This window comes from Nostoc sp. FACHB-133 (assembly GCF_014698055.1).
Taxonomy (GTDB): Bacteria; Cyanobacteriota; Cyanobacteriia; order Cyanobacteriales; family Nostocaceae; genus Nostoc.
Genome location: NZ_JACJSH010000013.1, coordinates 115,343 through 156,942, shown reverse-complemented (window position 1 = coordinate 156,942; position 41,600 = coordinate 115,343). Strand labels below are relative to the sequence as shown.

Below are 41,600 nucleotides of genomic sequence, written 5' to 3'. Positions count from 1 at the left end.
ATACCCTTAAACGGCTGCCCATATACCTGTTACCGTGGTAGATACATTATGTGTATTTACTTATCTTTACACAATTTGGTTTTTTCACCCTGTCCTACTTATCGACTATTTTAAATTTTATAACGATAAATATGGCCATCCTGCTGGAGATGTCTGTTTACAAAAGGTGGGTGCTGTCTTAAATCTGAAGGCGCAAAAACATCAAGATTTAGTAGCGCGTTATGGTGGCGAAGAATTTGCTGTGATTATGCCATACACCCATGCATCTGGTGCAATTCACGTGGCCGCAACCATACAAGCGGGAATCAAAGATTTGCAAATTGCTCACGCCGGATCTGCGGTGAGTCAGTATGTCACGCTAAGTATGGGCGTAGCAACTCTTGTCCCTACTTGGGAATCCTCACCTTCAGATTTGATTGTGCGAGCAGATAAAGCACTCTACGAAGCAAAGGCAGGGGGGCGCGATCGCTTTATTTCAAGTTTTTAATTGTCATTTGTCATTTGTGAATACCCATTGCTTAAGAAGGATAAACTGGCAGCGTGAAGTGGAACCATGCTCCGTTATTGGGGGCAGAGTCTACCCAAATTTGGCCATAGTGTGCCAGGATAATACGTTGGCATAAACAAAGACCAATGCCGTAACCTTCTTTACCTTCATCCCGTTGCAGGCGGAAGTGGTTTTCAAAGATGCGATCGCGATTCTCTACAGGAATCCCAGGCCCAGTATCGCCAATACTAAACTGAACTTTTTGGGTAGTGCGGTGCAATCCCGAAACGCTAATCTTGCCACCTTCTGGGGTATATTTGATGGCATTATCCAATAGATTCACTAGCACTTGGCGGATGCGTTCTGGATCAGCATATACATAAGGTAAGTCACTAGGAATATCTGTTTCAACCTCTTGGGATTTGGCGGTGTAGCGATCGCACAATTCTTCGAGTACATCTAAAAAAACTTTACCTAGTTGTATCTTTTGTGGTAATATGGGAAACTCTGTATCTTTTCCACGACCTACCTGCAAAAGGTCAGTAATCATTCGGTCAATGACCTTAGTTTGATTGCGGGCTTGTTTTAATAAATGTGCTGTCATCGATGGCTTGAGGCGCTGGAATTCCCCTGTCTCTAGATTGTAGTTAGATTGGAGAGTTTCCATTGCGATCGCGGCAGCAGTTAGGGGATTACGGAGATCGTGCGCCAGCATCGCAATCACCCGGTCTTTAAACTGTAGCTGCTCTTGGAGATTATCTTTTTCCTGTTTCAAGCGAAAAATTTCGTCTGAGAGTCGGATTAGTTCAGCAGAAACAGCAACTGAATGGATAGTGGATTTGGGTAATGTGCCCCGACCATTGTCGTCCATGTGTTCTTGCAAGTCTTCCTGTAATTTTAAGTAAGCGTCTACAGCGACTTGCCAGCGAGGCCACCAGTTTTTCAATTGCGCTATGATATTACTCCCAGCCAAAACCTGTCGTGGTTCAGGATGGATTTTGATTAAAGCTGGCGTTGCTACCAACTTAAAGTGTTCTGCTAAGTAAGGTTGTTGTCCAACATCGATAGTTTGAACTTCAAAAGTATACTCAGCCTGCAATTCTTTTAAGTAAGCACGTATTCGCTGCACCTGTTGGCGGGACTTAGGTCGTCCATCGACAAAAAGTAACAGCTGGAGTGGAGCTTCAGAATAAATAGGCTGATCCTGGGAAACTTGCATGTAATCGTGTTTCAGCACTGGTAACAACCCGGTGACGCTTTACAGAAAGTAAAATGGACTGACGGTTGTCGATGGTCGTTGTTTTGGTCTTCAATTTAATATCTATTTTAGATTTTCATACTGCTCTTAGTTCTGCATTTTTGACACTAAATATATCTTTTTCAGCCTTTTGCCCATTTTTGACTAACTTCATCTCCAAGAAACACCCAAGACCCTTGAATATAAGCCTTAGTTTGCCCTGAATGAAAAATTGTCGCTAGAGTTAGCAGGTGAAAGGTTTAATACTATGTCAAATCGGCTAGTAAAGCAGTATGTCAATTTGACTACTCGCTTTCAAAAAGCGATGCCTACGGCGGGCAAAGCCTACGCTCAACTAAACGCAGATGCTAATTGTATCTAATCTATCAGGAAGCTGTTAACTGTTTAGACCAAGTTTGTGGAAAGAGGGTTTTTTCAACGCCAGTGCATCCAATGAAGTGTCTTGTTTGCCTCAACCTAATCATTATTAGGATTAGGAAAACAGCTATAGTTAACAACTATGTACTGCCTATATATAACTTACGAAGCGTACTCTGTGTCCAGCCTTCCTAAAAGAAGACCTGCCTATCTCAGGAGAATAGGGGATGGGTTGCCCTAAGACAACCTTTTGGATAACATCAGGGCGATGCCTACGGCGATAAACTACGCACTTTTAGAGTCAGTACTTACTGCTTCCGAGGCTGCCAAGAAACTCTTGACTACAGCACAAGTACCACTTTCCCCAGAAATTCTATTGATAGAAATTAGGGAAACTGCTGCGACACTTGACTGTTTTGTTTATGACCCCAGTTGCCAAGAATAATGAACTTACGCTAAGTCCTTGGAATTGCTGAACACTGGCATTTTCTGGCTATTGCCTTATTCAGCTTACCATCGTCAGATGAATAATTTCTAGAATCGATTGTAAGCCAGTGTTAGCGAACTTTAATTGATTTCCCTCTTTGGGTGAGGCTAAGGGGGCTTTATTCCTAGTCTATCACTTTAAGTGTTTAGTGATCGCATTAAGTTGTGCATCTGGAAGCAGATTAAAGCTTTTAGTAGCTAAAATGTTCTTTAGAGAGTTCGCAATCAGTTATTTCCTCTGCCAATTGAATATTTAGAGAAATATCTCAAAATATAGATTCTCAATCTAGTAGTCTTGCCAATACGGTTCGGATAAGCATTTTTCACTTTCCTTGTAGTCTGGGTAAAGGTTAAGGGTTAAAGGGGAAAGGATGTATTCAAAACCTTTTCCCTTTACCCTTTCCCCTTTCCCCTTTAACCGAACCGTATTGGTAGTCTTGCCATATTAATTTTGAGCAGCACTAAACTGGTGACTACAAACTCCCTTAACCTGTCCTAATCACTGTGAGCTTAGAGTCTCAAAATTATAAAACTCTTGTATAGCAAGTATTTCAGATTTATTTCCGTTTTTTTTCCAAAAATGTTAGTTTGCCAGAATTTTTGGGAACTCTATAAATAAGCATGGGAATTATAAAAACCTAATGGCTGTAAAACGAAGACAATACGGTAGCTTTTGCTACCGTTTACTCATTTTTAGAGATATTAATAAAGACATTTACTAAGACAACGTGCTGAGTCGGTAGTGTCTTTTGCTGATACTGAGAGCCAGGGAGCAGAAGAAGCCGGGGAGTAGGTGGTAGGGGCAAGGGGTAAGGCATAGAGGCAGAATAAAAATTAGCTCTTTCCCCTCTGCTCCCTGCTCTCTTCCCCTCTGCCTCTTCTGCCCAATGCCCAATTAATGAACAGTCTGCGCTAGGGTAGGAATTGAAACTCATTTGTGATTTCCTGTGCTTCCCTGTAAACGTCCAGCTGTATTTCTAATTTGGGCTGTTCTACTGACTTCCTTAACAGCCTGTGCTAACAGTCCAGTTGCCAAAAACCTTGAAGAATCTTTGGCGGCAGATCCGAAGCTGCAAAGCAATCCAGTTGTCTTTGGAGAATCTCAGAGTAAGCAACCACAAGCACAGCCAAACGATTCAACAGTTCAGTTACCAGCTGATTTTCCCAAAGATATCCCCCTATATGCCAATGCCAAACTAGAGGAAGTTATACCTGCTAGCGGTTCAGAGAATAAAACCTCAACTCGTTGGTTGAGTTCTGACCCTAGCAACTTTATCGCTAGCTTTTATGGCAACCAGTTTAAAACAAATAACTGGCAGATTTTGCAACAGCCAACAGATGATGCGGGAGGTACTTTTGAGGTACGTCGTAACGATTTACTGTTGAAGATTTCCATTCAGCCTAAATCAGTTACTAACGCTACACCCAATCAACCCCAAACCGCTACAGAATTACTAATTGATTACGTACCGAATAGTATTGCTACGGCACAAACTACCCCAAATACAAATTCTAACGAAGCTACTAACGTCGTTCCTCAACCAGGAAATCCACAGTTCATTGGCCCAGTACCACCTGCAAACTTGGCAGCACAGCCACAAAGTACGCCTAATAACCAAACAACTCCTACAGCCACAACTGAATCTCAAGAATTCAGCGATCTAAATAAAGTACCGCAAGAATGGCGGCAACACATCCAAGACTTAGCCGCATTAGGTGTTTTATCCCTAGAACCAAAGGCAACTAAGAGTAATTCTACTAGCACAAATAACCAGTTTGAACCCGGTAAAATTGTTACACATCGGGAATATGCTCGTTGGCTAATTGCTGCTAACAATGCTATGTATGCCAGCAATCCAGCTAAACAAATTCGCTTGGCATCAGAAAGCACTCAACCAGTTTTTAGTGACGTTACCGCAAAAGACCCTGATTTTCCAGCAATTCAGGGATTAGCCGAAGCTGGGCTAATTCCTAGTCCTTTGTCTGGAGATTCCACAGCCGTTTTGTTTCGTCCTGATGCACCCTTAACGCGGGAACAATTACTGTTGTGGAAATTACCCCTAGATACTCGTCAAGCTTTACCTTCTGCTAACTTAGATACGGTTAAACAGACCTGGGGTTTCCAAGACGCAGCGCGAATTGACCCCAAGGCTTTAAGAGCAGTGCTGGCTGATTACCAAAATGGCGAGCAATCGAATATTCGGCGGGTGTTTGGCTATACGACTCTCTTTCAGCCCAAAAAACCAGTAACTCGTGCTGAAGCTGCTATGACTTTGTGGTATTTCGGCAGTCAGAGTGAAGGTGTATCAGCGACTGAAGCTTTGAAGCTAAAGCGAAGTTAAAGCGATGTCTATGAAGGGTTACGCCATTCTGTTGCGGTTAGTTTATTCTTAGCAGAAAAGTGGCAATGCCCAAGCTTTAGCATGGAAAATTTGCGATTTCTTTGTAATACACTGATTTTTTATCAAGAAAATGTAAATCTAAATGTTTTCAGCGTTTTTACCTGTGTTTGATGAATTTTTGAGGCATAGTTAGGTAAAACAACGTAAATTAACTCAATATACGTACTTAGTTTGAATTAACTCAACAGACAAATTGCCAGCGATCGCCTTTTCATTACTTTGAAACAACTAAAAAATACCACAGGTAAAACAAATATGAAAAAACAAGCTGTAGCCGCAGGATTTGTTCTCTTATCTTTCATGTTACCGCTTAAGGCGAGTGCGGCGAGTTTTAGCAAATTTTACGTATTTGGCGACAGCCTCTCTGATACTGGCAATGTCTTCGCTGCTACTGGTGGTTTAGTCGCTCCGACAACAGCCATTCCCCAAGACCCACCATACTTTCAAGGACGTTTTTCTAATGATCAGGTGTGGGTAGACTACCTGGGAGATCAGCTAGGATTAACACCTTCTCCATACATTACTTTAAATCCTAGTATTCCTAACCAAGGGATTAACTTTGCTGTCGGTGGTGCTAGTTCTGGTCAAGGTAATGCTGTTGTTCCTAATGCACCGTTACCAGGAGTACTGGAGCAAGTCGGCTTGTTGACGCAACAAGCCAATCAGAAGCTTGATCCAAATGCCCTCTATGCTGTGTGGGGAGGTGCAAATGATTATGTGTTTGGTCAAGCTACTAATACGACTCAAACAGTTCAGAATTTATCAAATGCAGTAGGGTTACTTGCCTCATCTGGCGCAAAAAATATTTTAGTCTTTAACTTGCCTGATTTGGGTAAGATTCCATTGGCATTCGCTACAGGTTCATCTAGCAACTTGACTGCTTTGACAAATGAGCATAACCAGGAATTAGCAGAGGAACTAGGCAAATTTAGCAATAACTCTGGTCTGAATCTAATCTATGTTGATGTGTTTTCCTTATTTAATCAAATACAAGCAAATCCAGGGAAATTTGGGTTTCAAGATGTGACTACCCCTTGCGTAGTTGGGAATTTCCAGACGATCATCAGTGTATGCTCCCAACCAAACGATTATTTATTCTTTGACTCTGTGCATCCAACAACAGGCGTTCATAAGTTAGTTGCAGATACAGCACTGGCGGCGATTGAGGCTAAGTCTGTTCCTGAACCTGCGATAAATTTGGGAATTTTAGCCCTTGGTGCTTTTGGTGCAGTAGGAGTATTGAAGCGTCAACAAAAAAGATTAACGCTTGGATCAACAGGTCGGGTTGTTGATGCACAATTGTCTCATACAACAGTTGAAAACTAAACTAACTGTATTGATGTGGGATTACGATCGCTTATTTGAAATTATTGAAGAATTAGTTATGCACCACTCTCCTAGTGGTGCAGAAGCTGAGATTAACCAGTTGTTGATGCAAAAATTTGCAGCGCTGGGTGTAGAAGTGTGGTGCGATCGCGCCGATAATATTATTGCCAAAATTCCAGGGAAAAATCCAGACCGAGCGATCGCCATCACCGCACACAAAGACGAAATTGGCGCAATTGTCAAGAATATCGGTGATGAAGGTCGTGTCAAAGTCAGCAAACTTGGCGGTTCTTTCCCGTGGGTTTACGGCGAAGGGGTTGTTGATTTATTGGGAGATAACGAAACTATCAACGGTATTCTCAGCTTTGGTTCCCGCCACGTTTCCCATGAATCGCCCCAAAAAGTCCAGCAAGAAGATACTACTGTGAAGTGGGAAAATGCCTGGATTGAAACGAAGCTTACATCTGCCGAATTAGAAGCAGCTGGCATTCGACCTGGAACTAAAATGGTAATCGGCAAGCATCGCAAGCATCCAATTAGGTTAAAGGATCATATTGCCAGTTACACCTTGGATAACAAAGCCTCTGTTGCCATTTTGCTAGCTTTGGCTGAAAACCTGAAACAGCCAGTTGTTGATGTTTATTTGGTAGCTTCAGCCAAAGAAGAAGTAGGAGCAATTGGAGCGCTATTTTTCACCCAAAATCAGTGTTTGGATGCGTTAATTGCTTTAGAAATTTGTCCATTATCTGAGGAATATCCTGTTAAAGATGGGGAAAGTCCTGTACTTTTATCTCAAGATGCTTATGGGATATATGATGAAGGGCTAAATGGACAACTACGCCAATGTGCCAAACAGTTGGATATGCCTGTGCAATTTACAATTCTGAGCGGGTTTGGTAGTGATGCTTCCATTGCCATGAAATTTGGTCATGTTGGGCGTGCTGCGTGTTTGGCGTTCCCTACCCAAAACACACATGGATATGAAATTGCTCATTTAGGAGCGATCGCTAACTGTATCGATTTGTTAAAAGCTTTCTGCGAAACTGAGTTTGAGTGATTGGTAATTAGTGGGAATGCGTAGCTTGCCACCGTAGGCATCGTTTTTACAAGCATTATGCTAGAAGCTTAATTTATGTCAAACTTTAATATTGAGGAACACTTTCGCCAAAGCCGATGATGGGATTTGAACCCACGGCCTGCTGATTACGAATCAGCTGCTCTACCACTGAGCCACATCGGCGTACACAATCTAAGAGTATAACACGATTTAATCATGGTAGATCAAAATCTCAAAAATCGCCTGAACCCTGAACAGTATGCCAGCCTCAAAGCAGAAATAGCCGCTCCTTATCGCGGCTTACGACAATTTATCTACATCGCTTTCGGTGCTTCTGGTTCCATTGGCGCATTCGTGTTTTTTTTCCAAGTGCTTGCCGGACGCGATGTAGAGAGTGCTTTGCCTAGTTTAGCTCTCCAAGTAGGAATAGTTGCCCTAATGGTCTTCCTTTGGCGCTGGGAACAGCGTCGGCAACAATCAGGGAAAAGTCCTAATTCTTGAAGAGAAAAATTTTAGCTGATGACTTTTTTACTCTTTATTTATATATATCTTTATATTGATTAATGCTTTTATGAAGATTAAAATATAAAGAGAGAAAAAATAAAAAAATTATTAGGAAATCCCAAAAAGTAAAAATTTCTGAGAAACTAGAAATCGTTGAAACGGGGTCAGCCATATATAAAGACCCTGACCATAAAACAAATCACATTCAAATGGGGTCAGTTATATTTAAAGACCCCAAATTTTATGTTTAAAAAACCCCAAAATTAATAAAAATCGCAATCTTGGAAGCGCCAGACTAATAATTTGTTAGTCTTGGCGCTTTCAATTTGCTAACTAAGCATTTACTGGGCTGTTACCAAATAGGATGAAGGAATTGGTTGGGCACGTCCAGCACTGACGAGTGCCTGGTAAACAAAGGCGGCAACCTCGGCTCTAGTCGCTTGACGATTAGGATTGAGTTGCTTCGCTGTGGGATAGTTGATTACTAGCTGCTGTGCAGTTGCAGCCGCAACAGGAGCGATCGCATAATTAGGAATCTGGGCAGCATCGGTATAAAAAGAAAGGACGTTCTGATTATTCGCAGTTAAGCCCAAACCATTAGCTAAAGAGACTAGCACCTGCACTCTGGGAATTTGCTGCTGTGGTTTAAAAGTGCCATCAGGATAACCAGAAACAAATTGACTCTGGAAAGCAGATTGAATTGCAGCGTAAGCCCAGAAATTTGTTGCTACATCTTTAAACTTAATACCTACGCGTTTGACTGGTGGTGTTAAAGCTTTAGTGACAATAGTGGCAAATTGAGCGCGGGTTACAGGTTCATTGGGTTTAAAGCTGCCATCAGGAAAGCCAGCAATAATATTTTGAGAAGCTAAAGCTTCGATGTAGGTTTTTGCCCAGTAATTTGCTGGCACATCTTTAAAGGCAACAGGCCCACCAGGCGGTACATCAACAGCTGCGGCAACAAAATCTACTGAGCCAAAAATCTTTTTCTGATCGATATCGTTGCCAACAGCGACAATCTTACTGGTTTTAGTGGCGTTGTTCACATCATAACGAGTGTTATTGCGGATAAGATTACCACCAGGATTTTCGTTGGTGCCAAGGTCAGGTAAAGCACTAACAGTTGCGACTACACCATCCCGCTTATTGTTCTGAATGACATTCTTACGCAATACGGGCTTGGCTGACTCTGAGATAAAAAGACCATCTTGGTTTTCGACGATTTGGTTTTCCACAATTAGGGGTGTGGAAGTACCACCGATCGCTAGACCAAAACCAGTATCCTGAAATAAGTTACCCCGAATTTCTCCTTGAGCAGCTTTAGCAATTGAAATCCCATTGCCTTTGTTTTGGACAAAGATGTTACTTTCAATTTTAGGATTGCCTGTACCCGTCACAAAAACGCCCTCTCTAACACTGTTAGTAAAAGTACTGTTTTTGATAGTGGGATTAGTTGATTCCACCCACACAGCCGTACCCCGGCTATTTGGGTTGGTAACGCTGACACCAGTAATAGTGGTATCTTGTTCGGCAAGGATGGTAATGTCTTGTCTGGCAAAGGTACGACTAGTGTAGAAACCTCCACCTGTAATTAATATTGCCTGACCTTTACTAGCTTCATCACCTCGCAGTGTCACTCCTGGTTTAAGCAACAATGGGAAGGTTTCGCCACTTTCCTGGTTATAGTTCCCAGGTGCTAATTGAATAACTGCACCTGCTTGGGCTTGACTGAGAGCGAAACTGATGCTTTTGTAAGGTGCAGCTGAGGTTGTCCCAGCACTAGCACTGTCTACACCCGTTGCGGGATTAACATAAATTGCTGCGGCGGTTGTCGGAACTTGTGCTGTGAGAGTTGGGGCGCTCGCTTTTGGGTGAGTCGCACCAGCATTAACCGCACCGGGTAGTAATATTGAACCGCAGTAAACCGCAAGCATTGCCGTTAGTCCGGCTCCCCCGCGTAAAGTATATCTGAGATGACTGCTAGAAAGAAGGCGAAAATTTTTCGCTATAGAAATGTGAAAACCCCGATATTTCATTTTTTCCGTCTGTGATGTGCTGAATTACGGTATGTCGAACAAGGTTGAAACTAGCAGTCTTATAGCTGCTGTAAACCCATGCAAAACTATACTGGATGATTAGCACTGATTCAGCTAATTTCCTTAGATACATCACAGAACTTATACATTAGTTATATTATTTTATTCAGAAAATTTTACTAGTACAAGACGGCGCAAGTTTGCCTAGCTTTAACAAAGGGATTTTGCCCCTTGTTAAGCCCCAAGTCTAGTTAATCCAGATGATAGCTGGATTTTTGCCAAGCTGTAGGCTTTCAGGATAAGGCAATGTCTATCGCTGTTTTGTCTAAGCGCTCATCCTGTCTTTGCTTCGATTACTGAATTATTTATTTTTTGGTATTTCCTAAAGCCAGATGCCGCAACTAATTCTGCTGGAATATCATCACAGGAAAAGCAAACCTATTGGAAATTGAGAGAAATGCTTTTTAAATTTTCGGGGTTGCGTCGCACCTTGGTTTTACTAGGTAGTACCTGTCTTATACTTTTGTCTAATCCTACCTTTGCTGCGGAACGAGTAGTGTTGAACTATGGTATTTTCCGTGAATCACTTTCAGTAGGCGAACTATCCACCTTTGCCCAAACAGGTGAACTTTCACGTTCATTACGAGTTAATTTTGCGTTAGCACGACAAGATCCTAAAGCTATTCGTAAGTATTTAACAGAGCCTGTGAAAGTAAACCTGGTATTTTTAGATAGAGTTCTGAATAGCCAGATTGGTAATATTATTTTGGATCAAATTAGTCAAGTTATTTATACACCGTCTCACAGAGCAGATCGGCAGGCTTTGCGATCTGCTTTGGTACTTTCTGCAAGTCAAGATGGGCAGGTGTCGCTAATCGAAATTATTCAAAATTATCCCACTAATGAAGTGGAAGTTGATGGCAAACGCTTGGAGGGTGCATACCGTCAACTTCGTCGCTTGCAAACAAGCCTACAAGATTTACTCAATTTTTAGTAAGCTAAAGTTTCTAAAGTTTCCCTTAAATACCTTTGTACCTGCTGTTCCAAGCGAATTCCGTGTAATTGAGCATCACGTTCTAGTTGCCAGCGTTGAAAACCGGAACTAGTGGAGATCGCACATTTGAGGCTATACCAAATTTCAGTATCAGCAGAAAATTGGCGATCGCTAGAAGCTGGAATTTGAGCCATAGTTCCTCATTCCTTTATTTTTACTTGCAAGGTAATTGGGCATTGGGTATGGGGCATTGGGCATCGGTATCCCGATTCTTCTCTGCCCCTCTGCTTCCCTACTGCTTATTTTTAGCCTTTTAAAGTAAATAATATTACTTTCAGGGCTGTGATGAATCTGTATTAATCCTAAACAAGGATTGCAATAATCGGGGCACGATTTGATTAACCCGTACCCCTAAAATTGTGAAATCTTGCTTAATCTTTTCTAAAGATAATGGTTCTATGCCAGCGAATTCTGTCTCATTAATCACTAAAACTCGCATTACACTCACAGGTATTTGTAAAAATAGATTGCTGCCTAAAAAGGCTAATCCCGCAAGCACTAGTGCAAGGCTGCGCCATTGTGGAAGGAATTTGGCTGAATCTGCTACTAATGGGGCAAATTGGTAAAGATGCCACAGCACCCAAATCGACAATACTGCTGCCACTAATGCCAGGATACGATTTAACTTTGTATTAATTAAACAGAGAATTTTTCGCTGCCGCTCAGTCAGATTTTCTGGTTTTAGGGCTATTCCTAAAAGAGCGAATATATAAAAAGGGCGACGTAACTGCATCCATAGCAGGGGGAGAATACCAATGGCGGCAACTAAAAATAGCTCCATCCAGACTGGCAAAAACGGCTCGCCTACAGACAAAAATATTAAGCAGAGTACTAAAAAAACAGGCAACGTCGCCAACCCAGCGACGTGAATCCACAAAATAGGTTCAGAGCGAAATGAATGCATAGTAAAAAGTTATGAGTTAAGAGTTAGGAGCTTGGAATTAGCAGTCTTTAACTCCTAACTCCTAATTTATTACTCCTAACTTCTAACCATTTTACCCTTAACACTATCTCGTTAAGGTGAGAGTGCGGCGCTTCGTAACCATCTGATAGGATTCGATGATGTCACCTTCAACCCAATCATTGAATTTATCCATACCGACACCGCATTCATAACCGGCGTTGACTTCACGGGCATCTTCTTTCATCCGTTTTAGGGAATCAAGGACACCTTCATAAATCACCTTACCGCCGCGTCGTACTCTGACTTTGCAGTTACGAACTAGCTTGCCAGATTGAACGTAGCAACCGGCAACAGCACCGCGACCGACTGGGAAGACGGCACGAACTTCGGTTTGACCCAAGGGTTCTTCCACCAACTCTGGTTCCAAAAGACCTTCCAAGGCATCTTGGATATCTTCTAGGAGTTTGTAGATGACGTTGTATTCCCGGACATCTACACCCGCTTCATCGGCGGCTTGTCTAGCGCCACTGGCAAAGGTGGTGTTGAAGCCAATAATTACAGCGTTACTGGCAGCTGCTAAGTCGATGTCTGTCTCGGTGATTTCCCCAGCAGTAGCCAAGAGCATCCGAATTTGGACTTCGTTTTGCGGGATTTGCTTGAGCGCTCCCACAATGGCTTCTACGGAACCTTGTACGTCTCCTTTCAAGATCAAGTTGAGTTCTTTCAACTCGCCTTCTTGTGCTTGAGCCGATAAGGTTGTGAGGGTAACACGTCCTTGTAACAGGCGGGATAGGCGTTGTCTGTCGGCGCGATCGCTAGCGAGGGCTCTGGCTTCTTTCTCGTTCTGGAAGACCTCGAACTCGTCGCCTGCTGCTGGCACATCACTTAAACCCAACACCTCGACAGCAAAGGAAGGAGAAGCGATATCCACTCTCTTGCCTCTGTCATCCACCATCGCCCGGACTTTACCGAAGGCCGAGCCAGCTACTAAGATATCTCCCACATGCAGGGTGCCATTCTGAATTAGCAGGGTAGCAACTGCTCCCTTGGCTTTATCCAGATGTGCTTCAATGACAGTTCCTTTGGCGGTACGATCTGGGTTAGCAGATAGTTCTCCAACTTCTGCTACCAAGAGAATCATTTCTAAGAGCGTATCCAGATTTTCACCTCTGATGGCGCTCACGGGAACCATAATTGTCTCACCACCCCAATCTTCTGCGGTCAGACCATACTGGGTCAGTTCTTGTTTCACCCGCTCTGGCTGTGCCCCTTCTTTATCAATCTTGTTGATTGCAACAACAATTGGCACTCCCGCAGCTTGAGCGTGGCTAATAGCTTCAATGGTTTGGGGACGGACACCATCATCAGCAGCCACTACTAATACGGCAATGTCTGTTACCCTAGCTCCTCTGGCGCGCATTGCTGTAAAGGCTTCGTGACCAGGGGTATCCAGGAAGACTATCTGCTGTGGTTTGCCCTCATGTACCACATCCACATGGTACGCACCAATGTGTTGAGTGATACCGCCAGCTTCGCCAGCAGCCACTTTTGTTTTGCGGATTGAGTCGAGCAGGGTTGTTTTACCGTGGTCTACGTGACCCATAATTGTCACGACAGGCGGACGGCGATGAAGATATTCTTGGTCTTCTGCGCCGACCATTTCCGTAATTTTCCGAGCTTCTGCTTCTCGTTCGACGGTTTCTACTTCTATTTCTAGTTCTTTTCCTACCAGGGTAATTGTGGGAATATCCAGATTTTGGGTGATACTCACCGCCATGCCTTTGAGGAACAGGATTTTAACAATCTCTGTATCGGGAACGGCTAAAACGTCGGACAGTTCTTGTACAGTTAACGGCCCTGTGATCGTCACCTTTTCGGGACGATCGCGCTTTGTATCGGCTTCTTGTTGGCGACGGTTATTGTGATGGTCTCGGTTGGAACCAGACTTAGAACCAGGTTTTCTACTTCCTCTAGCAGTTGGGGCGCTAGCAAGGCTTGCACCCGGCATCTGTACAGGTCGAGTTGCTTTTGGTTTGGGAGGACGAGCGATGGAAAGGCTGACTTGGACGATTGCTGGTGAGTCGATATCGTCATCATCCAGCAAATCTTCTTCAAATTCATCATCCAATATCGGCTTGATCCGCTTGCCTTTAACGCCAGCTTTAGCCTTCTCTTTAACTTCGTCGATTATTTCCTCTTCTACCCACTTCTTGCCGCCTTTGGTCGGGCGAGGCGGACTTGGGCGTTTCAAATCGAGGAGATCGGGTGTAACTGGCTCATCACCCAGTCCTTGAGATTTGCCCGCTATTCCTGACATTTGTCTGGGTGGAGTAGCGATCGGCATTGCGGCGGCTACAGATTCACCAGGACGCGCTGGTCTGGGTCTTTGCCCCTCTCCTAGTTGTGATGGTGCAGATGGTCGATTGCCTCTCTGCTCTGGTCTGGTGGGTGCAGGGGTAGGTCTGGCCTGTCTTTGTGGCGCAGATTGTGGAGACTGGTCAGTTGGCAGTTTAGCAACTCTGGGTTTAATTTGCTCGCGATCGCCTTCAACTGGTCGTAGCCGTTGGTCGCGTTTGAGAATCGGTTTATCTGCTTGAGATACCGGCTCATCTGACACTTGGGCTACTTCTGCTTGGGCAACTTCTGCCGCCGGTCTTGCCGGAGGGGCAACTAATTGCGGTTTGATCGGTTTTTCCGATTTCGGTCTTGGTGGAACTACTTTTTCCGGTTTTTGGGATGCTACTTTTTCCGGTGCCTGACTTGGATTAGGTGTTTGTTCCAAGTCGGTGACAGGAGGTTGCTCTTGAGTCTCAGATTGAGTCCGGGGCACAGGTCGAGTTGGTGCCGCCGGCCTCATGGGTGAGGCTGGTGTAGCAAAAGGCCGTGGAGGTGAGGGAGGATTAGCTTCAGACAAGGCAGCTTGGGTATTGTTGGCAACTGACGCCTCTGGGGCGTTGGAGGTAGTATTTCTCAATATTTTGGGTTTGCGTATTTCCAAAATTTGCTGTTTGTGGGGTGCAGCAGGTCGGTTACGTCCGCCGTTTGGTGGTGAATTTGGCTTATGGCTGGTTGTACCTAGTTCCTTTTTGGCTGAAACATTGGTAGCTGCGAGCTTTTCCGCAGCCGTGCGGATGTTTTCTGCCTCGGATTCTGAAATCGTGCTGCTATGACTTTTGACCGCGATACTGAGCTGGTCGCAAATTGCTAGTAGCTCTTTGTTATCCAAATTCAATTCCTTTGATAATTCATAGATTCTAACTTTGCCGTTGGTCATCCACTCTTCCCCTTTAATTTACAGTTTTAGCGGATGGTTGCCTGGTTTGCGACATCTCCATCCTTGGATTACTGTTTTTAGACCGCCGTTTAGTTTTTGCCGGTGCCTCCAATCAGGAAAGAGAGATGTTTCGGTTTAATAATGGCATCCCCACCAGGAATGATGGTTGAGGGACACCCATAAAAATTTTTTAAATAAAAGATTTTTATAGGAATCCTTGACGCCGAACTGCGCCTGAGCGCTACCAGGTTGCCATTTTGTAGTTTCTTGTTTTGTTGATTCTGAATCTTCCACAACACAATCGATTACATCTTGTTCTGGGAAAGTTGCCTCGCCTCTCTTAAATTATTGGAGAGTCGAATGCTTTTTACACCCATTTACTATTTTGGCACTAACCTTAACGATCAACAGAGGGTGTGATGAAAGCACGACTTCGGCTTTGGCACAATTCCTCTGGTGATGATGTCACAAAGTTGTTCCAATTAAATTTGGTTTTGGGTATTGCTGCTGGCTAGACGTTGCGACAAGCTTTGGTACAGTGTTTCTGGCACTGATGCATGTAGCGATCGCCCTAGTCGATTTTTTTTTTGAGCCGCTTGTAAGCAACTCGTTTGCGGACAAATATAGGCAGAACGCCCCATGCCCTGATCTAATTGTACCTTTCCCGATGGAAAGACGCGGACAATCCGCCAAAACTCATCTTTTGAGCCTACTTTCCGGCAACTAATACAGCGCCGATAATTTGGTTTCATCAGTTTTCTGCGATCTCAGTCCAGCATTCTGGGTGTAAAAATAAGTTTTTTATTACTATTTTTTACTTATACCAAGGTGTCTTTCAGGAAATAATCCTTAAGACTCGGACTACAATCAACATTATCAAAACTTTACAAGGTTAATCAATTATTCGTCATCGTTATTGTCAAAACTATCCTCCTCTTCTAATTCGTCCTGATTTTCATCTTCTAATTCTTCGTCGAATTCAAGCTCATTTTCTTCTGCCTGATATTTTGCTCTGACGGCGGTAAATTTCTCATCCTCTCCGGCATAGTCGTATTTAGCTTTGTCTTTGATGTCTATTTTCCAACCAGTCAGGCGGGCTGCCAAACGGACGTTTTGTCCTTCTTTCCCAATAGCTAAACTTAGTTGATCTTCAGCCACAAGTACGTGAGTTTGCCGGGATTCTGGATCCATAAGGCGTACTTCATCCACCCGTGCTGGACTTAAAGCATTAGCAATGTACGTTGCTGGGTCTGGCGACCAGCGAATTACATCTATTTTTTCACCGCGTAATTCGTTGACTACCACTTGAATTCGCGATCCCCTGGCTCCGATACAAGCACCAACTGGGTCTACATCGCGATCTAGGGTATCTACTGCTATTTTAGTCCGGGGACCGACATAACGGGAGGGGGGGTTTGCCTCCCTTGCTACGGCAACAATCCGTACCACTTCATCTTCGATTTCTGGGACTTCGTTGGCAAACAGATAAACCACTAAACCCGCATCAGCACGAGACACCAGCAACTGTGGCCCTCGTTGTTGACCTTGGGAGACTTTTTTAAGATATACCTTGAAGGTGGCATTTGCCCGATAATTATCGTTAGGCAACTGTTCCCGCTTCGGTAATTCGGCTTCTACTTCTGGCTGACCAAAGCCACTGCTAACTGCCAAAACCACAGATTGCCGCTCAAACCGTAGGACTCTTGCTTGCAAAACAGTTCCTTCTAAATCTTGGAACTCTTCTTGCACCATCTGGCGCTGTTGATCCCGTAATTTTTGCGCCAATACTTGCTTGGTTTGCATTGCCGCCATCCGACCAAATTCTCCTTGGTCGGGAGTCACATCTAGTACAACAGAGTCCCCTAACTGCGCTTCGGGGGCTACTTGTTGAACTTCGTCTAGAGAAATCTGATGGTCTGTGTTATTTACTTCTTCAACGATGGTTTTGGTGGAAAGAACGCGAAATCCCTCTCCGTCAATATCGAGTTCTACTTCAAAATTTTCAAAATAATCTTCGTCAAACTGTTTTCGCTCTAAATTTTGGGCGCGACGATAACGTTCGTAGCCTTTGAGTAGTGCTTCTCTAATAGCTGATTGAACTGCAAGACGGGGTAAATTCCGCTCACGACTTATACTTTCAATTAATTCTTTTAATCCAGGTAAAGTAACCATTGACATAAGCAATCTCCTTTAAAAAGCAGGGAGTGGGGGCTGAAAGCTACGCATTAAATAGAACCAGGGATTAGAGAATAGCTTTACACTAGCCCCTAATCTCTAGCCCTTAGTCCCTAAACTCTAGGCCCGAAACTCTAGCCTTGAGCGAATGGCACTCTAGTCTGTAATTCCTAAGCCCTAGCCCTTTGTTTATCGGCGCTCGTCTAGCTGCACCTTAGTAATTAGGGAGCGGGGAATTTCGACTACACGACCTTTTTGGTTTAAGTAAAGTGTTGTCTCATCCCGGCGAATCAACTGACCAATCCACTCTTGTTGTCCGTCGTAGGGAAGCGTTGTGGAAATAATGACAGGAAATCCTTTAAAGGAAATAAACTCCCTGTCTGTTACCAGTTGCCGCGAAATACCAGGACTAGACACTTCCAAGACATATGTATCTGGAACGATTTCCGCAGCATCTAAGGAGGCTTCTAAAGCACGGCTCATCCTCTCACAATCATTCAATCCGGTGTCTTGCTGAGGATTGCGAATGTCTACCCGCAACACTGGTGGACTTTGGTGAGTGTGAAAGACCACGCCAACCACTTCCAATCCCAGTTCTTCTGCTACTGGTGTCGCCAAATCAATAATTTGTGGAACTAAAGGATGAGCCATGAGAGAATTCAATAAAAAAAGTGGGCACTGACCCACTTCCTGCGATAGGTATATCTTCCAAGAAGTCTTGTGACGAATCAATGATGGTTCGCCCTCATTCGAGTTTAGCGCATTTAATGGATAGTCGAGTATAGGCAGTCGGTATAGGGCATAGAGAAGAGACAAGGGAGACAAGGAAGAGACTTGTTCAATAATTTCCCCTTGTCCTCCTTGTCTCCCTTTTCCCCTAATCCTTTCCTGCTCCCCACTCTCTCTACCCTTCGCGTATTTTTGGCAGAGTGGTGCTTTTCTCAACGACTGTTGGAACTGATGCTTGTGTGCGTAGCTGCCTGGTTTGCTCGATAATTTGGTCTATGTCTTCTTGGGATAAACGCTGGACGTAGTTGATTTTGATTTCCTCTAAGAAGTCAAAAAGTAAACTCTGAATTTCGGAAAGTACATGTTTTTCCTTCATTTCAGATCCCAAAGCTTCGCTAAACCTTTCTACGAGTTGACTGGTGAGTTTTGCGCCAACAGGGTCTTCAACAGCGCTAACTAAAGTTTTATAAAGATTAGTTGTGATTTGCGTCGCCAGTTGTTCGCTTAACTGAGTTTGAGCTTTTCCCACGCCAGGGAGATTCTGGAGGTTGCGGTAGACGGGGACTTGATGGAAAACGGTTTCGATGTTGTGGCGCAAAATGGCAACGATTGCAGGTTGAATATCAGGTAAGACTTGGTAAACAATTGTTTTTACCAAAAGACCTGCGATCGCTTCCACTTCATTCACATTATTAATATCTATGTAGGGACGTAAATTTTCTTGTTGTGAGAGCCAATCCGTTAACTCACCCCGTTGAATTGAACCCTGAACCTGGTTAATTACCCTTACTACTACTACTTCTGTGAGTTCTTCAGCAAAATTGGCGACAATCCCCTGATGAATTTGCTTTCGCACTGGCTGGAGATCCAATAAATGCGCTTGATCGAGGCGGACTAATACAGGTAAGATTCGCAGCCAACGCCAAAATGGTAGGAGTAAAAATACGTCGTACCAACGCCACAATAGTGCTTCAAACCAGCTTAAACCAAGATGTCGGCGTTTGATTAAGAAGGTACGCCCCAGCAATTCTACGCCAAATAAAATCACGAAGGGTAAGTCAATAATCCAAAAATTATCCACAAATTCACCACTTTCACCGATTTGGCGGTAGTAGTTAGTGGCAATTAAAGGGCGGATGCTCTTGTTAAAAAAATTGATTTCTTTAATCCAGCCATTTTGCGAGAGGTAAGGCTGACTCCAAAAAATGGCAAAGGACTGTTTTGCAGATTCGTTACCGATGTGCGATCGCATCCGCTTTTTGATTTTTTCCAAAGTCCCACTTTTATTAACTCCAGCAAAGGGGTTACTGTCAATCATCTCGTTGCTAAGACGCTTTATTTGCTCTAGTCTGCTTTTTACCTCAGAAGACTCTAATCCTGTTTGGCTGACTTGTTCTTCTAATGCGTCTACTGTTTCTAGATAACTTTTTGTGTCTCGGTGGGGTTCAATACCTTTTATTGGGTCATAAATCTGAATAACTTGCGGAAGTTTCCGTAAGTAAAAATCTCGCCAAGGTACGTAACTTAAATTAAACAAAACTAAACCTAAATTTACAGTGGTAGTAATTGCCATAAATCTTTCAAACCAAAGATTCCTCTGCTTAGAAGATTTTATATCTTTCTTTTTTTGTTGCATTTTATACATTTTTTGGATATTTGGAATATCAGCTTTTTCATCCATTAATTTTCGTTTCTTTCCAACCAAGTACAGCAATTTGCAGTTGAGTAGACCTCAGTATAAATGTATGTATATGTATTTATGTCAACTTAAGATTAAAAAAATGCTTAGAGACAAAGGGTTTAAGTTGACACCGATCCACATAAATGCATCAATATCGAAATTGAGTGTTCAAAGTATGTATTCGCTTCAAATGATAACCTCTGCATCTCTGCCAATACAAGATACGTCTTTTGATGGATGACATGAATTATCTTTTATACATGTGGCTAACTTTGGCAAAAATTATTCAAAAATTATTCAAAAATCATTAAAAAATCGCGAAAAAAGTTATTAAACAAACTTAAAATGCAGCTGTTAACATTTATAATCCTGCTGATTTAATCCAAAGGAGTTTTAAATATGTGGTGTGGTTTTGGAAAATCAAGCGCAACTTTTGCTGTTACTTGCCTGATAAGCGCTAGTGTGGTAATTGCAGACACAGGTTTCGCAGCACCTCAACGTAGCTATACGCCCCAGCAATTCCGTTCTGTGTTGCGAGGTCTAGGCTATAACGTCAAGGTAACAAATGGCCCTTTGACAGATGAGGAAACCAAAAAGGCAATTCGTGAATTTCAGACAGGTTATAAGCTAAAACCAGTTGATGGGATAGCAGGGCCAAAAACCCAAGATTTTGCTGCTAACATTGTTAAAATTCTGCACACAAATTTGAATGCAGTAGTCAAGCCTAATCCTCCCCTACCGCGCGATCATTTTTACGGTTCCCGCACGGAAGAAGTGGTGAAGGAGTATCAAAAGAAACATCAGTTGCAAGAAACTGGAATTGCTAATTTAGCACTCCGCCAAAAGCTGAATGAAGAAGCAAAGACAGTCTTGAGTCAGCCAACAGCTAAACCAACGGCTACACCGACAGCTAAACCAACAGCTACGCCAACAGCTAAACCAACAGCTACGCCAACAGCTAAACCAACAGCTACGCCAACAGCTACACCGACAGCTACACCAACGGCTACACCGACAGCTACGCCAACGGCTACACCGACAGCTACGCCAACATCTACACCCTAGTCTCCACAAAAACCCCTACCCAAAGACCCTCAAGTCATCTGATTTGGTTCTTCTAAGGGTCTACCCTTGGGTATAGGTAGAATTGGACGGGGGTCATTGTAAGGCATAGGAATGTACTGCACGCTGGGTCGCCCTCCTTGCGCCTGTGGGTACAAGTCCATGAGATCATAAATAGAATGGGGCAGTCCGACAGTTACGGGCAGCCCCATTTCTGTTGCTTCTTCAATAGTTATGGGATAGTCGTGGGTGACGCGCCCGGTTGTCAAGGCTTCGATAATCGATTCGATATTTTCTGGTAGAACTTTTTGTTTGGGTATACTGTCTTTAAGCAAAGTTCTTACAAACCTCTGTACCTGCCCAATTGCTTTGCGTGAGAGGTCGGCCATAATTAAAGTTTGATCATCAATCTCACTGATGGGTTTATCTTCAATTACTTGTAGGATACTTGCTGCGGGGTAATTACCCAATTGGGGATCAATTGGCCCCAAGACAGCGTTAGCATCCATAATAATTTCATCAGAGGCCAGGGCAAGCATTGTACCGCCACTCATCGCATAGTGCGGGACAAAGACTGTGACTTTTGCCTGGTGGCGAATTAATGCTCTGGCGATTTGTTCTGTTGCCAAAACCAAACCGCCAGGGGTGTGCAAAATTAAGTCAATTGGTACATCTGGGGGTGTGAGGCGAATAGCTCGTAAGATTTGTTCTGAGTCTTCGATAGTAATGTAGCGAGATATGGGAATTCCCAGAAAGCTAATAGACTCTTGGCGGTGAATTAACAAAATTACCCGACTTTTGCGTTCTTGTTGAAATTCTTGTAAAGCACGCAAGCGGCGATATTCTATTTGACGTTTTTGCCAAAGGGGTTGTAAGGAAGTTAGAAGCAGGAAAATCTAAAATAAATCACCAATACCAAAACCCATAAAATTATTTATTGTTCAAAAATCACGGTTGCCGTGATTTTTGTCACAAATTTGGGGCGATCGCAGTTCTATCGTAAGACTAGAAGATGTAGAGGGGGATAAGGTAGAGAAGGAAGATTTTGCTCTCCGTTCCCCTACTTCTTCATCTCTCCCGTCGCCAAATCTTGATAGTATCGTCATCACTACCGCTCACTAGGGTTTGTCCATCAGGACTGAAAACGACACATCGAACATAGCTAGAATGCCCTGTAAGTGTGCTGATTTCTCTACCACTGTGTAAATGCCACAGTTTGATAGTGTTGTCCCAACTGCCACTAGCGAGAAATTGCCTATCCTGGCTAAAGGCAACTGACCAAACTGAATCAGAATGACCACTGAGAGTGCGAATTTCTCTGCCTGTGTTTACGTGCCACAATTTAATTGTGTTGTCACCACTGCCACTAGCAATCATTTCTGCATCGTGGCTGAAGGCGATACAGTTGATGAAGAAGGAATGACCTGTAAGTGTGTAGATGTTTCTGCCCGTGTATACTTGCCACAGTTTGACGGTGTAGTCATTGCTGCCACTAGCCACAAGGTGTCTATCCTGGCTGTTCGTCGTTGTAGCTGTTCTCGGAGAATAAGCGATTGACGAAACTGAGTCGGAATGACCTGTGAGAGTTTGAATTTCTATACCAGTGTTTACTTGCCATAGTTTAATTGTGCAGTCAGCACTCCCACTAACAAGAAACTTGCCATCTGGACTAAAGGCAACAGAATTCACCCAGTTAGTATGACCAGTAAGAGTGCGAATTTCTTTTCCGGTGTTTACATCCCACAATTTGATGGTGTTATCCCAACTACCGCTAGCTAAGATTCCCCGGTTCAGGTCTGTAACTCCCCCAGATTTGCCAGAATCTGCTTGATAAGAAAAGTTTGAAGAGATTGGGCTAAAGGCGACGGAATTAACCATACTAGAATGACCAGAAGACCAACGACCCACTTGACGCACTAGCTTGCCAGTACCCAGTTGCCAAAGTTTAATAGTATGGTCATTACTGCCACTAGCAATCAATTGTCCATCTGGACTAATAGCGATCGCATGAACCATACTAGAATGACCTCTGAGGGTCTGTACGCATTGCCAGTTTTGCTGGTCTAATACAACAGGTGGAGGTAATTTTACTCTGGGCGTTATCACTAAGGTGGATGTTGCTGGTGCTATATTTTTCTCGTTTTCAGGGCCCAATAAATCCAACCACTCCTGCACAGATTGGGGACGATAGGTCGATTCCAAATCCATGCCGCACATAATAGCTTGATTTACCCTATTGCTGATGTTGGGATTAAAATATTGTGGTGGTTCTAAATTAATATTGTGCCGTCTATCATCTGCACTTGTTGGTATCACTCCAGTCAGCAAATTATACAGAGTAGCAGCTAAAGCATAGATATCAATGTATTCTCCTCGTGGCGCTTCTGATTCATACTGCTCAGGTGGGGCAAAACCAGGAGTACGATACACTGTATGTCTTTGAATTACATTAGGAATAAATTCTCTAGCGATGCCAAAGTCTATCAGCACTGCTTCAGATTTATCAATGCGGATCATAATGTTGCGTGGTTTGAGATCCCGATGCAGCAATCCTTTAGAATGGATTAGTGTCAAAGCGTCGCCAATTTGTCTGATGTAGAGCAGCGCTTCTGCTTCTGATAGCACTCCAACCCGTTTTAAATACTGTCCTAAGTCTTCGCCTTCGATGTATTCCATCACCATGCAGGGCAAATTCCCATCATCGAAGATGGTTTCTATTTCTACTATATGGGGATGGTGACACACAGCCAGCCTAACTGCTTCATCACGGAAGTCTTGCCGTAACTTGTTTCGGTGGAGTATCCAGGCGGGGTGGTTCAGGATTTCTTCTTTAAGGGTTTTAATCACTCGCAGTTGATTCCGTTGATTTCTGGCAAGATAAGTAATGCCAATTCCGCCTTCACCTAGTTGGCTTTCGATAATGTAGCGTCCCCCGAATAAAGACTTTCCTGCATTCCACACCATTAGTAATATTTGACAATTGCTGGTATTTATTTTGGCACAGTATCAAAACAGCCAACCCGAATTTTTGGGAATTCCATTTGAATCGCTGTTGTAGATTTTTGGAAGTTAGTTACTTAGAGAACATTTTCATTAACCTCGATTATTACTAATAGTATAAAGTTGTGTATACCCTAATAGCTTTAGCGAAACTTTGCCTTTAGATCAAAGTATGAGAGTTGATTGCTCATGTTAGAGTAAACGATGACTTTCGCTATATTTGTTCATAATAATTTGACTTGTAGGTAATCTTTAATTATGCTAAAGAATCTGAATCTGAAACAAAAATTTACAATTCTGCTACTGGTAATTCTGACATTTGGTTTGAGCTTGAGTGGATTTGCTCTTTCTTCTTTGCTTAGGGAGAATGCTAAACAAGATATTAGCTCTACCGGTCTCATCCTCATTCAAACAATGAGTTCTGTTCGTAAATACACCAGTACTCAAGTGAATCCAGAGCTAGTTGATAAATTGGCTACCGAGTTTTTGCCGCAAACCGTACCTGGATACTCAGCACGGGAGGTATTTGAGATTTTACGGAAAACAACAGAATATCGTGATTTCTTTTATAAAGAAGCAACTCTCAATCCCACAAATCTGCGGGATAAGGCTGACGGTTTTGAGACGGAAATTGTAGAAAGGTTCAGAAATAAATCAGACCTTAAAGAAGTGAGTGGATTTCGCTCAATTCCTAGTGGGGATATCTTTTATATTGCTCGTCCTTTAAAAGTTTCTGAAGAAAGCTGTCTGAAGTGTCATAGCGTACCAGAGGCTGCTCCTCAAAGTATGATTACTCTTTATGGCACAGCTAATGGGTTTGGGTGGAAGCTGAATGAGATTGTCGGCGCTCAAATTATATCAGTACCGGCAAAGAATGTAATCAGCAAAGCAAATCAGTCTTCTTTACTAATTATCTTAATTGTATCAACTATATTTATAGCGACTATCCTGTTAGTTAACTTGTTCTTGAATCGACAGGTTGTTGTTCCTCTCAAACGCATGACTCGCATAGCGGAAGAAGTTAGTACAGGACACATGGAAGTTGAATTTGAGCAGATGTCTAATGATGAAATCGGTAATTTAGCTAGAGCCTTTAAACGGATGCAGTTAAGTTTAGAAATGGCAATGAAAAGAATCAAACGCACTCAGGGGGGTACAGGGGATTAAAATAATTAGTAATGACGCTCTCTCTACGAGATGCTGCGCGTACTTGCTTCTCTGTAAGAGTAAGCGCTACACTAACGTAATTAAGTTTTATAGCCCAATACGGTTCAGTTAAAGAAATCGTAGGTTAAGGTTTTTATGGCTAACTGAACCGTATTGTTTTATAACCAAGATTTACATCCCTTCACAAAGGTAAACTTATTAGAAATAGTTGAATAATTGTAACTTATTTCTAAATTGATCTAGGACTCATATTTGATTTTGAAAAAATCTAGTATATCTCAAATAGGCTTTTTGACTATTGCCTTGCCACGCAAATAATCATGGCTATGCCATGCTGCGCGAACAGAAATCAAATCGGATTACTAGAGTAGTCTAGATATCTATGAAAATAAGCTTTTTTTGAATTCAAAAGCTGCTTGAAAGTTAGGAATTTGGTTGGCTATAAGTTCAACAAATTGATCAGGTAAAATGTAAGGATTCTCATCTAATATTTCTTCTATAATCAAATTTGCCATTGGCCCGATGTGGTAGGCTAATTCTTGTTGACAATGTTTAATAAATCCTGGTTGGAGTGAAGGTTGTTGTTGTTCAATTTGCCCACTTTGTACATTAGCAGGTAAACTAGGTGGACTAAAAACTGTTTCTCCAGTTTGATTGTATGACTGCGATATTGCCGACATAGCCTGAAATTCAGGATTAAATACCGTAGCAGGCAAATCATCAAGCATGACTGGAGGAGACATTGCTAGTTCTGGTTCTCCAATCCGCTCTAAATCTTTGATAACTTCTCTGGCTGTTTGGTATCGCTTGTTAGGTCTATCTGCCAACATACAATCAAGTACTTGAGCGAACTCATCACTAACGTAAGTATAATAACGCCAGTTCCATTCAAGTGAGTATTGATCCATTAGTAAAGATGGATCTCTACCTGTGAGTAGTACAATAGCTGTTACTCCCAAGGCGTAAAGGTCACTAGAAGCCGAGCATAAACCTAAGCTAATCTGTTCGCGAGGTGCATACCCCACTTTGCCTACAAGAGACATTTTGCCAACAAATGTTACTTGGTGATTAGAACTTTTCCCCTCGTTCATGTCAGCAATTTGCTTCCCAACTCCGAAATCAATCAGCACTGGCAGATCCTTGCCATCAGGTAACATGATGTTATCAGGAGAAATATCTCGATGGATGATGTTGTGCTGATGGACATATTCCAAAACAGGCAATAGATTTTTTAGCCACTGGATAACTTCGTCTTCAGAAAAGTTTCTTCCTTGACGTTGAAGTTCTCCCAACAGCCTAGAATATGTTTTGCCGTCAACATACTCTTGTACTAGGAATAACCGACCATCTCCTTCAAAGCAAGCTAAAAACTTGGGGATTTGAGGATGTTGCAATTGATGAAGGATTTTTGCTTCTCTTTTAAATAGGTTGCGATATTGTTCCAGCCCACTTTCCCCTGTGCCAATGGGTGCAAACTCCTTGAGGACACAAGCTTCATTAAACCGCCGAGTGTCAAATGCCAAGTAAGTTCGCCCCAATCCTCCCTGTCCCAGAAGTTTTTGGATAATATAGCGGTTATCAATTAGAGTTCCAGCAGCTATTTCTGGTCTTGTCATAGGCGACTGTGACATCTCATCGCACTCCTCGCGATTTTATTGTTGATAAATTATCTAGTTTGCTGAAAGTCAGAAACTCTAGCAGATAAGGGCTGATAACATCCTTAAAATTGAGGTTAGCACCACTATCAACACAAGGAAATACACTTTTCTACAATCTTTGAACGGTCTTGTGTAACCAAATAGACAATTTTTACAGGGGTAGCTAGATGATACTACTTGTACTTACGTATTTTAGCAGATGGGATATAATCAGTGTCTGCGGTAATATCTGCGAATATTCAGATTATCACCTTTTGAAGTTGTAGCTGAACCACATCTCATTCCTAGCAACTCAATTAGGATTGAGTTTTGGAACAGTTAAGGATATAGCGTGACATCATGGTTTTTGAGAAAAAACTAAAGTTTCTATAGACTTCTCCAAATAAAATATTATATGTATTTCAAGTGCTGAATATGCGATCGCTCTCAAAAATTAATCTTTAGTGGAGCCAGTCTTGTTATTTGATAGCTACTTCGGCACTGGCTACCAAAGCTTTCTGTATTAGGTGATTCTTCAAAGCCGAAAATTATACTGCGTGTAATAAATAATACTCCTGAAGTCTACAATAATTTATCTGCTTCATCAGTATTTACACTTAACTGACGTAAACGTTCTACTAATTGTTCTGCTTTTTGTTTGGCTTGAGCAGCTTCTTGTTCAGCAATCATAGGTCGTTTGCTAGTGGCATAATTTTCAAGTGTTAACGGGAATAAATTAGCTTTAGCTTTGGTATTATTAGCAATAATAATTAACAAAAATACTCTCAACTTTTGGCTTTGATTGGTATTGTTTAAAATTTCATCTTTATAAAAAAATGCTAGATTTAGCAAATTTTTCGCTAATCTAGCAAACCTAAATGATTTACAGGAAGTCTAATCTTCTGGCTCAATTCCCGCCGCCCGCAATTGTGCTGCTAGTCGTTCAGCGCGTTGGCGTTCTTGTTCGGCGCGTTCGCGTTCCTGTTGGGCTAACTCAGAACCCCAAGGCAAAAGGTTTCCTTGTTCATCCCACCACCGTAACCACTTTCCGGCGCGATTTTCACGAGTACCTTGCCACACCCCAAGGTAAAGATTCATTTCTGCTATCCAGTAGCGTTGATTTTCATCAGCTTCTTGCAAAATGTACTGTTCTGTGTTAGTTAAGCGATACATTTCGATACTGCCGCTATCTGGCTCAAAGATGATGTAGTTTGGCACTTTTAAGATGCGCTCGTAGAAAAACCATTTTCCTGGGGGATATGTGGCTTTGATAGAATATTCTGTTTCCTGTGTATCGGAAATAAATTCCATCACAATTACGGGAATGTCTCCCTGTAATTCAGGTGTGTAACTGCGTGTTACTTCTTCTCTACTAACATTAATTTTGGCAATGAAAGCCCAATCAGGCGCTTTAATGACTATTTTGTTGTTTAGAGTGGCACAAATGCCGTAATTAGTTGTTGTTAGGGTGTTAGCTGAAATTTTTCCGGCTAATTGTAGGCTTTCCGTGAGTGCAGCAGCTAATGCTGGTTGGTTGATGTTGTCCACTGGATCATCTGGGAGTTTGTAATCATCGGGTAGTTTTTCCCAAGTGATTTGGTAGTCTTGGGTGAGGGTTGTCATGATGGGTTTTCCTTTGGTCTGTAAAAGGGATTGGGTACTGGATTTTCACTTGTAAAAATATGGAATTTACTTTGACCCTTCCCAAATTTTGGAACAATTTCCCAGTACCCAGTAGTTACTCATCTTCATCGGGTTCTAAATCATCAGCTGTCAATTCTTGATGCGGGATGGCGGCGATAATCGCATCTATAACTTTAGAGACTGGTAATATCTCAATATTTAAGTCGGGGAATTTTGTCCCTTTGGGCACGATCGCTCTTTTAAATCCCAACTTAGCAGCTTCTTTCAATCGCAGTTCCATTTGGGAAACCGATCGCACTTGTCCGCCTAACCCAACTTCACCAATTAGTACTGTACCTGGATCGACAATGCGATCGCGGAAACTGGCGACAATTGCGATCGCAATTCCCAAATCTACTGCTGGTTCTTCCACATTCAACCCACCCGCAGAAGCAACGTAGGAATCTAACTTGGACATGGGAATTCCCACGCGTTTTTCTAAGACGGCGAGAATTTGCACTAGACGGTTGTAGTCTACGCCAGTTCCAGCACGTCGAGGAGAAGGGTAGCTGGTGGGACTTACCAAAGCTTGCAATTCAACAACAATGGGGCGAGTACCTTCGCAAGCAACCACAATGGCAGTACCTGGCGCTGGATCGTCACGGTTGCCTAAAAATAACTCTGAGGGATTGGAAACTTCTCGCAATCCATCTGTCACCATTTCAAAAATGCCGATTTCGTGAGTTGCGCCGAAGCGGTTTTTGACTGTGCGTAATAATCGATGGGAGGCAAAGCGATCGCCTTCAAAATACAACACTGTATCAACTAAATGTTCTAAAACTTTTGGCCCCGCGATCGCTCCTTCTTTGGTAACGTGTCCCACAATCAGCATGGTGACATCTTCATGCTTCGCCACCTTCATCAGTGCGGCAGTACATTCCCGTACCTGAGCCACTGAACCTGGTGCAGAAGTCAACGCTGGAAAAAACACAGTTTGGATACTGTCAATCACCGCCACGTTTGGCTTGAGAGAATCTATTTCCCGTAAAATTTCTTCTAAATCTGTTTCTGGCAGTACATATAAATCTGCACCTATACTGTCAGGGTCTATGGGTAGTGTCGGATCTACCACTACTTCAACCTTCTCCTCATTAACCACACTTAGGGGTTTTGATACCCCTAAACGAGAAGCTCGTAATTTTACTTGCTGTCCCGATTCTTCACCGGTTACGTAAAGGATGCGGTATTTCTGTGCTAATTGATTTGATACTTGCAATAATAAAGTTGATTTACCAATACCCGGATCGCCACCAATCAGCACCATAGAACCGGGGACAACTCCACCACCAAGCACCCGATCCAATTCTCCATAACCAGACTCCCAACGGGCGATTTGGCGATCGGTAATTTGATCAAATGTTAAAGAAGCTCGTGCTTTTGCTGGTTTATTGTGAGATTTGCCATTGCCTTGAGCTGATTGCCAACTACTGACTCCTCCCCGGCTGGGTACATCTACTGAGGATTGAATAGAAATTTGTTCTTCTAGAGAGTTGTAAGTACCGCAAGCGGGACACTTACCAAACCATTGGGGCGATTCTGCTCCACATTCATTACAAGTAAAAAAGGTTTTTGGCTTTGCCATTCTTAAATCTTATTAAATAATCTTAATATTTACTTAATTCTTGAAAAAAACTAAAAACCAATAATAGTAGTATTTAGAGCTTTTTCCAAATCAATTGATGGAATGATATCTTAATATTATGGTATTAAAAATTAATCATGTAAATTTTTAGTCAAGGAGCCTAGAGAAACTTGGAAAGCCATAAAGAAAAAATCTTGGTGGTAGACGACGAAGCCAGCATTCGCCGGATTTTGGAAACACGCCTTTCCATGATTGGCTACGATGTAGTGACAGCTGGTGACGGGGAAGAAGCTTTAGAAACTTTTCGCAAAACTGAGCCTGACTTGGTAGTTTTAGATGTAATGATGCCAAAGCTAGACGGCTATGGTGTATGTCAAGAATTACGAAAAGAATCAGATGTCCCCATTATTATGCTAACAGCCTTGGGTGATGTAGCCGATCGCATCACCGGGCTAGAATTGGGTGCTGATGACTATGTAGTTAAACCATTTTCCCCCAAAGAGCTAGAAGCGCGGATTCGCTCGGTGCTGCGGCGAGTAGATAAAAACGGTGCTTCTGGAATTCCCAGTTCTGGGGTAATCCATGTCGCTAATATTAAAATCGATACGAATAAGCGACAAGTCTACAAAGGCGATGAGCGCATTCGATTGACGGGTATGGAGTTCAGCTTGTTAGAGTTGTTAGTCAGTCGCTCTGGAGAAGCTTTTTCTCGTTCGGAAATTTTGCAGGAAGTATGGGGTTATACACCAGAACGTCATGTAGATACCCGCGTGGTAGATGTGCATATATCACGTTTACGGGCAAAATTAGAAGATGATCCCAGTAACCCAGAATTGATACTCACAGCCAGAGGTACTGGTTATCTTTTCCAGCGAATTATTGAACCAGGGGAGGAGTGAGGAGATGAGGCAGGGGGCAGGGGAGGCTGGGGGACAAGGGGACAAGGGGACAAGGGGACAAGAGGTGAGAACTTGAAACAAGTTTTTCCCCTTGTTCCCAATTCTCCTTGTCCCCAAGTCCTCTTGCCCATGCTCAATGACTAATGACTAATTACTAATGACTAATGACTGACCCTAATCGAGTTTTGCGGCGTTTACCTATTGTTGTGGGTGGGCTAGGCGCTGTACTTTTATTGATTAACCGTTTGTTGACACCGGAATTAACCCAGTCTCAATCGCGTGGTGATGTGGTGGGCGTGATTTTGAGTGCGGTGTTAATTTTGACTGGTTTAATTTGGCAGCAAGTTCAGCCGCGATCGCCTGATATTGTAGAACTAATTGGAGAAGAAGGTTTTGTACTAGCAGCAGATTTACCCGAAGCCGTGAAAACAGAGCTAGCCTGGGCATCTCATTTATTGTTGACTAATACAGTAACGCGCTCGCTTGTGGTTTATTACCAAGGTAAGGTTTTGTTGCGTCGTGGTATTTTGGGTACTAAATCTGAAGTTGTACCAGGAGTAATCTTAAAACAGGTACTCGAAAAACAGAAGCCGATTTATCTAGTTGCTCTAAAAATATATCCAGGTAGGCTTGAATTTGATTATTTACCAGAGAATACTCAAGGTGTAATTTGTCAACCTATTGGCAACCAAGGTGCGTTAATTTTGGGAGCGAATGCTCCTCGCAGTTATACCAAACAAGATGAAAATTGGATTGCCGGAATTGCTGATAAATTAGCCGTTACTCTTAGTACTTAGATTACTGCCTAGTTTAAAAATCTAAAATTAGTTCACCAAGAAGTCAAAAAATTCCACCCTTCCTTTTCTTCTGGTGTCTTTTCTTCTTTTGCTTCTGATTCTTCTGGTGTATTTAAATTTGTCTGTTGAATTAAATTATCATAGGCTCCAGAATCAACCCATCTTAATAATTCGCCAGCCCGCATAACTACCCAAGAAAGCCCAGACTCTGTATAGCTTAATATTTTGGTGACTTGATCCACACTCTCAAAGTTATTGGATGCAAACTCACGGGCTTGGACAAGAAAATCTTCCATTACAGCAGTAGTCAAGTACTCATCTGGCAAACCTGCGAGTTTCATCAGTGTAGTAGTTGCTACATCAATATCCTGACAAGCAAGCAAAGCTGCCCGATCAGCAGTGAACCTAGCCATCATCCGCCAATTATACAAACCCAATTCCATACCACCAGCTATCAAACCACCCACACCCAGCGTTGTACTGCTTAACAAATTTTTCAAAGTTGGCATCACAATTGCCATTTGGTGATAAACCATGTGCTGACTCTTGATGCGAGCAATTTCATGTCCGAAAACGTAAAGTAACTCATCCGGGCCAAGCCATTCCATTGCATCTAAATTGATACCAACAAGGGGTTTTTCCACCCCAACAATATAGGTTTCAATATGTCCTGTGCCTTGAAACAGATACAGTTCAGGAAGGGGAGCAACATCAAGAATTTCACAGGTTTCTACAAATGCTTGATGTAATTGGGGAAAATTACGGGGCGAAATTCTGATTTCACTACCAAGGCTTTGCAGTCTGAGTAAGCGATCGATGCCGTATTCGTTAACTTTCTTAAGTAGTAAGGAAACACCAGGCATATTTTGCAAAGAAGCCAAGGCTTTGCGATCAAAAGGATGTTCGTAGGCTTCTGAACTCAGTCCAGTTAATATTTTTCTCGTCATAAGTTTTGAGCTTTATTTTGGAGTGTTTGGGAAGTTCAGTTAGTCAGTACGAATGGCTTGTGCTTTCAGTACGCCTGAATTATTACGACAAGCCTTGAGCGATCGCAGAGAGATTTTAGCAGATTGAACTAGAAAATCATATTTGCTGCCGGTGAAATCTCAGCATTTATCAGCATTTTGCCCAGATACAATATAAAGTAGGGGCGCTTGGAAATTTAGAAATTTATCTATGCAAATTATTTATTGGCTATTAATTGCCGTAATGGTTGTGGGTATCATCGGTGCTGTAGTTCCAGCCATACCCGGTAGCAGCTTAATTTTAATTGCAATTATCGTCTGGGGAATCGTTAGTAGTTCCTTCGCGGCTATCAAGATTCCTCTGATTGTGACGATTATAGTTTTACTGCTCAGTGTCGGAGTGGATTTTTTAGCTAGCTATGTGGGAGCAAGACAAGCTGGAGCTAGCAAATGGGGGCAAATTGGCGCAATTGTCGGTTTGGTGGTGGGATTTTTGGGATTATTGCCAACATTGCCTTTTGGGGGGCCACTGTTAGGAATTTTACTAGGCCCGCTTTTGGGAGCAATTATTGGTGAGTACATTTACCGACGTGAATTTGGGTTGGCGGTTAAAGCAGGTATAGGAATTGTAGTCGGCTCATTGGTGGGAAATTTGATTCAAGGGTTGTTAGCGATCGCAGCAGTTGTAGTTTTCGTTGTGACAACTTGGCCACAAGTATTTGGTTCTTAGCATTTCAACATTTGAGAATATAGCCGTCATAGCTAGTAGTCAGTCTATTTATTACAGACATTCAATTAGCTGACTAAAATTTTCTACCTTACACCACTGGCAAAAATTTTGGGTTTTTGAGACGCGATAAATCGCCGTCTCTACAAGTGTTTTGGTCTTATCTGAACTGTATTGATCTATGGACAGGAGGAACCGCTACTTACTGTATTTATTGAATGGATAAATAAATCTTCTTTATTTCAACACTTCTCAGATAAACATTCTCCATTCCTCTTGGAGTCTTGGTAAAAGGTAAATTGGCACCCTTCAAAAAGTTTGGGAAATCTTCAATGGCTGAATATAAATATATTGCTTACTCTATTTATCTAAAAAATAGTTGAGTAATTTACAATAACAAAAAGCACAAATTATATTTAGTATACGTAAGTTAAATAGCTCGGCTTCAACCCTATTAAATGATAAATATACGAAGGATAGATATACCAGAAATAAAAATTTTATGAAGACTACTCAGCAATTGAAGATGTAATGAAGACCACTAAGTAAATCTTGCATACTCAGAATCTATGTGATTTTATGGAAATAAGAAATACGTCACACAAGTGCCGCTTTCACTGACAGTATTTTAAATAAATTACTGATAGTACAAGTAAAACAATCAATTTTTCTCGTCAAAGTTATTATTAGGATTCTCAAAAGATCATGATTAGTTTAAAATCTAAATTACTAAACGCTACTCTGGCTGCTACTGCTGCACTTCCTTTGGCTGTTGCTGGGTTATTTACATCTGTCGGTTCTGCTCAAGCTGCTGCGCTGAAAGGTGAGTTCAGTTTTAACGGTGGTCTAACTCAGAATCCATTTGCTAGCAGTTTAGTAACATTGAAAAAAGATTCACTAACCTTTACTCCAGATAGCATTATCGCAGATTCCAATGGCGTAAAGAGTACCCCAGTTGCTATTGCTGCTCAGACAGGAAGTTTCTTAGGTTTCAATTCAGCAAGTATCCGTGATATCATCTCATTCGCAAGCGATACTGTGCAAAACCCATTTCTAGACCTTGGTAATCTTATCCTTCCTGGTATAGTTCTGAATGGGGAAAATACAACTTCTCTAGCGGATGGCAGTAATATCTTTACGTTGACATCTTCTGATTACAAAATAACTCAAACTGGTGCAAACATTACTATAGCAGTTGATTTGTGGGGATACTTTACCAGCGCTACTGGTGAGATAACTAAAGGAGCAGGAAGCTTATCTTTCCAAAGAAATGATACTACTGTTGCTCAGGCAAATGCAATTCTCGATACTACTGGCGGTTCATTGGCTAATTTGACTTTTTCTGGTTCTACCTTCACCACTTCTGTTCCCGAACCTGCTGTATTACTTGGTTTGGGTGCAGTAGGTGCTGTAATGGTGATGTCTCGCCGCCGCAAAAGTGTTGTTTAGTATGAACAAGTGACTTTTAGGAACTGAAAGTCACTATCATTTATTATCTATTCGATCTGGCTGGAATGAAAAATTTTACCAACCAGATCGAATTTTTTTATGCTATCAGACTAATTGCAAAGAATTTTTGGCTTCAGTTGCGATCGCTTCGACTTCATCATTAGCCAGTGTTTCTAATATAGATTTGGCTTCTGCACCACCCAAAAGAGCCAGCGCTTGTACAACTCTGTAACGCATTTGCCAGTCTGGATTGGTAGCATAAGGAGCTAAGAGGGGAACTGCTTCTAGATTTCCCAATTCACCGAAAGAACTAATAGCAGCAGTTTGCACTAATTCGGTTTCTGATGAGAGTGCCTCTTTGAGCAATTCAAAGGCTCGTGGATCGCCCAATGCTCCTAATGTAGCGATGATACTAAATTGTATTAGCCATTCATCAGTCTTGTAGTAAACCTCCTTTAAGTCTTCAAAAGCGTCATGTAGTTGGAGTGCGCCTATACAGTCTGCTGCTGCTGCTTGTACATCAACTTCAGAGTCATGAAGCAAGCGATCGCGCAAGATATGCAAAGATAATTGTAAATCTTGTGTTCCGAGTGTATCCATTTGACTCACTGCTGAGTAACGGACACGGGAATTGCGATCGCTAATAGCAGTTTGAATCAATTCAAAGCCAACCGTAGGTTCCAGTTGGCGGATTTGATTTACTGCACGTAAGCGATCGCCTAAATCCTCAGAACTGAGCAATTGCTTAACAGACTCCGAAGTAATACTCATTTAGTTATCCTTGATTTTCAAAAGTGTAAAAAATAGTTAACAATTATCAGGCTGTTAACTGTTAACTGACTAATCTTGACTTGCTGCCATTGCCCGAATAATATCACCACGAGTGAGAATACCAATTACTTGATCTGTACCATCAAGTACTGGCAAGCGATGAACGCTGCGATCGTGCATGATTGTAGCGGCTTCTTTTAAAGTTTTATCAGGGGAAATTGTGATCGGGTTTTTACTCATCACCTCCCCAACGGTTTGCCCTAGTGCTTTATGTAAGTCACGTTCATACGTAGCAGGATTTTTTAAATAGATAACGCTATCAAGAAACATAATGTACGCAGGTGGAGTAACACCAGTTTCTTGCCACATCAAATCAGTTTCTGAGATAATGCCCACCAATTTCCCAAGATCATCCACAACAGGTAGTCCGCTGATGTGGCGTTCTGCGAGAATTTGGATAGCTTCCTTCAGTGGAGTTTCTGCACGAACGACAATAGGATCGCGGCTCATCACATCGGCAACAGTTTTAGGCATTTATTTGTTGATACCTTTTATCAAAGTCTCTGCGCCTATTGTAGAAAATTGCGGGACTCAACCTGATGCAATTAATAGATTGTTACGGTGTTGGGAATTGGGAATGGGGAATGGAGAATTGGGAATTGTACTGAGTGTTCACCTAGTGTCTTATGGAGAAGCCATAAAGCCTGCGGCATAGCTACGCTTAGAGCGCAGCCTCTCTTAGAGAAGCATTGGGCATTAAATATTAAAAAACTCTTCCCCATTCCCAATTCCCAATTCTCCATTCCCCATTCTCAATTCCCTTTTAAAGCATCAATAATTTGAGTATTCGCTTTCGGAAAAGTAAACTGATCCAGTTCTTCCAAAGTTACCCAGCGAATTTCATCTGATTCTAAAGGTTGGGGAACACCTGTAACATGGCAGCAGTGATGTACTGTGAGGCTAACGCGCAAATTTGTATAGGTGTGGTCAATAGTAATCAGATGCTCTCCCACTTCAATTACTATTCCTAGTTCTTCGGAAATTTCCCGTTGAATACACTCTTGAATAGTTTCACCAGGCTCGATTTTACCACCAGGAAATTCCCACAAACCGCCCATTGCTCCTTCTGGACGACGGCGATCGATTAAAATTTGCTTTTGGTCATTCCAAATTACTGCAACACCAATGATTTTATGGGGCGGGAAAGAACTGGTTTCACTCATAATTGATGGACAAAATGGGAAGATGATTAACAACAAAACTCGGCAGACTAATTTTAACTCTGCCGAGTTTTGATTTTTTAAATTTCAACCTTAATGCGTCACTGTTTTGGATATTTTAAAAAAATCTAGCTGATAATTATTGGGAATTAGGGCTAAAGATTTCGCAGAGCCTTATTTTTAATTCCTATAGCCGTAACTGTGGCTAGCAATCAGCCCAACAACAATATAGAATTTGCTAACTTTTCTATTTCTAGTCAACTTCGGTGTTGTTGTTTTCAGTCCCTTGTAGGGCAAGTTCAAAATTCATTCTCTGTTCAGCGTTACGCAAGAAATAACCACTAATCATAGCAGAAGCCAAAAGCCGACCTAGACTTTCCCGACTGGTGCTTACGGTGATGCCAAAATGTTCTGAAGGTAGATTACCCAATAGTCCTGTAATATTCCGTTCCATCACCTGAAAAACTTCGGCAGATGTAGGTTTAGATAGCTGGGTAACTGTCTCTGGACTCAAGGATTTAACATACTGCCATAGTAAATCGTTGGTTTCTGATTCGCTATTGAAAAATTCTGAGACACGATTGGATGGGTTACTCATTTTTTAGCTCCTTAACTACCACTACTGGCTACGGTGCTTGTGATTTTAATACTAAACGTCTGTTTTGGATTTGACTTAGCTAGCTGTTTTGTCTTCCTGTCAACTAATGTAACAGCCTCGCTTTCTGGTGGAAGTAGGTGTAACCGTACTAAAGTCAGCGTATTTTCTCACCCTAACAAATAAAGTAAGGAGTGAGAAGTTCATCAAAAACTCCTCACTCCTAATTCTTGTACAGACGCGATTAATCGCGTCTCTGCTTTTAACTTGCCAAATATTCACCCATATTGGCTTTAGACTTGCGAAGTTTGGTTAAAGCTTCCCGCTCAATTTGCCGGACTCTTTCTCGGCTGATGTTCAGTATTTCACCGATTTTAGCCAGAGTCAGCGCTTGCCCATCAGTTAAACCAAAGCGCAGTGTAATTACTTCCCTCTGTTGCGGTGTAAGATCGCCCATGAGACGATCTAAGTCATAAGATAGGGAAGATTGCATGACAAACTCTTCTGGAGATGCTCCTGGATCTTCGAGCATTTCTCCGAGTTCAGTGTCGTAGTTATCACCCAACCGCAAATCCAAGGAAAGGGGCAAACGCGCCTTTTCTAGATACTCTCGTACTTGTTTGGGGGTCAATTCTAATTCTTGAGCTAGTTCACCAGCTGTAGGAGCGCGTCCCAACTTTTGAGACAATTGCCGCTGCGCCTTTTTAATCTTATTTAATTTTTCAGTAATATGGATAGGCAGCCGAATGGTACGAGCTTTTTCGGCTATAGCACGAGTGATAGCTTGCCGAATCCACCAATAGGCATAAGTAGAAAATCTATACCCTTTTGTAGGGTCAAATTTTTCTACGCCTCGTTGCATACCAATACTACCTTCTTGGATCAAGTCCAGTAAATCGACGTTGCGCTTGATGTACTTTTTAGCAACGGAGACTACCAGGCGCAAATTGGCTTCTACCATCTTACGCTTGGCAATTTCACCATCAGCGATCGCTTCGTTCAATTCTGCTGGTTCTAACTTTGTCGCTTTGGCCCACTCTTCTAAGGTCGGTTGACGACCTAACTGGGTGGCAAGAGATTCTCTTGATTCGTGCAAAGTACAAGAACGTTGCACCTGTTTACCATAAAAAATCTCTTCCTCGTGTGTTAAGAGTGGCACACGGCCAATCTCACGCAGGTAAGTCCGCACGAGGTCTGTGGCTGTCTGAGCGGTCTTCATGGCGCTACTCTTTGGTAATGATGGGTTTGGCGGTAGGGTCATTAAGGGATAGATGCTTTATTTATTAGGGTGCTACCCAGTCAGACTGGGAACCCATGTATGGTTTGCAACTTACGCGCCCGATAAATTCGGCTGCTCATAATAAACAAATTTAGGCTTCTTAACTGCTAAAAGTTACAGTTATTTCCTACTTTTCACAAGTATCTACAGTTAGATAAAAGGTAGCTTCTTAAACATTTTTTTATTGGAGCCTTATTAATAATTGTAACATTTATGAGAAGATTTGGCTATATAGCGACATTAAATTTCCTGGTTTTTCCAGTTCATGCAATATCGCCCTCTCTCTAAAGGCTGACTATAAGTCAATTTCAGAAATTATTTGGTGAACATAAGCTTCCTCATATTTGCTAAGATATCTCTAATGAGAACTATAGTCATTCTCTTATAACAATTACTTAATTTTTTTGGGAATTGGGAATTGGGAATTGGGCATTGGGAATTGGGAATTGGGAATTGGACATTAGACACCAATTAATAGTTCCTCTTCCCCTGCCCCCTGCCCCCTGCCCCCTACTCCCGTACTCCCCTACTCCGTACTACTTCGCAATCGGGCAGTACTCTTGAATAGTTTTTACGTCCAAAGTTGTATTTTGTAAAGAACGGATGGCGGCGACGGTAGCTTTTGCGCCAGCGATGGTAGTAATGATGGGAATTTTGTAAGCTAAGGCTGTGCGACGGATTAACCTAGCATCAGTGTGGGCTTCTTCCCCGGAAGGTGTGTTGATAATAAGTTGGATTTTTTGATTTTTGATTGCATCCAAGACGTGGGGACGGCCTTCATGGAGTTTTAACACTAATTCAATATTTAACCCCTGTTCAAGAAGAACTCGCCGTGTACCAAGGGTAGCCATCACTGTAAAGCCCAAATCGATAAATTCCTTCACCACACCACTTGCAGCAGCTTTATCGCGATCGCTCATTGATACAAATACAGTTCCAGTCAGTGGTAAACGCTCCCCAGCACCCAGTTCTGCTTTGGCAAAGGCCCGGCCAAAGTCGCTGTCAATCCCCATCACCTCACCAGTGGATCTCATTTCTGGGCCCAATATTGTATCAGTTCCTGGGAATTTATTAAAGGGTAATACTGCTTCTTTTACAGCAATATGTGTGGGAATGACTTCCTCGGTGAAACCTAGCTCCTCTAAGGTTTTACCCGACATGATTAAAGATGCTAATTTCGCTAACTGTACGCCTGTTGCTTTAGACACAAATGGTACTGTACGCGAGGCGCGGGGGTTGGCTTCTAAAATGTAAACTTGGGGAGAATAGCTGCTTGCACCGACAACAGCAAATTGGATATTCATCAACCCCACGACTGACAGCGATTGTGCTAGCTGCACCGTCCAAGTGCGAATTTGATTGAGAACTGCTGGTGACAGGGAAATGGAAGGTAAAGAACAAGCGGAATCTCCTGAGTGAATGCCCGCTTGTTCGATGTGTTCCATGATACCACCAATTACCACCCGTCCAGTGTGATCAGCGATCGCATCGACATCGACTTCAATTGCGTTTTCCAAAAACTTATCGATCAAAATTGGATGTTCTGGTTCTATGAGTACTGCAAAGCTCATGTAGCGTTCCAACTCAGCATCGGAATAAACGATTTCCATCGCTCGTCCGCCTAATACATAGCTAGGACGCACCACTACCGGATAGCCAATGCGTTTGGCAACAATCAGCGCATCTTCGTAACTCCGCGCAATCCCATTCGGTGGTTGGGAAATATTTAACTGTTGGAGAATCTTTTCAAACCGCTCCCGGTTTTCTGCCATGTCGATGGAATCTGGTGATGTACCCCAAATTTTAGTCAGCAGTCCAGAAGTGTCATTGTTAAGAAATTCTTGTAAAGGAATAGCCAACTTTAGCGGGGTTTGTCCGCCAAACTGGATTATTACCCCGACTGGATTTTCAGTTTCGATGATGTTAAGAACATCTTCTTTTGTTAAAGGCTCAAAGTAAAGGCGATCGCTGGTATCGTAGTCTGTCGAAACTGTCTCTGGGTTGGAGTTGACCATAATCGTCTCATACCCCGCATCCTTCAAGGCATAAGCGGCGTGACAACAACAATAGTCAAACTCAATTCCTTGTCCAATGCGGTTGGGGCCACCACCCAAAATCAACACTTTTGGCTTGGTTGCGGGCATTACCTCTGTTTCTTCTTCGTAGGTAGAATAGTAGTAAGGGGTAAGAGCTTCAAACTCAGCCGCGCAGGTATCTACGGTTTTGTAAACTGGGATGATTCCTAGTGACTTGCGGTAAGCGCGAACTTCATCTTCGGTGGTTTTGGTGGCATAAGCAATTTGGCGATCGCTATATCCGTCCCGCTTCACTTCATAAAGTTGCTCTTTTGTCAATTGCTGCAAAGGTGTCCGCTTCAGGAATTTCTCGACATCTAGGAGTTGCTGCAATTTATCTAAGAACCATCGGTCAATACCAGTCAGTTCATAGATTTCTTCAATAGTCATACCTTGCTGCAAGGCATGACGCACAGCGAAAATGCGATCGGGGTTAGGTGTCCGCAGTTGGGCGCGGATTTGTTCACCACTGGGTAATTTTTCGGCTTTGTCGCAACCCCAACCAGCGCGTCCGGTTTCGAGCGATCGCAGCGCCTTTTGGAAGGATTCGTTGAAAGTCCGCCCAATTGCCATTGCTTCCCCGACTGATTTCATTTGGGTTGTCAGCACTGGGTCAGAACCAGGGAACTTTTCAAAGGCGAAGCGAGGGATTTTTGTGACTACATAGTCAATTGTCGGCTCAAAGGATGCGGGAGTTTTCTTGGTGATGTCATTTTTGATTTCATCCAAGGTGTATCCTACAGCCAGCTTTGCTGCCATTTTAGCGATGGGAAAACCCGTAGCTTTGGAAGACAAAGCTGAACTGCGGGAAACGCGGGGGTTCATCTCAATTACCACCACATCCCCATTAACCGGATTAACGGCAAATTGAATATTAGAACCGCCAGTTTCCACTCCGATCTCGCGGATGATTTTAATTGCCATATCCCGCAGCCTTTGATATTCTTTATCAGTAAGGGTTT

36 protein-coding genes, 1 tRNA gene and 1 pseudogene (1 of these 38 cut by a window edge) are annotated in these 41,600 nt (G+C 42.6%); 13 read left to right on the top strand and 25 right to left on the bottom strand.

Going from position 1 to position 41,600, the window contains the following annotated elements; translation table 11 throughout:
* Window positions 1-100: 100 nt before the first annotated feature.
* Window positions 101-487 (top strand): annotated as a pseudogene (locus H6G86_RS13515) (GGDEF domain-containing protein); the annotation flags it as partial.
* Between the two features lie 31 nt (window positions 488-518).
* Here H6G86_RS13515 and H6G86_RS13510 read toward each other — a convergent pair.
* Window positions 519-1,724: a histidine kinase gene (locus H6G86_RS13510; protein ID WP_190934754.1), complete on the bottom strand. Its 1,206-nt coding sequence runs from the start codon at window positions 1,722-1,724 to the stop codon at window positions 519-521.
* A gap of 646 nt (window positions 1,725-2,370) precedes the next feature.
* On the opposite strand from H6G86_RS13510, the gene H6G86_RS13505 reads away from it, so the two are divergent.
* Window positions 2,371-2,547 (top strand): hypothetical protein, encoded by a 177-nt coding sequence (locus H6G86_RS13505; protein WP_190934753.1) that lies wholly within the window; start codon window positions 2,371-2,373, stop codon window positions 2,545-2,547.
* Window positions 2,548-3,271: 724 nt separating this feature from the next.
* Here the strand turns inward: H6G86_RS13505 and H6G86_RS38395 are convergent.
* Window positions 3,272-3,523, bottom strand: coding sequence for a hypothetical protein (locus tag H6G86_RS38395; protein ID WP_206758435.1), 252 nt, complete (start codon window positions 3,521-3,523; stop codon window positions 3,272-3,274).
* A 12-nt stretch (window positions 3,524-3,535) separates the two neighbouring features.
* Between H6G86_RS38395 and H6G86_RS13500 the strand changes: the two genes are divergently transcribed.
* From H6G86_RS13500 to H6G86_RS13490, 3 genes are all read left to right on the top strand, one after another.
* Window positions 3,536-4,930, top strand: a complete 1,395-nt coding sequence (locus tag H6G86_RS13500) for an S-layer homology domain-containing protein (protein ID WP_190934752.1) — start codon at window positions 3,536-3,538, stop codon at window positions 4,928-4,930.
* A gap of 315 nt (window positions 4,931-5,245) precedes the next feature.
* Window positions 5,246-6,316, top strand: a complete 1,071-nt coding sequence (locus H6G86_RS13495) for an SGNH/GDSL hydrolase family protein (RefSeq protein WP_190934751.1) — start codon at window positions 5,246-5,248, stop codon at window positions 6,314-6,316.
* 13 nt (window positions 6,317-6,329) lie between these two features.
* Window positions 6,330-7,373, top strand: a complete 1,044-nt coding sequence (locus H6G86_RS13490; RefSeq protein WP_190934757.1) for a M42 family metallopeptidase — start codon at window positions 6,330-6,332, stop codon at window positions 7,371-7,373.
* 111 nt (window positions 7,374-7,484) lie between these two features.
* Here the strand turns inward: H6G86_RS13490 and H6G86_RS13485 are convergent.
* A tRNA-Thr gene (locus H6G86_RS13485) sits at window positions 7,485-7,556 on the bottom strand.
* Between the two features lie 33 nt (window positions 7,557-7,589).
* Between H6G86_RS13485 and H6G86_RS13480 the strand changes: the two genes are divergently transcribed.
* On the top strand, window positions 7,590-7,874 hold the full coding sequence (locus H6G86_RS13480; RefSeq protein ID WP_185581893.1) for a DUF3493 domain-containing protein: 285 nt from the start codon (window positions 7,590-7,592) through the stop codon (window positions 7,872-7,874).
* 344 nt (window positions 7,875-8,218) lie between these two features.
* Here H6G86_RS13480 and H6G86_RS13475 read toward each other — a convergent pair whose 3' ends face one another.
* Window positions 8,219-9,913, bottom strand: coding sequence for a DUF1565 domain-containing protein (locus H6G86_RS13475; protein ID WP_190934750.1), 1,695 nt, complete (start codon window positions 9,911-9,913; stop codon window positions 8,219-8,221).
* Window positions 9,914-10,370: 457 nt separating this feature from the next.
* On the opposite strand from H6G86_RS13475, the gene H6G86_RS13470 reads away from it, so the two are divergent.
* A complete protein-coding gene (locus H6G86_RS13470; RefSeq protein ID WP_190934749.1) occupies window positions 10,371-10,907 on the top strand; it encodes an alpha/beta hydrolase in 537 nt (178 codons plus the stop codon).
* Here the strand turns inward: H6G86_RS13470 and H6G86_RS13465 are convergent.
* From H6G86_RS13465 to H6G86_RS13435, 7 genes are all read right to left on the bottom strand, one after another.
* A complete protein-coding gene (locus H6G86_RS13465; protein WP_012412012.1) occupies window positions 10,904-11,101 on the bottom strand; it encodes a hypothetical protein in 198 nt (65 codons plus the stop codon). The two genes, H6G86_RS13470 and H6G86_RS13465, sit on opposite strands and share 4 nt — an antisense overlap.
* 140 nt (window positions 11,102-11,241) lie before the next feature.
* Complete coding sequence (locus tag H6G86_RS13460) at window positions 11,242-11,871, bottom strand: low-complexity tail membrane protein (protein ID WP_114081472.1); 630 nt, start codon at window positions 11,869-11,871, stop codon at window positions 11,242-11,244.
* A gap of 103 nt (window positions 11,872-11,974) precedes the next feature.
* Window positions 11,975-15,145 (bottom strand): translation initiation factor IF-2, encoded by a 3,171-nt coding sequence (gene infB / locus H6G86_RS13455; protein WP_190934748.1) that lies wholly within the window; start codon window positions 15,143-15,145, stop codon window positions 11,975-11,977.
* Window positions 15,146-15,627: 482 nt separating this feature from the next.
* Window positions 15,628-15,897 carry a YlxR family protein gene (locus H6G86_RS13450; RefSeq protein ID WP_114081474.1) on the bottom strand — a complete coding sequence of 90 codons (270 nt, stop codon included), beginning with the start codon at window positions 15,895-15,897 and terminating at the stop codon, window positions 15,628-15,630.
* 148 nt (window positions 15,898-16,045) lie between these two features.
* A complete protein-coding gene (gene nusA, locus H6G86_RS13445; protein WP_190934747.1) occupies window positions 16,046-17,323 on the bottom strand; it encodes a transcription termination factor NusA in 1,278 nt (425 codons plus the stop codon).
* Window positions 17,324-17,509: 186 nt separating this feature from the next.
* Entirely contained in the window at window positions 17,510-17,971 is a 462-nt protein-coding gene (gene rimP / locus H6G86_RS13440) for a ribosome maturation factor RimP (protein ID WP_114081475.1), read from the bottom strand.
* Window positions 17,972-18,224: 253 nt separating this feature from the next.
* The gene (locus H6G86_RS13435) at window positions 18,225-19,694 is read right to left on the bottom strand and encodes a hypothetical protein (RefSeq protein WP_190934756.1); all 1,470 of its coding nucleotides are present in this window, start codon (window positions 19,692-19,694) and stop codon (window positions 18,225-18,227) included.
* A gap of 435 nt (window positions 19,695-20,129) precedes the next feature.
* Here H6G86_RS13435 and H6G86_RS13430 point away from each other — a divergent pair, with 435 nt between their 5' ends.
* Entirely contained in the window at window positions 20,130-20,795 is a 666-nt protein-coding gene (locus tag H6G86_RS13430) for a peptidoglycan-binding domain-containing protein (RefSeq protein ID WP_190934746.1), read from the top strand.
* 29 nt (window positions 20,796-20,824) lie between these two features.
* Here the strand turns inward: H6G86_RS13430 and H6G86_RS13425 are convergent, their stop codons facing one another.
* The 3 genes from H6G86_RS13425 to H6G86_RS13415 are packed head-to-tail and all read right to left on the bottom strand — an operon-like array spanning window position 20,825 to window position 23,756.
* On the bottom strand, window positions 20,825-21,688 hold the full coding sequence (locus H6G86_RS13425) for an SDH family Clp fold serine proteinase (protein WP_313930971.1): 864 nt from the start codon (window positions 21,686-21,688) through the stop codon (window positions 20,825-20,827).
* A gap of 45 nt (window positions 21,689-21,733) precedes the next feature.
* Window positions 21,734-21,898, bottom strand: a complete 165-nt coding sequence (locus H6G86_RS13420) for a hypothetical protein (RefSeq protein ID WP_190934745.1) — start codon at window positions 21,896-21,898, stop codon at window positions 21,734-21,736.
* The gene (locus H6G86_RS13415) at window positions 21,861-23,756 is read right to left on the bottom strand and encodes a WD40 repeat domain-containing serine/threonine-protein kinase (RefSeq protein WP_190934744.1); all 1,896 of its coding nucleotides are present in this window, start codon (window positions 23,754-23,756) and stop codon (window positions 21,861-21,863) included. Before H6G86_RS13415 ends, H6G86_RS13420 begins: the two co-directional genes overlap by 38 nt.
* Window positions 23,757-24,050: 294 nt before the next feature.
* Between H6G86_RS13415 and H6G86_RS13410 the strand changes: the two genes are divergently transcribed.
* Window positions 24,051-24,959: a Tll0287-like domain-containing protein gene (locus H6G86_RS13410; protein ID WP_114081480.1), complete on the top strand. Its 909-nt coding sequence runs from the start codon at window positions 24,051-24,053 to the stop codon at window positions 24,957-24,959.
* A 380-nt stretch (window positions 24,960-25,339) separates the two neighbouring features.
* On the opposite strand, the gene H6G86_RS13405 is transcribed toward H6G86_RS13410, so the two are convergent.
* The 4 genes from H6G86_RS13405 to radA form a co-directional block, all read right to left on the bottom strand.
* Window positions 25,340-26,590 (bottom strand): serine/threonine-protein kinase, encoded by a 1,251-nt coding sequence (locus tag H6G86_RS13405; protein ID WP_190934743.1) that lies wholly within the window; start codon window positions 26,588-26,590, stop codon window positions 25,340-25,342.
* Between the two features lie 588 nt (window positions 26,591-27,178).
* Window positions 27,179-27,448: a hypothetical protein gene (locus tag H6G86_RS39520; RefSeq protein WP_277883594.1), complete on the bottom strand. Its 270-nt coding sequence runs from the start codon at window positions 27,446-27,448 to the stop codon at window positions 27,179-27,181.
* Between the two features lie 42 nt (window positions 27,449-27,490).
* Window positions 27,491-28,219 (bottom strand): Uma2 family endonuclease, encoded by a 729-nt coding sequence (locus tag H6G86_RS13395; RefSeq protein ID WP_190934742.1) that lies wholly within the window; start codon window positions 28,217-28,219, stop codon window positions 27,491-27,493.
* Window positions 28,220-28,334: 115 nt separating this feature from the next.
* On the bottom strand, window positions 28,335-29,861 hold the full coding sequence (radA, locus tag H6G86_RS13390; protein ID WP_190934741.1) for a DNA repair protein RadA: 1,527 nt from the start codon (window positions 29,859-29,861) through the stop codon (window positions 28,335-28,337).
* A gap of 170 nt (window positions 29,862-30,031) precedes the next feature.
* Between radA and rpaB the strand changes: the two genes are divergently transcribed.
* On the top strand, window positions 30,032-30,760 hold the full coding sequence (gene rpaB, locus H6G86_RS13385) for a response regulator transcription factor RpaB (RefSeq protein ID WP_012412029.1): 729 nt from the start codon (window positions 30,032-30,034) through the stop codon (window positions 30,758-30,760).
* A 164-nt stretch (window positions 30,761-30,924) separates the two neighbouring features.
* Window positions 30,925-31,557: a cofactor assembly of complex C subunit B gene (locus H6G86_RS13380; protein WP_190934740.1), complete on the top strand. Its 633-nt coding sequence runs from the start codon at window positions 30,925-30,927 to the stop codon at window positions 31,555-31,557.
* A 32-nt stretch (window positions 31,558-31,589) separates the two neighbouring features.
* Here the strand turns inward: H6G86_RS13380 and H6G86_RS13375 are convergent, their stop codons facing one another.
* Complete coding sequence (locus H6G86_RS13375) at window positions 31,590-32,504, bottom strand: M48 family metallopeptidase (protein ID WP_190934739.1); 915 nt, start codon at window positions 32,502-32,504, stop codon at window positions 31,590-31,592.
* Between the two features lie 229 nt (window positions 32,505-32,733).
* Here H6G86_RS13375 and H6G86_RS13370 point away from each other — a divergent pair, with 229 nt between their 5' ends.
* Window positions 32,734-33,252, top strand: coding sequence for a DUF456 domain-containing protein (locus H6G86_RS13370; RefSeq protein WP_012412032.1), 519 nt, complete (start codon window positions 32,734-32,736; stop codon window positions 33,250-33,252).
* Between the two features lie 702 nt (window positions 33,253-33,954).
* Window positions 33,955-34,698 carry a PEP-CTERM sorting domain-containing protein gene (locus H6G86_RS13365; protein ID WP_190934738.1) on the top strand — a complete coding sequence of 248 codons (744 nt, stop codon included), beginning with the start codon at window positions 33,955-33,957 and terminating at the stop codon, window positions 34,696-34,698.
* Between the two features lie 105 nt (window positions 34,699-34,803).
* Here H6G86_RS13365 and nblB read toward each other — a convergent pair whose 3' ends face one another.
* The 6 genes from nblB to carB all read right to left on the bottom strand — a co-directional run.
* Window positions 34,804-35,469, bottom strand: coding sequence for a phycobilisome degradation protein NblB (gene nblB / locus H6G86_RS13360; RefSeq protein WP_190934737.1), 666 nt, complete (start codon window positions 35,467-35,469; stop codon window positions 34,804-34,806).
* A 69-nt stretch (window positions 35,470-35,538) separates the two neighbouring features.
* Window positions 35,539-36,003: a CBS domain-containing protein gene (locus tag H6G86_RS13355; protein WP_190934736.1), complete on the bottom strand. Its 465-nt coding sequence runs from the start codon at window positions 36,001-36,003 to the stop codon at window positions 35,539-35,541.
* Window positions 36,004-36,281: 278 nt separating this feature from the next.
* The gene (gene mutT, locus H6G86_RS13350; RefSeq protein ID WP_190934735.1) at window positions 36,282-36,692 is read right to left on the bottom strand and encodes an 8-oxo-dGTP diphosphatase MutT; all 411 of its coding nucleotides are present in this window, start codon (window positions 36,690-36,692) and stop codon (window positions 36,282-36,284) included.
* Between the two features lie 250 nt (window positions 36,693-36,942).
* Window positions 36,943-37,287: a DUF760 domain-containing protein gene (locus H6G86_RS13345; protein WP_190934734.1), complete on the bottom strand. Its 345-nt coding sequence runs from the start codon at window positions 37,285-37,287 to the stop codon at window positions 36,943-36,945.
* Window positions 37,288-37,546: 259 nt separating this feature from the next.
* Window positions 37,547-38,503: an RNA polymerase sigma factor, RpoD/SigA family gene (locus H6G86_RS13340; protein WP_114081492.1), complete on the bottom strand. Its 957-nt coding sequence runs from the start codon at window positions 38,501-38,503 to the stop codon at window positions 37,547-37,549.
* Window positions 38,504-39,099: 596 nt separating this feature from the next.
* Window positions 39,100-41,600 carry the 3' portion of a carbamoyl-phosphate synthase large subunit gene (gene carB, locus H6G86_RS13335; protein ID WP_190934733.1) on the bottom strand. 763 nt of this gene lie beyond the right edge of the window, so the window shows 2,501 of its 3,264 coding nt (coding positions 764-3,264); its start codon lies beyond the right edge, outside the window; it ends in the stop codon at window positions 39,100-39,102.

What these genes read in the sequence shown, in the direction of transcription:
- H6G86_RS13460 (WP_114081472.1), bottom strand. Translation starts at nt 11,871, where the DNA reads ATGCATTCATTTCGCTCTGAACCTATTTTGTGGATTCACGTCGCTGGG.
- H6G86_RS13365 (WP_190934738.1), top strand. Translation starts at nt 33,955, where the DNA reads ATGATTAGTTTAAAATCTAAATTACTAAACGCTACTCTGGCTGCTACT.
- H6G86_RS13370 (WP_012412032.1), top strand. Translation starts at nt 32,734, where the DNA reads ATGCAAATTATTTATTGGCTATTAATTGCCGTAATGGTTGTGGGTATC.
- H6G86_RS13495 (WP_190934751.1), top strand. Translation starts at nt 5,246, where the DNA reads ATGAAAAAACAAGCTGTAGCCGCAGGATTTGTTCTCTTATCTTTCATG.
- H6G86_RS13450 (WP_114081474.1), bottom strand. Translation starts at nt 15,897, where the DNA reads ATGAAACCAAATTATCGGCGCTGTATTAGTTGCCGGAAAGTAGGCTCA.
- H6G86_RS13490 (WP_190934757.1), top strand. Translation starts at nt 6,330, where the DNA reads ATGTGGGATTACGATCGCTTATTTGAAATTATTGAAGAATTAGTTATG.
- H6G86_RS13415 (WP_190934744.1), bottom strand. Translation starts at nt 23,756, where the DNA reads ATGGTGTGGAATGCAGGAAAGTCTTTATTCGGGGGACGCTACATTATC.
- H6G86_RS13395 (WP_190934742.1), bottom strand. Translation starts at nt 28,219, where the DNA reads ATGACAACCCTCACCCAAGACTACCAAATCACTTGGGAAAAACTACCC.
- H6G86_RS13505 (WP_190934753.1), top strand. Translation starts at nt 2,371, where the DNA reads ATGCCTACGGCGATAAACTACGCACTTTTAGAGTCAGTACTTACTGCT.
- H6G86_RS13380 (WP_190934740.1), top strand. Translation starts at nt 30,925, where the DNA reads ATGACTGACCCTAATCGAGTTTTGCGGCGTTTACCTATTGTTGTGGGT.
- mutT (WP_190934735.1), bottom strand. Translation starts at nt 36,692, where the DNA reads ATGAGTGAAACCAGTTCTTTCCCGCCCCATAAAATCATTGGTGTTGCA.
- H6G86_RS13480 (WP_185581893.1), top strand. Translation starts at nt 7,590, where the DNA reads ATGGTAGATCAAAATCTCAAAAATCGCCTGAACCCTGAACAGTATGCC.
- H6G86_RS13340 (WP_114081492.1), bottom strand. Translation starts at nt 38,503, where the DNA reads ATGAAGACCGCTCAGACAGCCACAGACCTCGTGCGGACTTACCTGCGT.
- H6G86_RS13430 (WP_190934746.1), top strand. Translation starts at nt 20,130, where the DNA reads ATGTGGTGTGGTTTTGGAAAATCAAGCGCAACTTTTGCTGTTACTTGC.
- rimP (WP_114081475.1), bottom strand. Translation starts at nt 17,971, where the DNA reads ATGGCTCATCCTTTAGTTCCACAAATTATTGATTTGGCGACACCAGTA.
- H6G86_RS13355 (WP_190934736.1), bottom strand. Translation starts at nt 36,003, where the DNA reads ATGCCTAAAACTGTTGCCGATGTGATGAGCCGCGATCCTATTGTCGTT.
- nblB (WP_190934737.1), bottom strand. Translation starts at nt 35,469, where the DNA reads ATGAGTATTACTTCGGAGTCTGTTAAGCAATTGCTCAGTTCTGAGGAT.
- H6G86_RS38395 (WP_206758435.1), bottom strand. Translation starts at nt 3,523, where the DNA reads ATGAGTTTCAATTCCTACCCTAGCGCAGACTGTTCATTAATTGGGCAT.
- H6G86_RS13345 (WP_190934734.1), bottom strand. Translation starts at nt 37,287, where the DNA reads ATGAGTAACCCATCCAATCGTGTCTCAGAATTTTTCAATAGCGAATCA.
- H6G86_RS13410 (WP_114081480.1), top strand. Translation starts at nt 24,051, where the DNA reads ATGCTAAAGAATCTGAATCTGAAACAAAAATTTACAATTCTGCTACTG.
- H6G86_RS13420 (WP_190934745.1), bottom strand. Translation starts at nt 21,898, where the DNA reads ATGACGATACTATCAAGATTTGGCGACGGGAGAGATGAAGAAGTAGGG.
- infB (WP_190934748.1), bottom strand. Translation starts at nt 15,145, where the DNA reads ATGACCAACGGCAAAGTTAGAATCTATGAATTATCAAAGGAATTGAAT.
- radA (WP_190934741.1), bottom strand. Translation starts at nt 29,861, where the DNA reads ATGGCAAAGCCAAAAACCTTTTTTACTTGTAATGAATGTGGAGCAGAA.
- H6G86_RS13465 (WP_012412012.1), bottom strand. Translation starts at nt 11,101, where the DNA reads ATGGCTCAAATTCCAGCTTCTAGCGATCGCCAATTTTCTGCTGATACT.
- H6G86_RS13435 (WP_190934756.1), bottom strand. Translation starts at nt 19,694, where the DNA reads ATGTATAAAATGCAACAAAAAAAGAAAGATATAAAATCTTCTAAGCAG.
- H6G86_RS13475 (WP_190934750.1), bottom strand. Translation starts at nt 9,913, where the DNA reads ATGAAATATCGGGGTTTTCACATTTCTATAGCGAAAAATTTTCGCCTT.
- H6G86_RS13405 (WP_190934743.1), bottom strand. Translation starts at nt 26,590, where the DNA reads ATGTCACAGTCGCCTATGACAAGACCAGAAATAGCTGCTGGAACTCTA.
- H6G86_RS13375 (WP_190934739.1), bottom strand. Translation starts at nt 32,504, where the DNA reads ATGACGAGAAAAATATTAACTGGACTGAGTTCAGAAGCCTACGAACAT.
- H6G86_RS13470 (WP_190934749.1), top strand. Translation starts at nt 10,371, where the DNA reads ATGCTTTTTAAATTTTCGGGGTTGCGTCGCACCTTGGTTTTACTAGGT.
- nusA (WP_190934747.1), bottom strand. Translation starts at nt 17,323, where the DNA reads ATGTCAATGGTTACTTTACCTGGATTAAAAGAATTAATTGAAAGTATA.